This is a genomic window from Pseudomonas sp. GW822-FHT02D10 (assembly GCF_058802345.1).
In genome coordinates this window covers 399,993-456,476 of record NZ_JBXAOB010000002.1, presented here as the reverse complement: position 1 = coordinate 456,476, position 56,484 = coordinate 399,993, and the positions used below count along the sequence as shown (strand labels likewise).

Here is a 56,484-nt window from a genome sequence, read left to right as displayed (position 1 = left end):
TGACCGCCCTCCAGGTACACGCCGCCCTTGATCAGGATGCCTTTGCGCGCCGCCGCCGCCAGACCGCTGACAATGGTCACCGGGGTGGAAATCACCAGCGCGCATGGACAGGCGACCACCAGTAACACCAGTGCGCGGTAGATCCAGTCGAACCAGGCCGCGCCCATGAACAGCGGCGGGATGAGTGCCACGGCCAAAGCGAAGATGAACACCACCGGTGTGTAGATTTTCGAAAAGCGGTCGACGAATCGCTGGGTCGGCGCCCGCGCGCCTTGGGCGGCTTCCACGGCATGGATGATCCGCGCCAGAGTCGAGTTGTTGGCAGCGGCAGTGACTTTGAACTCCAGCGAACCGGCCTGGTTGATGGTCCCGGCGAAGACTTTGTCGCCGACGGTTTTCTCGACGGGCAGGCTTTCACCCGTGATCGGCGCCTGATCGAGGGTCGAACTGCCGGACAGCACTTCGCCGTCCAGGCCAATGCGCTCGCCGGGACGAACCCGCACCCGCGCACCCAACTCGATGCTTTTAACGTCCTGCTCCAGCCAAGTGCCATCGGCCTGTTGCACGGTGGCTCGCTCGGGGGTCATCTGCATCAGCCCACTGATCGCATGGCGCGCGCGGTCCAGGGATTTGGCTTCGATCAGCTCGGCCACGGTGAACAGGAACATCACCATCGCCGCTTCCGGCCATTGACCGATCAACACCGCACCGGTCACCGCGATGCTCATCAGCGCGTTGATGTTCAGGTTGAGGTTCTTCAGGGCGATCCAGCCCTTTTTATAGGTGCCCAAACCGCCGCTGAGGATCGAAATCAGCGCAACGATCGCCACCACCCAGGTCGGCGCGGCGTTGGTGAAGTGAATCACTTCGGCCGCCAAGGCGCCGACACCCGACACCGCCAACGGCCACCAGGACTTTTTCACCGGTGCCGGGCTGGCTTGCGTATCCGTACCCTGCTCAATGGGTTCGGCCAACATGCCAATCGACTTGATGGCGTCGATGATCGGCGCGGTGCTCGGCAAGTCATGGGTGACGCCCAGCACGCGGTTGATCAGGTTGAATTCCAGTTGCTGCACACCCGCAAGCTTGCCGAGTTTGTTCTGGATCAGCGTCTGCTCGGTCGGGCAGTCCATGGCGTCGATGCGAAAACGGCTCAGGCGTGCGCCATCGGTCGGCGTTTCGCTGAGTTTGATCAACGAAGGCGCTGCGGCGCTGGAACAGCAAGAGCCGCCATGGTTGGCGTGATCGTGTTTCTGAACCGGCTGAAGTTTTTGCTCGTGATCGTGATCAGCGTGGGGTTTGTGAGTGTGCTGGGAATCGCTCATAAGGTCGCGTCCAAAAAGTGCCTGTTGCCAAGTAAAGACCCTGTAGCCACTATAGGGTCAAGCAACCTTTTGGAGACTGACGCAATGAAGATCGGTGAACTGGCGAAACTGACCGACTGCCAGGTCGAAACCATCCGTTATTACGAGCGCGAAGGCCTGTTGCCGGAGCCGGCCCGCAGTGAAGGCAATTACCGCTTGTACACCCAGGCCCACACCGAACGCCTGACCTTCATCCGCAACTGCCGCACCCTCGACATGACCCTCGAAGAAATCCGCAGCCTGCTCAGCCTGCGCGACAGCCCGCAGGATCAATGCGAAAGCGTCAACGCACTGATCGACGAGCACATCCACCACGTCAAGGCACGGATCGACGGCTTACTGGCGTTGCAGACACAACTGCTGGAACTGCGCCAGAGCTGCAGCGAACGGCCAGATATCGAACAGTGCGGGATTTTGCAGCAGCTGGAAGTCAGCGGCGGCGTTGCGGCGAGTGAAACCGAGCACTCGCATGTCGGCCGAAGCCACGGGCATTAATTCGCCCGGCGCAACAGGAGCAAAAGCATGGCCAAACCGGCCAGCACCGCGCCGGTCAGAAACGTGCTTTGTGCGCCGACGGTTTGCCACAGCCAGCCCGCGAGAACGCTGGCAACCAACAGACAGACGCCGCTGATCAGATTGAAAATACCGAACGCCGTGCCCTTCAGTTCGTCGGGGGCAGTATCAGCCACCAGGGTAGCGAGGATCCCTTGGCTGAAACCCATGTGCAGTCCCCACAGGGCTACGCCCAGCATCATCGTCAGGGTCGAATGGGATTGAGCGAGCACCAGGTCCGCCAGCACCAGCAGCCCCATACCGAGACAGAGTAATTTGGTGCGGCTGATGCGATCGGACAACCAACCCGCCGGATAGGCGGACACCGCATAGAACCCCGACATGACCACCATCACCAGCGGCACCCAGGTGGCTGACAAACCCGTCTGCTGCGCCCGCAACACCAGAAACGCTTCGCTGAAACGCGCCAGCGTAAACACCCCTCCGACGACGACCACCCACCAATACCCGGACGAAAAGTCGTGAAGGACTCGCCAATGAATGGGCGATCGAAAGGTGTGCTTGCCAGTCGCGTGCTCAGGCTCTTTTACCCCGGTGACAATCAGTGCCACCGCGATGACCGCCGGGATGACGGCGAACCACAGCACCTGCTGGATATCGGCGAGCCAGAGCATCAGCACGATGGCCAGCGCAGGACCGACAAGAGCACCAACGGTGTCCATCGATTGGCGCAAGCCGAAACACGCACCGCGAATTTCCAGCGGGGCTACGTCCGCCACCAGTGCATCGCGCGGCGCGCCGCGAATGCCTTTGCCGATACGATCGAGAAAGCGTGCGGTGAACACCACCTCCACCGAGTGAGCCAGCGGGAATAACGGTTTGGTCAACGCGGCCAAACCGTACCCCAGTAACAACAGACCTTTGCGCCGACCGATAAAGTCGCTGATCGCACCCGAGAAGACTTTGACCAGCATCGCCGTCGCCTCGGCGATGCCCTCGATGATGCCGACGGTCAGTGCACTCGCGCCCAGGGTCGTCACCAGAAACACCGGTAAAAGGCTGTGCACAAGCTCGGACGAAACATCCATGAACAGGCTGACAAAGCCCAAGGCCCAAATGGTCGGCGGAATACGCAGAGGTACCGATCTGGCCTGATTCACCTGTTCATCCTGTCGTGCTCCAATGCCTCATCGGCGGCTATGAAACAGATACCCGAGCCCTAGCCTCTAAGGCTGAGGGCTGGAAATACTCGCTGGTACACACGTTCAAGCACGTCGAGCAGATGTTCGCCCAGTTGTCTGCAGCCCAACACTTCCCGCACCAGCCAGGCGCTGGCCAGCGACACCAGCAACGACCCGGCAATATCGAATGGAAAGTGCACGCCCAGGTAGACACGCGCCCAGCCAACCAACGCACCCAGCAGCAGAACCAGCAGGCCCAGCTTGCGCAGCGCTGCCAGCATCAAGCCAAAGGCTAGCGAGAACATTACCGTGGCGTGGTCGCTTGGAAAGGATGACTCTGCGGCATGCTCCATAAAGTTTTGCCCCAACCCCAGCATGAACGGACGCGGGTGGAACCAAAGGCTGCTGATCAGCAAATTGCAGCCCAGCGCGAAGACGATACTCAGCGTCGCAGTGACCGCCACCGCCCGCTGCGGGCGTGTCCCGCGCAGCCACAATCCGGTCAGCAGTAGCGGTACGCTGAAGATCAGCCACTGCGCCAAAAACATTGCCAAAGACCGCATTGGCGCCGAGGCATCCGCGCTGGCGTTGATCGCCAGGAACAGGCTGCGATTGAGTTCTTCCACAAATAGACGCCCTTCAGATCATCAGAAAACCCCGCGCCGCGATAACGCGGTGGGCGGTACACATCATAGTAGTTGCAATCGCCCGGACAGTCGGAGCACTCCGCCATCCGGGCTTCAGGCGTTTGTCGCCTGTTTTGCCACAAGTCCTGCTGCCACACGGCACGTCAGCGACTGGGTGAAGCATGCCGTCAATTCGAGCGTTCGACAGTGTCGGACTGCGCTTTCTGACTGCTCGCTACGGCCTGCGCATGCTCAGACTGCTGATAGTGAACCATCGCCACATCGCGTGCGGCGTCCATTCGGGCCTGAACCTTGTCGCCACCGCCTTCGGCCATCGCGGCCACAGAAGCGCACATCAGGGAAACGACCAAAAAAGCTTTCAGGGATTTCATCGGGAACTCTCCAGTAGTTGGGTTCTGCCAGACCGTGTATTGGCTGACTGGAGCTCATCCTATAGGGCGCTATTTATCGACCCTTTCCCCTGGAGATGAATTTTCTGACATGTAGACGTAGGAGCTGCCGCAGGCTGCTCCTACGGGGTATCAGTGTCTGACCGTTCCCACGCGGGAGCGCGGGAACGATCATCTTCAGGGCTAGACCGCCATCGGCGCGGTCATGGGCGCGTGGTGTTCGTAGCCTTCCAGCGAGAAGTCGCTCGGCTCGATCTGCTCCAGCCACTCCGGCTGGTACACGCCAGTCTTGGCGAACTCCGGCACACGGTCGGAAATCACCAGTTTGGGCATCGGGAACGGCTCGCGCTTGAGCTGTTCGTTGAGCATGTCCAGATGGTTTTCGTAGACGTGGGCGTCACCGATGAAATAGGTGAACCAGCGCGGCGTGTAACCGGTCAGGCGACCGATCAGGCTCAGCAGTGCGGCGCCTTCGGTGAGGTTGAACGGCGTGCCCAGCCCCAGATCGTTGGAGCGGATGTAGAGCGTCAGGGAAATCTCTTGGGTCTCGACGTTCGGGTGGAACTGATACAGCAGATGGCACGGCGGCAGGGCCATTTCATCGAGCTGGGCGCAGTTCCAGCCGTGGAACAGGATACGCCGGCTGCCCGGATCCTTGATGATGGTGTCGATGCACTGGCGAATCTGGTCGATCGCTTTGTACAGCACCACATAGGCCTGGCCGTCTTCTTCGCCTTCAGCGATCTGGCGGTAGCCCTGACTCAGTGTCTGCTCGATGGCAGCCTGATTGCTGACCGGGATCTGCTTGTACGCCGGCCATTTGCGCCATTGCACGCCGTAGATCTCGCCCAGGTCGTCGTCGCCCTGACGGAACGGATTGGCCAGCCACTGGGCGTTTTCGTTGGCGTTCTGGTCCCAGACCTTGCAGCCCAACGCACGAAACTCGGCCGCGTTGTTCACGCCCCGCAGGAAACCGACCATCTCGCCGATGGCCGATTTGAAGGCCATCTTGCGGGTGGTGATCGCCGGGAAACCTTCTTTCAGGTCATAGCGCAGCATCGCGCCGGGAAAGCTGATGGTGTTCACGCCGGTACGGTTGGCTTGCTTGGTGCCGTTCTTGATGACGTGGGCAACCAGATCGAGATATTGCTTCATGAATTACCTGTGTCCTTGAACGCAGGGCCTGAGCCCTGCGATCCGAATGTAGAGCGCGGCGCTTTAAGACACCGGAGTAGCGGGAGCCGCCGGGGCGCGGTTGTACGCCAGCCAGATCAGGTACAGCCCGCCGATGATCATCGGGATGCACAGAACCTGCCCCATGGTCACCCAGCCGAACGCCAGGTAACCGAGTTGCGCATCCGGCACTCGCACCAGTTCGACGACAAACCGGAAGATCCCGTAGAACAGCGCGAACATCCCGGAGACCGCCATGGTCGGCCGAGGTTTGCGCGAGAACAGCCAAAGAATGACGAACAACGCCACGCCTTCGAGGGCGAACTGATACAGCTGCGACGGGTGGCGCGGCAACTGCGCCGGATCGCTGAACGGCGGGAAAATCATCGCCCACGGCAGGTCGGTCGGCTTGCCCCACAACTCGGCGTTGATGAAGTTGCCGATACGCCCGGCACCCAGACCGATCGGCACCATAGGCGCGACGAAGTCCATCAGCTGGAAGAACGACTTGCCATTCTTTTTACCGAACCACAGGGCCGCCAGCATCACGCCGATGAACCCGCCATGGAACGACATGCCACCCTTCCACACTTCAAAAATCAGCGTCGGGTTGGCCAGGTAAGCACTCAGATCGTAAAACAGCACATAACCCAATCGGCCGCCGACAATCACCCCCATCGACATCCAGAAGATCATGTCGGAGAGTTTCTCCTTGGTCCAGGTCGGGTCGAAGCGGTTCAACCGACGTGACGCCAGCATCCAGGCGCCGCCGATACCGATCAGGTACATCAGGCCGTACCAGTGGATTTTCAGCGGGCCGATGGCCAGGGCCACCGGGTCAATCTGCGGGTAAGGCAGCATTGCGACTCCTCGTTAGAGTTGAAACATAAAATTCCTGGCGCGACCGTGCCACGTCCGGATTAAGCCAGGATTGCGTCGTCGGTCCTGGCAAAAAGAGCTCAAAGCAGAAAGCTCAAACCCACGCAAAACAGCAAAGCGGCAAACAGTCTTTTCAGCAAACGCGGCGACAGCGTGTGGGCCAGTCGCGCACCGAAGCGGGCAAAGACCATGCTGGTCAGGGCGATGCCCAGCAGCGCCGGTAAATAAATGAATCCGAGACTATGAGCCGGCAGACGTGGATCGTGCCAGCCCAGAACCATGAAACTTAATGCACTGACGAGCGCAATCGGCAGACCACAGGCCGAAGACGTGGCCACGGCTTGCTGCATCGGCACACTGCGCCAGGTCAGAAACGGCACCGTCAGCGAGCCTCCACCGACCCCGAAAATCGCTGAAGCCCAGCCGATCACACTGCCGGCCAGGGTCAGACCGAATTTGCCGGGCACCGTTCGGCTGGCCTTGGGCTTGACCTCCAGCGCCAGCTGCACGGAAATGACCAACGCGAACACGCCGATGATCTTCTGCAAATGCGGTCCCGAGATGGCTTCGGCCGTCAGCGCGCCAAAACCCGCGCCGATCAGAATCCCGACGGTCATCCAGACAAAAATCGGCCAGCGCACCGCGCCTTTCAGATGATGTTCGCGCACCGCATTGACCGAGGTGAAGATAATCGTCGCCAACGATGTGCCGACGGCCAGGTGAGTCAGCACCGACACATCAAAACCCTGCAAGGTGAAACTGAACACCAATACCGGGACGATGATGATCCCGCCGCCCACTCCAAACAGCCCGGCCAGCACGCCGGCACAGGCACCCAGCAGCAGATAGAGCGGAAATTCCATGACTGCACCCCGAAATAAGTGCGGCATGGTAACGGATGCATGGCCTCAAGCTCCACTGGATGGCGATGGATACCCGCCGGATCTGTGCGTAGAGTGGGCAAAAAAGCCAAGAGGGATCACCCTATGTGCTTGATCGTCTTCGCCTGGCGACCGGGTCACGCCCAACCGCTGATCGTCGCGGCTAACCGCGACGAGTTCTATGCGCGCCCGAGTCTGCCACTGGCGCAATGGCCCGAGACGCCAGAGGTGTACGCCGGACGCGATCTGGAAGCGGGTGGCACCTGGCTGGGCATTGGCGCCGACGGGCGCTTTGCCGCATTGACCAATATCCGCGACCCGCACCAGCCACCCGCGCGCAAATCACGAGGCGAGCTGGTGGCGCGGTTTCTCACCGGCGACTTGCCGATTGCTGAGTATTTGACCGACGTTGTCGACAGATCGCTGGAATATGCCGGGTTTAATCTGCTGATCGGCAATCGTCATGAGCTGTGGCACTACAACGCGCGGGAGCCTGGGCCGGTCAAACTGCAATCAGGGATCTATGGGTTGTCGAATGCCGGGCTGGATACGCCGTGGCCAAAGGTGCTCAAGGCCAAGGCGGCGTTGAGTGAAGTACTGGCTGATTCGCAGCCACAGGCTTTATTGGCCCTGTTAGGCGATCCGCAAACGGCGCCGTTCGCCGATTTGCCGGATACCGGGGTTGGGCTGGCGACCGAGAGTCTGTTGTCGAGCGTGTTTATTGCCAGCCCCACGTATGGCACGCGAGCGAGCACGGCGCTGATTGTGCAGGCGGACGGGACGCGGCATATGGTCGAAAGGAGTTTCGGGCCGTATGGCGGGCATCTTGGCGAAGTGGAGATCAGGGATTAGGCGGCGTCGGCACTGACCTCATCGCGAGCAAGTTCACTCCCACAGGGTTTTGTGTTGATCACAAAATAGTGAACCTACACAAATCCACTGTGGGAGCGAGCTTGCTCGCGATGGGTGCGCCACAGGCTCAGAGGGGCTTGATCGCCCCCGGATTGATCATCCGCGCCAACCCAAGGTTCTTCAGCGCCAATTGCAGCGAGCTGTGGATCACTTGCGGGTTGTCGATGGTCATCAGCTCGGCAAGCAGATCCCTGGCCCAGCTCAGATTGATCTGGCGCAGCATCCACTTCACTTTCGGCAAGTTGGTGGCGTTCATCGACAGGCTGTCAAAACCCATCGCCATCAACAGCACCGCTGCCGCCGGGTCACCGGCCATCTCCCCGCAGATACTCACTGGCTTGCCTTCGGCATGCGCGTCACGTACGACGTTCTGCAAGGCTTGCAGCACCGCCGGGTGCAGGTAGTCGTAGAGATCGGCTACCCGCGGGTTATTACGGTCCACGGCCAGCAGGTATTGGGTCAGGTCGTTGGAGCCGACCGACAGGAAGTCCACCTGCCGCGCCAGTTCCTTGGTCTGATACACCGCTGCGGGAATCTCGATCATCACCCCAACCGGCGGCATCGGCACGTCGGTGCCTTCGTCGCGCACTTCACCCCAGGCGCGGTGAATCAGGTGCAAGGCTTCTTCCAGTTCATGAATACCGGAGATCATCGGCAGCAGAATGCGCAGGTTGTCCAGGCCTTCGCTGGCCTTGAGCATGGCACGGGTCTGCACCAGGAAAATTTCCGGGTGGTCGAGGGTCACGCGGATCCCGCGCCAGCCGAGGAACGGGTTGTCTTCCTTGATCGGGAAGTACGACAGTGACTTGTCGCCGCCAATGTCCAGGCTGCGCATGGTCACCGGTTGCGGATGGAAGGCCGCGAGTTGCTCGCGATAAATCGCCAGCTGTTCCTTTTCACTCGGGAAGCGCTGATTGATCATGAACGGCACTTCGGTGCGGTACAGACCCACGCCTTCGGCACCACGCTTCTGCGCCCGCGCCACGTCCGCCAGCAGGCCAGTGTTGACCCACAGCGGCATGCGGTGACCATCGAGGGTCACGCACGGCAAATCGCGCAGCGCATCCAGCCCCAGCGCCAGTTGCTTCTCTTCCTCGACCACATCGGCGAACTGCTTGCGCAGCACGTCACTCGGGTTGGTGTAGACCTCGCCGTGGTAGCCGTCGACGATCATCTGGATGCCGTCGACCTTGGAATACGGCAGGTCGACCAGGCCCATCACCGTCGGAATACCCATGGCTCGCGCCAGGATCGCCACGTGCGAGTTACCGGAACCGAGTACCGACACCAGCCCCACCAGCTTGCCTTCCGGCACCTCGCCGAGCATCGCCGGCGTCAGTTCTTCGCTGATCAGAATGGTGTTGTCGGGATAGACCAGCGTCTGCTGACGTTCTTCCTGCAAGTAAGCCAGCAGGCGTCGGCCAAGGTCTTTGACGTCGGACGCGCGCTCACGCAGGTAGGCGTCGTCCATCAATTCGAAACGGTTGACGTGATCGGTGACCACCTGACGCAGCGCGCCCTGGGCCCACTGGCCGGTCTTGATCACAGTGGTCACTTCGCTGCCCAGCGAAGCGTCGTCGAGCATCATCAGGTAGACGTCGAACAGCGCCCGCTCTTCCGGCCGCAATTGCGTGGCAAGTTTGGCGGACAGCGCGCGCATGTCGGCGCGCACGCCTTCGATGGCGGTCTTGAACAGACCCAGCTCTGCGTCAATGTCGGTGATGGTTTTGTCAGGCACCACGTCCAGATCGGCCGGCGGCAGCATGACCACCGCAGTACCGACCGCCGCACCGGGCGAACCGGGTACGCCGACGAACTTTGCTTCCTGAATGCCTTTGCCCTGACGCCCCAGACCCCGGATCGAACCGGTGGCCTCGGCGTGGGCGATAACGCCCGCGAGCTGGGCGCTCATGGTCACCAGGAAGGCTTCTTCACCTTCGTCGAACTGGCGACGTTCTTTTTGCTGGATGACCAACACGCCGACGACGCGCCGGTGGTGAATGATTGGGGCGCCGAGGAACGAGGCATAACGCTCTTCACCGGTTTCGGCGAAGTAGCGATAGCGCGGGTGATCCGCGGCGTTTTCGAGGTTAAGGGGTTCTTCACGCGTGCCGACCAGGCCAACCAGCCCTTCGTTGGGCGCCATGCTGACTTTACCGATCGAGCGCTTGTTCAAGCCCTCGGTCGCCATCAGCACGAAGCGGTTGGACTCGGGGTCGAGCAGGTAGACCGAGCAGACCTGGCTGCCCATGGCCTCTTTGACGCGCAACACAATAATCCCCAACGCCGCCTTGAGATCCTTGGCGGAGTTAACTTCCTGGACGATCTTGCGCAGCGTATTGAGCATGGCTCGGGGTCGAACTCCGTCGTCAGTCGCGCGCTAAAAGGCGCGGGGCAAGCTCTTTGAGAGCGCGGCGATAAACTTCGCGCTTGAATGTCACCACCTGGCCCAACGGATACCAATAGCTGACCCAGCGCCAGCCATCGAATTCCGGTTTACCGGTCAAATCCATCCGCACCCGCTGCTCGTTGGAGACCAGGCGCAGGAGAAACCATTTCTGTTTCTGGCCGATGCACAGCGGTTGGCTGTGCGTTCTGACCAGACGTTGCGGCAAACGATAGCGCAACCAGCCCCGGGTGCAGGCGAGAATTTCAACATCTTCGCGCTCCAGACCCACTTCTTCGTTCAACTCGCGGTACAAAGCGTCTTCCGGCGTCTCCTGAGGGTTGATACCACCTTGAGGAAACTGCCAGGCATCTTGATTGATACGGCGAGCCCATAGCACCTGGCCAGCATCATTCGTGAGAATGATCCCGACATTGGGGCGGAAACCATCGGGGTCGATCACGGCAACAACCTCGCAAACGCATGTCGCCGCATTGTTCCACAAAGGTTGTGAAGGCAGCAACGAAGCTTCCTACGTTATGTGCACTCTTGTGAAAAGACCGTATTCTGGACGCCTTTTTACAGACTTTTCAGCGAGTAACTGCAATGCGTCTGGCTTTATTCGACTTGGACAACACACTTTTGGGCGGCGACAGCGATCACGCGTGGGGCGATTACCTCTGTGAAAGGGGCTTTCTCGACGCCGTCGCCTATAAAGCGCGCAACGACGAGTTCTACCAGGACTACCTGGCCGGCAAGCTGGACAATGCCGCGTACCTGAATTTTTGTCTGGAAGTGCTCGGTCGTACCGAGATGGCTGTGCTGGATGAGTGGCACCGCGATTACATGCGCGACTGCATCGAACCGATCGTGTTGCCCAAGGGCCTCGAGTTGCTGGCCAGGCATCGGGCCGCCGGCGACAAACTGGTGATCATCACCGCCACCAACCGTTTCGTCACAGGTCCCATTGCCCAGCGCCTGGGCGTTGAAACCCTGATTGCCACTGAATGCGAAATGATCGACGGCCGCTACACCGGACGCAGCACCGACGTGCCGTGCTTCCGTGAAGGCAAGGTGACGCGCTTGAATCGTTGGCTGGAAGAGACCGGCATGTCACTCGAAGACAGCTATTTCTATAGCGATTCGATGAACGATCTGGCGCTGCTGGAGGAAGTGGCAAACCCTGTGGCCGTGGACCCTGACCCGAATTTGCGGGCCGAGGCCGAAAAACGCGGCTGGCCGGTGATGTCCTTGCGCGACTGAATACGCCATCGTCGGAGCTTGCTCGCGATGGGGCCACCCCGGTATCAGGCCTTAAACCGGTTTGGCGCCCATCAACCCGGCAATGGCGATAAAGCAGACAAAACTGAACAACGCCAAGGCGAACGTAAACTTGCCACTGCCTCCCGGTGCGGTGCGCAATTTGTTAAGCCGCACCAGCAGCCAGAACATTGCCAGAGCGCCTACGGTGTAGATCACGCTGGAGGCCAGCAGCCAGGTCTGCCCCAGCGGCCAACCCACCCGATGCACCATCCACCATCCGGTGAACGGCATGCTCAGCAACGCCAGGCCCATCACCAGCCAGACAAACACCCACGGCCGCTGCAACGTGCGGGCGTGTGCCATCGCGTCACCGGTGCGGCGCGTGCGCCAGACCCAGATCGCCAGACCCAGCGCACCGACCAGCAACAGCACCGTCGCCAGGACATGAGCCACTTTCAGGGCGGTTAACGTTTCCATGGTTCGATTTCCTTATGGACTGCCCACAGCGTAGACGCTCAGCCGAGGAACAGCTGATACGCCGGGTTGTCGCTCTCATCCCAATACGGGTAACCGATTTCTGCCAGCGCCGCCGGCACCAGATGGCGCTCTTCGTGCGGCACTTGCAGGCCGGCGACCACCCGACCATCGGCCGCGCCGTGGTTGCGGTAGTGGAACATCGAGATGTTCCAGCGCCCGCCGAGCTTGTTGAGGAAGTTGAACAGAGCGCCCGGACGTTCCGGGAACTCGAAGCGCAGCACCACTTCATCGACGACATGCGCCGCGCGGCCGCCGACCATGTGGCGAATGTGCAACTTGGCCAATTCGTTGTCGGTCAGGTCGAGCACCGGGAAACCTTGCTCGGTCAGGCTGGCGATCAGCGCGCTGCGTGGATCGTTTTCCGGGTGCGTCTGCACGCCAACGAAGATGTGTGCTTCGCTGCCGGTGTTGTAGCGGTAGTTGAATTCGGTGATCTGGCGCTTGCCGATGGCTTCGCAGAACGCCTTGAAGCTGCCCGGTTTCTCCGGGATGGTCACGGCGATGATTGCTTCGCGGCCTTCACCCAGTTCGGCGCGCTCGGCAACGTGGCGCAAGCGGTCGAAGTTGACGTTGGCGCCGGAGTCGATGGCCACCAGGGTCTGCCCGGTCACACCGCGCGACTCGACGTACTTTTTGATCCCGGCCACGCCCAGGGCGCCGGCAGGTTCAGTGATCGAGCGGGTGTCGTCGTAAATATCCTTGATCGCCGCACAGATCTCATCGGTGCTGACGGTGATCACTTCATCGACGTAGTCTTTGCAGATGTCGAAGGTGTACTGACCGATCTGCGCCACCGCCACGCCATCGGCAAAAATGCCCACGGTCGGCAGCACCACGCGCTCGCCGGCCGCCATGGCTGCTTGCAGGCAGTTGGAGTCGTCCGGCTCGACGCCAATGATCTTGATCTCGGGTCGCAGGTACTTCACGTACGCCGCAATCCCGGCGATCAGGCCGCCACCGCCCACCGGGACGAAAATCGCATCGAGCGGGCCTGGGTGCTGGCGCAGAATCTCCATCGCCACGGTGCCCTGCCCGGCAATGGTATGCGGATCATCGTAAGGGTGGATGTAGACGTAACCCTTTTCGTCGACCAGTTTCAGCGAATAGGCCAGGGCTTCCGGGAACGAATCACCGTGCAGCACCACTTTGCCGCCGCGCGAACGCACGCCTTCGACCTTGATCTCGGGGGTGGTCTTGGGCATGACGATGGTCGCTTTCACGCCCAACACCTTGGCCGCGAGCGCCAGGCCCTGCGCGTGGTTACCCGCCGAGGCAGTGACCACGCCACGGGCGCGTTCTTCGTCGCTCAATTGGGTCAGCTTGTTGTAAGCGCCGCGAATCTTGAACGAGAACACCGGCTGCAAGTCTTCGCGCTTGAGCCAAATCTTGTTGCCCAGCCGCTCGGAGAGCTGGCGAGCATTCTGCAATGGGGTTTCTACGGCAACGTCATAAACGCGCGAGGTGAGGATCTTCTTGACGTACTGTTCGAGCATCGGAAAGCATCACTGAGCGGGTTGGGCAGGGTTAGGGTCTGTTGACGTTTGGTGGCGACCGCGACGGAGGCCCATTTGGCGCAGGGCAAGGCGCGAGGAACGCAGTTTGGTTGTTCCAAATAAGTTCCGAGCAACGCAGCCCTGCGCCAAATGGGCACCGTCCCTTCGGGTTGCGCGCCAAATTGCGCGAGGCTGCGTTGCGGGATTTGCCAAGGGAACAACCATTGGCGGCATCCCGCGCCTTGCCTCGCGCAATTTGGCGTGCAACGCGGTTCGCCACCAAACGTCAACAGACCCTCGGAGTCTAACCCGGCTTTCGCCTAAGCGACCACACGAATCCAGAGGATTTAGCCCGGCATGGGGCTATAATGCCGACCTTTCCGTTCTCCCTTGCCCGCTTTCGGAGCCCGCATGACCCAGGATCAACTCAAACAGGCAGTGGCTCAGGCCGCCGTCGACTTCATCCTTCCAAAACTCGACGACAAGAGCATCGTCGGGGTCGGCACCGGCTCCACCGCCAACTGCTTCATCGACGCACTGGCCCTGCACAAGGGCGCGTTCGATGGCGCGGTCGCCAGCTCCGAAGCCACCGCCGCGCGCCTCAAGGGCCACGGGATTCCGGTGTATGAGCTCAACACCGTCAGCGACCTGGAGTTCTACGTCGACGGCGCCGATGAAAGCGACGAGCACCTGAACCTGATCAAGGGCGGTGGCGCCGCCCTGACCCGCGAGAAGATCGTGGCGGCTGTGGCGAAGACCTTCATCTGCATCGCCGACGCCAGCAAACTGGTGCCGGTCCTGGGCGCTTTCCCGCTGCCGGTCGAAGTGATCCCGATGGCCCGCAGCCACGTGGCCCGCGAGCTGGTGAAACTGGGCGGCGACCCGGTTTACCGCGAAGGCGTGTTGACCGACAACGGCAACATCATCCTCGACGTATTCAACCTGCAGATCACCAACCCGGTCGAGCTCGAGACTCAAATCAACGCCATCGTCGGCGTGGTCACCAACGGCCTGTTCGCCGCCCGTCCGGCAGACGTGCTGCTGCTGGGCACCAGCGAAGGCGTGAAAACCCTGCGCGCATAAACGAAAAAAGCCGCAGGACATTACGCCTGCGGCTATGGGCGTATCCCGAAATCCCTAGCGAACGCTGCTCTTGAAGCTGCCGGCGCCCGGCAGTTCCAGCACCAGCTCATCGCCAACGTTCAGCGGACCGACGCCCACCGGGGTGCCGGTCATGATCACGTCACCGGCTTGCAGCGAGAAGCAGCCCGCCATGTGCTGGATCATCGGCACAATCGGGTTGAGCATCGCGCTGCTGTTGCCGTCCTGGCGAATTTCGCCGTTGATGGTCAGCCGGATACCGATGTCGGTCAGGTCGGCGAAGGTGCTGCTGACCACAAACGGCGCCAGCACGCAGGCGCCGTCGAACGACTTGGCGATTTCCCATGGCAGACCTTTGGACTTGAGCTCGGCCTGCTTGTCGCGCAAGGTCAGGTCCAACCCCGGTGCAAACCCGGAGATCGCATCCAGCACTTCTTCGCGGCTCGGCCGGGTCGACAACGGCTTGCCAATCAACACCGCGATTTCTGCCTCGTAGTGCACCGAGCCACGCTCGGTCGGAATCGCAAAACCACCTTCCAGCGGCACCACGCAACTGCCCGGCTTGATGAACAACAGCGGCTCGGTCGGCACCGGGTTATCCAGCTCCTTGGCGTGTTCGGCGTAGTTACGCCCGATGCACACCACCTTCCCGACCGGGAAATGAATACGCGTACCGTCGACATACTGGTGCTGATAGCTCATTACCGACTCCTTCCTTATTGATTCATCAGGTACAGCGGCTTCAAACAGCGAAGATCTTGCCCGGGTTCATGATGCCGTTCGGGTCGAACACCGCTTTGACGGCTTTCATGTACTCGATTTCAACCGGCGAGCGACTGTACGTCAGGTAATCACGCTTGGTCATGCCCACGCCGTGCTCGGCGGAGATCGAGCCGTTGTACTTCTCGACGGTTTCGAACACCCACTTGTTGACGGTCGCGCACTTGGCGAAGAACTCGTCCTTGCTGAGGTTTTCTGGCTTGAGGATGTTCAAGTGCAGGTTGCCGTCGCCGATGTGGCCGAACCAGACGATTTCGAAGTCCGGGTAGTGTTCGCCGACGATCGCGTCGATTTCTTTCAGGAATGCCGGGACTTTCGACACAGTGACCGAAATGTCGTTCTTGTACGGCGTCCAGTGGGAAATGGTTTCGGAGATGTATTCGCGCAGCTTCCAGAGGTTTTGCAGCTGCGATTCGCTCTGGCTCATCACGCCATCGAGCACCCAGCCTTCTTCGACGCAGTGCTCGAAGGTTTCCAGGGCGTGGTTGGCCACTTCTTCAGTGGTCGCTTCGAATTCCAGCAGCGCGTAGAACGGGCAATCGGATTCGAACGGCGCCGGTACGTCGCCGCGCGCGAGGACTTTGGCCAGCGCCTTATCGGAGAAGAACTCGAACGCGGTCAGGTCGAGCTTGCTCTGGAAGGCGTGCAACACCGGCATGATCGAGTCGAAATCGGCAGTGCCGAGGACCATCGCAGTGAGGTTTTTCGGTGCGCGATCAAGGCGCATGGTCGCTTCGACCACAAAACCCAGGGTGCCTTCGGCGCCGATGAACAGCTGACGCAGGTCATAACCGGTGGCGTTCTTGATCAGGTCACGGTTCAGTTCCAGCAGGTCGCCCTTGCCGGTCACGACTTTCATGCCAGCGACCCAGTTGCGGGTCATGCCGTAGCGAATCACCTTGATCCCGCCGGCATTGGTGCCGATATTGCCGCCAATCTGGCTCGAACCTGCGGAAGCGAAGTCCACCGGGTAGTACAGGCCTTTTTCTTCGGCCACGTTCTGCAAGTGCTCGGTGACCACGCCTGGCTGGCAGACGGCGGTGCGGTCGGTCAGGTTCACGTCGAGGATCTGGTTCATATAGTCGAAGGAAACCACCACTTCGCCATTGGCCGCCACGGCAGCAGCGGACAGCCCGGTGCGTCCGCCAGACGGCACCAGCGCAATCTTGTGCTCATTCGCCCAACGGACGATAGCCTGGACCTGCTCGGTGGTCTTGGGGAACACGATGGCCGTCGGGGCCGGGGCGAAATGCTTGGTCCAATCCTTGCCGTAAGCATTCAGGGAGTCGGCATCGGTCAGCACCTTGCCAGGCTCAACCAGGGTCTTCAGCTCTTCAATCAGGGCGGGATTGGTCATCGACAGAACTCTCGAACAATTCATGGTCATCCTGAGTACGCTTCACGTCGCAGGAATGAGTGTTTGCGGGGTGCATATGCTAGCATACCGCCCCCGCAGGATAGTGCCCAAAGCCGTTCTGCGGTGACGGCTGTCATGCCGCTCAGGTCAGCTCAGGCTGTCCACTTCCCCTGCCACTTTTCTCCGGGACACAGGTTTAAGCAGATGAGCAAGACTTCCCTCGACAAGAGCAAGATCAAGTTCCTTCTTCTCGAAGGCGTCCACCAATCGGCTGTCGACGTCCTCAAGGCGGCGGGCTACACCAGCATCGAGTACCTGACGGGTTCTCTGCCGGAAGCCCAGCTGAAGGAAAAGATCGCTGATGCTCACTTCATCGGCATTCGCTCCCGTACTCAACTGACCGAAGAAATCTTCGATCACGCGAAGAAACTGGTAGCTGTTGGCTGTTTCTGCATCGGCACCAACCAGGTCGACCTCAACGCTGCTCGCGAACGCGGCATCGCGGTCTTCAACGCACCGTACTCCAACACCCGTTCGGTGGCCGAGCTGGTGCTGGCTGAAGCAATCCTGTTGCTGCGCGGCATCCCAGAGAAGAACGCCTCCTGCCACCGTGGTGGCTGGATCAAAAGCGCGGCCAATTCCTTCGAAATCCGCGGCAAAAAGCTGGGTATCGTCGGTTACGGCTCGATCGGTACTCAACTGTCGGTCCTGGCTGAAGGCCTCGGTATGCAGGTGTACTTCTACGACACCGTGACCAAGCTGCCTCTGGGCAACGCGACCCAGGTCGGTAACCTGACCGAACTGCTGGGCATGTCCGACATCGTGACCCTGCACGTGCCGGAAACCGCTGCCACCCAGTGGATGATCGGCGAGAAGGAAATCCGCGCCATCAAGAAAGGCGGGATTCTGATCAACGCCGCGCGCGGCACCGTGGTCGAGCTGGACGCCCTGGCGGACGCGATCAAGGACAAGCACCTGATCGGCGCGGCCATCGACGTATTCCCGGTGGAGCCACGTTCCAACGACGAAGAGTTCGCAAGCCCGCTGCGTGGCCTGGACAACGTGATCCTGACCCCGCACATCGGCGGCTCCACCGCTGAAGCGCAAGCCAACATCGGCCTGGAAGTGGCTGAAAAGCTGGTCAAGTACAGCGACAACGGTACGTCGGTGTCCTCGGTCAACTTCCCGGAAGTGGCCCTGCCGGCTCACCCTGGCAAGCACCGTCTGCTGCACATCCACCAGAACATCCCGGGTGTGATGAGCGAGATCAACAAGGTCTTCGCCGAAAACGGCATCAACATTTCCGGTCAGTTCCTGCAGACCAACGAGAAAGTCGGCTACGTCGTGATCGACGTCGACGCCGAATACTCGGACCTGGCACAAGAGAAGCTGCAACACATCAACGGCACCATTCGTTGCCGCGTGTTGTTCTAACGCTCAAGCGTCAATGAAAAGGGAGACCCTCGGGTCTCCCTTTTTCATGCCTGGAAAAATTTACTTTACAGTCACGGTGATTTTTTTCGAGACGATCGGCGGATCGAACGGCACGTGGTTCTTGTCGCCCAGTTCCAGTTGCAAGGTGTGCTTGCCCGGCGTCAGGGTCACGTCGGTTTCGGTCTGGGCCTTGCCGAAATGCAGGTGGTTGGCATCCGCCGGGATCGGCATGTTCTCGACTGGCAATTTGTCGACGTCAATCAGCAGGTGATGGTGCCCGGTATGTGCGGTCTGATCGCCGGCTGGCGCCAGGGCAATTTTTTCAACCGCGAATCGGACCTTGAAGGTTTTATCCACGGTCGCACCGTCCGCCGGAGAGACGATATACACCTTCGCACCCTCAGGGGCCTTGGTACGAGGGACGTCCGCGGCGCTCACCAACATCGAAGCGCTGAGCATCAGACCGGCGAGAACTGCACGTGACATAAAGGTTTTCATTCTTTTCTCCAGTTTTGAACTTAATCTTTACGGTTGTGACAACTTCGTAGCCATTCGTTGTCGAAGCACCTCATCACCATAGCAAAGCGCCCCGAAACAGCGCGTCGCACATAATGAATTCAAGGAGTGACCATGCGCTTTCTGCCTGGCCTGATACTGTTGCTGCCCCTTGTGAGCCCTTTTGCTCACGCTGAACTGATCGACGAAATAAACGACCGAGGTGAGTTGCGCATTGCGCTTGAAGCCAACACACCACCGTTCAATTTCAAGGAAGACGGCAAGCTCAGCGGCTTCGAAGTCGAACTGGGCCAACTGCTGGCCAACGAACTGGATGTGCGCGCCGACTTCATTGTCACCGATTCAACCGATCTGTTGCCGGGGGTCGAGAGCGGCAAGTACGACGTCGCCATCAACCACATAGCACTGACTCCGGAGCTCAAGGATCGTTTCGACTTCAGCGAACCTTATAGTTATTCAAGCGCACAATTGGTTGAACACAAGGACGAGCAGCAGGTACCTAAAGACCCGTCCGGCCCCCTGAAAGGCCTCGACCTGCTCAGCTACCCCAACGCCCGACAATCGCTCTTGCCCGTCAGTGATAGCCTGGTGACGCCTCACGCGATCACCGACGACCCTGCGCTGACCCGCAAAGGCGCCAAAGCGGGTCAGACCCTGAGCCTGGCGATTCCGTTTCAGAAAGGTAATCCGGCATTCCAGGCCAGCCTCGACCGGGCCCTGCAACGGATCAAGGCGGACGGTCGGTTGATGGCGTTGTCGGAGAAATGGTTCGGCACGGACGCGAGCCAACTGCCGAAACCGTAAGGCCCGACGAACCGTAGGAGCTGCCGCAGGCTGCGATCTTCTGATCTTGCCGGAAGGTCAAAAGATCGCAGCCTTCGGCAGCTCCTACGGATTGGTATCCAGTGCGGCCAATGCGATTGCAGCCTCAGCCAACTCCAGCTCGCTGAACACCTGCACCCCATTGCGGGCCAACAAGGCCGCGGTGACGCCCTCGCCGCTGACTTTGACCCCGCTGAAGGTCCCGTCATAGGTCAGCAGGTTGCCGCAGGACGGACTGTTGGCCTTGAGCACGGCGATACGGATGGCGTGTTTTTGCACCAGTTCCAGTGCCTGATGGGCGCCCGAGAGAAACTCGGCGCTAACGTCCTCACCCTCGGTTGTTATCACTCGCGCCATACCGTCGAGCACCTGAACCCCTTGCCCACCGGTAATCTCGGCCGCGGCCCGTGGCGTTGGCAAACCACCGGCGACTTCCGGGCACAAGGGGACCACCCGACCTTCGGCGCTCCACTGTTCCAGCAGATTGAACGGCCCACTGGCCCCGCCGTCGTAACGCACGCGGTGGCCCAGCAGACAACGACTCACCAGAATTTTCTGCATGATCAGAACGGCTCGTTGCCGCGCCGGCGAAACCAGCCCGTCAAGGACAGGCGCTCGCGGGTCGCGGGCAGGACTTCATGGGGTACTTCGCCCGACAGGAACACCACCAGGCAACCGCCGGTGGGCACCACATCGTGCGGAGCGCCCTCCTCCAGGTACATCCGCAACTGGCCGCCATGCTCCGGTAGCCAGGCGTCGTTGAGGTAGATCACCGCCGAAACCATGCGCCGGTCGTCGTCGCGAAAGCGGTCGACGTGCTTGAGGTAGAACGCGCCCGGCGGGTACAGCGCGAAATGGCTTTCGAAATCCTCGAGCCCAAGAAACAACCCACGGTTCATCGCCTCGCGCAGGCTGTCCATCAACCCCAGATAGCTGTCGCAAGCATCGACTTGCCCAGGCTCAAGCCACTGAATATGGTCGCCACGGATGCCTTCGCGAATCTCCGAAAAAGGCCCGCGCCCCACTGCCGCTGGCGCCAGTTGCCCCTCGGCCGCACGCCTACGACATTCAGCCGCCAGTTCCAGAGTCAGAGCCTGGGGCAGGAAAATATTCTGCTGCGACCAGCCGTGTGTAGCCAGGTCGTCGACGATACGTAACAGCAGCGGGTGATCAGAGGGTATTTGCATGGCGCGCATAGTATTCCTGCACCAGAAAATCCGACAGAGCCGTGTAGCGGAGGATCGTCGGATAAGGTGACGAACCTGATACGAATTCTCGACAACCTGTGCCCGGCCCCGGAGAATAGTCGCCTGCTGACAGGAGTCCTTATGCGCCGTTTGCTTTTTTCACTGTTGATGCTCTGCACTTTGCCCACTTGGGCAGACGGCCACGACCAGTTGTACAAGGTCGCCGGTTGGCCAGACCAACGCGCGCATTTTAACGATGCCCTCGCTGCCGCCCAGCAACGCTACCAAAGTAGTCTGCCGCCCGCAGTGTTCCAGGCCCTGGTCAATAACAGCAATCAGCGCTTTGCCCCGCAGGCCATGGACCATCGGGCCGAAGCGCAACTGCGCAAACACCTTGCCGACCCTGCACCTGCGCTGGCGTTTTTCCAGTCGCCACTGGGGCGCAAAATTATCGCTGCCGAGCTGCTGGCGACCCGCCGCGACCAGTTGGCAAAGAACGCCAAAGGCCTGCCAAAAGTTGAAGCCAGCGACACCCGTCAGTTGATCATTGGTCATTTGGCCCAGGCACTGCCGGCGCGCGAGGCCGGAGCTGAAGTCAGCCTGGCGATTGCCGGTGTGGCGGCCGACAGCCTGAGTCAGATGATCCCCGGCCTGCTCGGTAGCGGTCAGGCCCAAAGCATGCTGAACGGCCAGCGCCAGCGCTTGATGGATCAGATCGGCTCCGACCTGAACAACACCCTGCTCTACGTTTATCGCGACCTGTCGGATGACGAACTGGAGGAGTTCGCCACATTTGCCGAGTCAGCCGAAGGCAAGGCTTATTACCAGGCGGCATTGGCGGCGATTCGGGCGGGATTGGCGGTGGGGCAAAGCACGTCGAGCCTTAGCCAGTAAGCTTCGGTGCCTGGAAGATCGCCATCGTCGGAACGCCGCCCGGAGCAAGCTCGCTCCCACAGTAGTTCTATGTCGATCACAAGATCGTGTGGGCAACGCTGATCAGATGTGGGAGCGAGCTTGCTCGCGATGGGGGCCCAACAGTCGCTAGAGATTTCTCCCCTTCATCCGCTTGGTCAAAAACCCGAAATACTCCTGGCGCAACGCCTGGGTTTCATTCGCCAGATGATGGCGGGCCTCGGGCAGTTTCAACACCTGTGGCCGGTCGAATTTGCCCCCCAGCACTTCAAGGTTGTGTTCCCAATCCACCGTCATGTCCGCCTGCCCCTGGATGATCAGTGGCCGACGACTGCTGCGTGGAGCCGCTTCGATACGCTTGATCCAGCGCGCCAGTGCCCCGACCCAGGCGGTCGGCAAGCGCAGCGGTTGTAGCGGATCGGCTTGCAGGAATGGCAAGAACGCCGGGTCATTGGTGTTCTCGCTGAAGCGCCGGGCGATGCCTTTGACGAAAGGCCTCATCAGGTAATAACTGAAGTGTGACCAGCCCCAGGATCGCGGCCGAACCAGCGGCGCAAGCAACACCACCTGCCCTTGCGCCGGGCTGTCTGCGCCTGCATTCAGCACATGGTCGATCACGATCGCGCCACCGGTGCTCTGTCCGCACAGGTGCCACGGTTGCGGCAGATCCAGAGATCGCGCCTCACCGAACAACCCTTGCAGCGCCGCCTGATACTCGGCGAAATCCTGGATGCTCGCGCGCTCGCCGCTGGACAGCCCATGCCCCGGCAAATCACAGGTTATTACCACGAACCCCTGATCCAGCGCCCAGTCGATCACATGCCGGTAAAGGCCCATGTGATCGTAGAAACCGTGGAACACAAACATCGTCGCCACCGCCCGCTGCGGCCACCAGACCTGGCTGACCAACTGATAGCCGCCGACCTTGAAACTGCCGAGCCCACGTTTGACCGGCACGCTGCGCTGCGGGAAATCCAGCCCATAAAAATGCTGATAGGCCTGCGCCTCCTCCGACAACGGCTGCGCCTCGGCCAAGGGCCGCAGGCTGGCACGCAGATGTTCGGGGTTGAAGGTGGCCGGCATGACGGATTTCCAGGCAAAGCGCGGAGCGCGAAACAGACTTTATGGCCCTGCGATATTCATCTGTCGCGACAAGCATGGCAAGCTACGCGACCTTCGAGGATGCTTGCGTATGCGCCCGCACTACCGCACGACACTGTTTGCCAGTCTGCTCGCCCTTGTGTGCGCCGGCGGGCTGTGGGCCGCGTATGACTGGTTTCAGGGACGCTACCTGCGAGCGTTCAGCTCACACACGGCGGTGTTTTCCGGAGATCCGCTGAGCCTTGCCGCCAATCTTGCGGGCCCCGGCGCGATTCGCGTGGTGCATTTCTGGGACCCGGCCTGCCCGTGCAACGTCGGCAATCAACAGCACCTGACCGAACTGCTTGAGCGCTTTGTGCCACAAGGCGTCGAGTTTTACGCGGTTCAAAAGCCTGGCAGTCATGGTCAGTTACCCAGTACCTTGAGCCGCCTGAAAACCCTCGACGCCCTGCCAGGCTCGGAACAGATCCCCGCCAGCCCGGCGGTAGCGATCTGGGATCGCAGCGGCAAACTGGCGTATTTCGGGCCGTACAGCGAAGGCCTGACCTGCAACTCCAGCAACAGCTTTATCGAACCGATCCTCCAGGCACTGAGCGAAGACCGCCCGGTGAGCGCCACGCATACCCTCGCGGTGGGCTGCTACTGCCCGTGGGCGAAGACTGACGAAACGCACTAAGGCATTCCGGACTTTTCAAGGAAGGTGATGCCCGGTACACAAGGTCTGTGCTAAATGTTGACGGCCCCGGCTGGCGGCAACCCCGAAGAACAAGGAGTCACCATGAAACGCGTCCTGACCCTGCTGGCCCTGCTACTTGTCGTCCTCGCGGCAGGCGGTGGCTGGTATGTGTACAGCAAGCAGCCGATACGTCAGGGTCAGGTGGAGTTGCAGCGCCTGCAAGGTTCGGTGACGGTGCGCTACGACGAGCGTGGCGTGCCGCATATTCGCGCCGAGAACGAAACCGACCTCTATCGCGCACTCGGTTATGTGCACGCCCAGGACCGGTTGTTCCAGATGGAAATGATGCGGCGTCTATCCCGTGGCGAACTGGCCGAAGTCCTCGGGCCGAAACTGATCGATACCGACAAACTGTTCCGTAGCCTGCGCATCCGCGAACGCGCCGAGAGTTATGTGGCCGCACTCGACCGACAGTCTCCCGCATGGAAGGCCCTGCAAGCCTACCTGGACGGGATCAACCAGTATCAGGACAGCCACGCAGCGCCCGTGGAGTTCGACGTACTGGGTATCCGCAAGCGTGCGTTCACCGCTGAAGACAGCGTCAGCGTCGCTGGCTACATGGCCTACAGCTTTGCCGCTGCGTTTCGCACCGAACCCTTGCTGACCTATGTGCGTGATCAACTGGGCAGCGACTACCTGAATATCTTCGACCTCGACTGGCAGCCCAAAGGCGTGCTGGCCAAGCGTCAGTCCAGCAAGGCGCCAACGCTCTCCGCCACTGACTGGAAAGACCTCAACGCCATTGCGCGTCTGAGTGAGCAAGCACTGGCCGACAACGGCCTGCCACAGTTCGAGGGCAGCAATGCCTGGGTGATTTCCGGTACGCGCACCCCAAGCGGCAAACCGCTGCTGGCTGGCGATCCGCACATTCGCTTTTCGACACCGTCGGTGTGGTACGAAGCGCAACTGTCGGCGCCGGGTTTCGAACTCTACGGGCACCATCAGGCACTGATGCCTTTTGCCTTCCTCGGTCACAACCTGGACTTCGGCTGGAGCCTGACCATGTTCCAGAACGACGACCTCGACCTGATCGCCGAGAAGGTCAATCCGGACAATTCCAACCAGGTCTGGTATCACGGCAAGTGGGTCGACATGGTCAACACCGAGCAGCAGATTGCCGTGAAGGGCCAGGCACAGGTCACGCTGATGCTGCGTCAATCGCCCCACGGCCCGATCATCAACGATGTACTCGGTGCCAGCGCCGGCAAGACGCCGATCGCCATGTGGTGGGCGTTCCTCGAAACCCAGAACCCGATCCTCGAAGGCTTCTACCAACTCAACCGCGCCGACACCCTGGCCAAGGCCCGTGCGGCAGCGGCCAAGGTTCATGCGCCGGGGCTGAATATCGTCTGGGCCAACGCCAAGGGTGACATCGGCTGGTGGGCGGCGGCACAACTGCCCAAGCGCCCGGCCGGGGTCAAGCCGGAGTTCATTCTTGATGGCAGCACCAATCAGGCTGACAAGGAAGGTTTCTACCCGTTCAGCGCCAACCCGCAGGAAGAGAACCCGGCACGCGGTTACATCGTCTCGGCCAACTTCCAGCCGGTTTCGCCGACGGGCATGGAAATCCCTGGCTACTACAACCTGGCGGATCGCGGTCAGCAGCTCAACCGCCAGCTCAGCGACAAGAGCGTGAAGTGGGACGTCGACGCCAGCCAAAAACTGCAACTGGGTACCACCACCGGCTACGGCCCTCGCCTGCTGGCGCCGCTATTGCCGGTACTGCGTGAAGTGGTTGGCGACCCGCAAGAGTTGGAACTGGTGGAGCAACTGGCGCAGTGGAAAGGCGACTACCCGCAAAACTCCACCAGCGCCACGCTGTTCAACCAGTTCCTGTTCAACCTCGCCGATGGAGCATTGCATGACGAACTCGGCGACAGCTTTTTCGAGACGCTGCTCTCGACCCGCGTGATCGATGCCGCGCTGCCGCGGTTGGCCGCTTCGCCGGATTCACCGTGGTGGGACAACCGCAATACGCTTGGCAAGGAGACCCGCGCCGACGTCGTCAAAGCCGCGTGGCAGGCCAGTATCGCCCACCTGAAAACCACCCTTGGCCCTGACCCGTCGCAATGGCTGTGGGGCACAGCTCACACCCTGACCCACGGCCATCCGCTGGGCATGCAAAAGCCGCTGGATCTCATCTTCAACGTCGGCCCGTTCGACGCCCCCGGCAGCCACGAAGTACCGAACAACCTCTCGGCCAAGATCGGCCCGGCACCGTGGCCAGTGACCTACGGCCCGTCGACCCGACGGATCATTGACTTCGCTGACCCGGCGCACGGTCTGACCATCAACCCGGTCGGCCAAAGCGGCGTGCCGTTCGATTCACACTACGACGACCAGGCTGAGGCTTACATCGAAGGCGTCTACCATGAGGCGCATTTCAACGACGAAGAAGTGACGGCCAATACCCGCAGCACCTTGAAGCTGTTGCCGGCGCGAGTGGCGCAATAAAGATCAAAAGATCGCAGCCTGCGGCAGCTCCTACGGGGAATACTCGTGTAGGAGCTGCCGCAGGCTGCGATCTTTTAAGAGCCGGATTGAGCAAGCGCAAACCGCCCGAGTGGTCAAAACTGTACGTGTCGCAACCGTACATCCCAACCTGCTCAGGAGTTAACGCAATGTTCAATAACTGGTCCGAACTGCTGCCTACCATCCAGAAAGCCTTCGGTGCGTTGGGCAAGAGCAACCCGAAAATGATCAAGGCTTACATGGCTCTGGATGAAGCCAGCGCTGAAAACGACGTGCTCGACGCCAAGACCCGCGAGCTGATTTCGATCGCTGTCGCCATCACCACCCGCTGCGATGGTTGCATCGGCGTACACACTAACGCGGCAATCAAGGCCGGCGCCACCCGCGAAGAAATCGCCGCCACCCTGGCCACCGCAATCTCGTTGAATGCCGGCGCGGCGTACATCTACTCGCTTCGGGCGCTTGAGGCGCATGATGTGTTGAAAGGTTGAGCATCAAACCTGTGGCGAGGGAGCTTGCTCCCTCGCCACAGTACCGCTCAAAGCATCGCCGCAAAATTCAGCCGAAATTGCTGCGGTGTTACGCCCAGCCGCCGGTTGAACACGCCGCGCATATGCTGGGCATCACGAAAGCCACATTGGTACGCGACTGTCTTGAGCGGTGCCCGAGAGCTTTCGAGCATCACTCGGGCAGCGTCCACCCGTGCCTGCTCAACGAACTCTGCCGGGGTGACTCCGGTTTCTCGGGCGAACACCCGTGAGAAGTTACGCGAGCTCATGTTGGCCGCAGTCGCCAGGTCGGCGATGCTCAAATCACCGGTCAGGTTGGCCAATACGTAATGCTGAACCATCGCCACAGGAGATGTCGCTTCGGCGTGCGGCGTCAGAAACGGGCTGAACTGCGATTGCCCGCCAGAACGCTGGGTAAATACCACCAAGCGCTTGGCTACGCTCAAGGCCACTTGCGGGCCGTGATCCTTGGCGAGCAAGTACAGCGACAGATCGATCCCCGCCGTAACGCCCGCCGAGGTGAACAGCTCAGCATCCTCGACATAGAGCCGATCGGCTTCGACTCGGGTCGACGGACACAACGCCGCCAACGCGGCGGCATCGCTCCAGTGTGTGGTGACGGTACGCCCTTCAAGCAGCCCGGCACGGGCCAGTATGAAGGCGCCATTGCAGATCGAACCGAAACGCTGCGAACGCGCACACGCCTCGCGTAACCAGCCATGAAACGCTGCGCCGAAATCCTCAGACGGCAACTTGGGCCCACCGGCCACCAGCAGCAAATCGTAAGCCTCCAGCGCCTCGCTGAAATGCCGATGAGCGTGCAGCGCCAGACCGTTCGAGCATGGCATTACACCGCGTTCGAAACCGATTACGTGCAGCTGATAGTGATCCTGCGGCGCAAGGAACCGGTTAGCCTCGGAAAACACATCCATGGGACCAGTGACATCCAGCGACTGGACGCCAGAGAACACCACGATGGCAACGGATTTGTGCATGGTTCGAATTCACCTTCAATGTGAAAAAGATCGCAGCCTGCGGCAGCTCCTACAGAGGATCGCGTACACCCGTAGGAGCTGCCGCAGGCTGCGATCTTTTCTGGCGATCACCGCCAACCCTAGCGAAACCCGACCCAAGAAGCGAACTGGCACGAATTGCACGTTGATTGGCCGAGATCGCAGCCGCGTGTCGATTGTTCGCTTTGGGAGGCGAGAACAGACTGGATTCATCAGCGCCGCCACGGCGTTCCCCACGAGGCAACCCGCATGAGCAGCAGCATCGCCGGCATCAAGATTCCCGACAGCGCCCTCGCCCGCGCTACCACCGACTACATCCGCGACATCGAGTCCGACCTGCTTTACCACCACTCGCGCCGGGTGTTTCTGTTCGGTGCCTTAAGCGGTGAACGCCAGAAACTGGCCTACGACCCGGAGTTACTGTACGTCGGTGCAATGTTCCATGACCTGGGTTTGGTGGAAGGTCATCGCAGCACCGACGAACGTTTCGAAGTCGACGGGGCAAACGCTGCCGCAGCCTTCCTCAAACCGTACGGGTTGAGCGATGACGACATCGAGCAAGTCTGGCTGTCGATCGCCCTGCACACGACGCCGGGCATCCCCAAACATCTGCGGCCGACCGTGGCGCTGGTGACCGCTGGTGTGGAGATGGATGTGTTGGGAGTGGACTACGCGGCATTCTCAACCGTGCAGCGTGAAGCGGTGGTGCATGCGCATCCACGGGGTGACGGTTTCAAGGAGTGCATCATCTGCGCCTTTGCCAACGGCCTGCGCCATCGCCCGCAAACCACCTTCGGCAACGTGAAGACCGATGTGCTGGTGGATCAGGAGCCGGGGTTCACGCCGATGAACTTCGTCGAGGTGATTCGCACATCACCTTGGGTGGCATAAATCCCAATATCAAAAGATCGCAGCCTGCGGCAGCTCCTACGGGGAGTGCCCGTGTAGGAGCTGGCGAAGCCTGCGATCTTTTTTGTGCTGTCGGGTTTAAGCCGCTTCCGGCGCCTGCGCGCGACGTACGTCCGGTTGTTTCCAGGAATCCGCAGCGCCCTCTTCGATGGCTTGCTGGATCGCACGTTTGCGACTTTCTTCAGCGCGACGGCTGAAGAACCAGACCATGAAGGTCACGATCGACACCGCCAGCAGAATCAGGCTGGCGACGGCGTTGATCTCGGGCTTCACGCCCAGACGCACCGCCGAGAACACTTCCATCGGCAAGGTCGTGGAGCCAGGTCCGGAGACAAAGCTCGCCAGTACCAGGTCATCCAGCGACAGGGCGAACGACATCATGCCGCCCGCGGCCAGCGACGGTGCGATCATCGGGATAGTGATCAGGAGGAACACCTTCCACGGCCGCGCACCGAGGTCCATGGCTGCCTCTTCGATGGACAGGTCCAGCTCACGCAGACGCGCCGAGACCACCACCGCCACATAGGCGGCGCAGAACGTGGTGTGGGCGATCCAGATCGTCACCAGACCCCGTTCCTGCGGCCAGCCGATCATCTGCGCCATGGCCACGAACAGCAGCAACAGCGACAGACCGGTGATCACTTCCGGCATCACCAACGGCGCGGTGACCAGGCCACCGAACAGCGTGCGCCCCTTGAAACGGGTCACGCGGGTCAGCACGAAGGCCGCCAGTGTGCCCAGCGCCACGGCGGCAATCGCGGTGTAGCAGGCGATTTCCAGCGAGCGCACCACCGAGCCCATCAGTTGAGTGTTGTCCAGCAAACCGACGTACCACTTCACCGACCAGCCGCCCCAAACCGTCACCAGTTTCGAGGCGTTGAACGAGTAGATCACCAGGATCAGCATCGGCAGGTAGATGAACAACAGGCCGAGCACCAGCATCAGGCTGGAGAAACGGAAGCGCTTCATTCTTTACCCTCCATTTCCTTGGCCTGACTGCGGTTGAACAGAATGATCGGCACAATCAGGATCGCCAGCATCACCACCGCCAGGGCGGACGCCACCGGCCAGTCGCGGTTGTTGAAGAACTCTTGCCAGAGCACTTTACCGATCATCAGGGTTTCCGGGCCGCCGAGCAGTTCCGGGATCACGAACTCACCCACCACCGGGATGAACACCAGCATGCAGCCTGCGATGATGCCGTTTTTCGACAATGGAACGGTGATTTTCCAGAAGCTGTTGAAGGTACTCGAACCGAGGTCCGAAGCGGCTTCCAGCAAACTGTTGTCGTGCTTCACCAGGTTGGCGTACAGCGGCAGGATCATGAATGGCAGGTACGAATAGACCACGCCGATATAAACCGCCAGGTTGGTGTTGAGGATCTGCAGCGGCTCGTTGATCCAGCCCATCGACATCAGGAAGCCGTTGAGCAGGCCGTTGTTGCTGAGGATGCCCATCCACGCATACACACGAATCAGGATGGCGGTCCAGGTCGGCATCATGATCAGCAGCACCAGCACGGTCTGTATCTCTTTGCGCGCACTGGCGATGGCGTAGGCCATCGGGTAGCCGATCAGCAAACAGAGAATGGTGCTGAACAGCGCCATTTTCAACGAACCGAGGTAAGCGGCGATGTACAACTCGTCGCCGCCCAGCAGCGTGTAGTTGCCCAGGTTCAGCAGCAACTGGACCTTCTGATCGACGTAGCTGTAGATCTGGGTGTACGGCGGAATGGCCACGTCGGCTTCGGCGAAGCTGATCTTCAGGACGATGAAGAACGGCAGCATGAAGAACATGAACAGCCAGAGGAACGGGACCCCGATGACCAGATGACGACCCGCGGGAATTATTCGACCGAGTCGGCGCGTGAGCTTTCGCGTGTTCATGAGCGCAGTACCACGCCGCTGTCATCTTCCCACCAGACGTAAACCTGATCGCCCCAGGTAGGGCGCTGGCCACGACGTTCGGCGTTGGCCACGAACGACTGCACGATCTTGCCGCTCGGCAGTTCGACGTAGAACACCGAGTGGCCGCCGAGGTAGGCGATGTCGTGCACCTTGCCGCTCGACCAGTTGTGTTCGCAGGTCGGCATTTCTGCTGTCACCAGCAGTTTTTCCGGACGAATCGCGTAGGTCACCGACTTGTCTTGCACCGAGGTGCTGATGCCGTGGCCAACGTAGATGTTGCGGTCCAGGTCCTTGCAGGTAATCAGCGCATGGCCCTCGGCGTCGTCCACCACTTCACCGTCGAAGATGTTGACGTTGCCGATGAACTCGCACACCAGCCGGCTGGTCGGGGTTTCGTAGATGTCGATCGGGCTGCCGATCTGGGCGATCCAGCCCAGGTGCATGATCGCGATGCGCTCGGCCATGGTCATGGCCTCTTCCTGGTCGTGGGTCACCATGACGCAGGTCACGCCGACGCGCTCGATGATCTCCACCAGTTCGAGCTGCATCTGCGAACGCAGTTTCTTGTCCAGCGCGCCCATCGGTTCGTCGAGCAGCAGCAGCTTCGGCTTCTTGGCCAGCGAGCGAGCCAGCGCGACGCGCTGGCGCTGACCGCCAGAGAGCTGGTGCGGCTTGCGCTTGGCGTACTGGCTCATCTGCACCAGCTTGAGCATTTCGGCCACGCGGGCGTCGACTTCAGCCGTCGGAATCTTGTCCTGCTTCAGGCCGAAGGCGATGTTCTGCGCCACGGTCATGTGCGGAAACAGGGCGTAGGACTGGAACATCATGTTGATCGGCCGCTCGTACGGCGGCATCTCGGTGATGTCCACGCCATCGAGGAAAATCCGCCCCTCCGTGGGCCGTTCGAAACCTGCGAGCATCCGCAGCAAGGTCGACTTGCCCGACCCCGAACCGCCGAGCAAGGCGAAGATCTCGCCTTTCCTGATTTCCAGGGACACATCGTCCACAGCAATCGTCTCGTCGAACTTCTTCGTGACCCGGTCGATTTTGACCAACACCTGTTTAGGTGTCTGGTCGCCCTCGAGGGCTTTCTTATAGGCGCCGGAGGCAACTGCCATTTACGAAACTCCCAACAAAATTTGCAGTTCACCCAATGCAGGCGAACCTTGGATAGTCTGAGCCTTTGTCACTATTTACCCGACTTGACCTTGGTCCAGCTGCGGGTCATCAACCGTTGAATCGTTGGCGGCAGCTCGATTGACACGTAAGTCTTGTCGAGAACCGCCTGCGGTGGATACACCGATTGGTCGGTACGAATCGACTGCTCCATCAGCGTGTCCGACCCGGGATTCGGGTTGGCGTAGCCGACGGCGTCACTCACTTGAGCGATCACGTCAGGCTTGAGTACATAGTTGATGAAGGCGTGGGCCTGTTTGACGTTGCTGGAGTCCTTGGGAATCGCCAACATGTCGAACCACAGCGCGCCACCTTCCTTTGGAATCGCGTAGGCAACGTTCACGCCTTTGCCGGCCTCGGCAGCACGGGCCTTGGCCTGAAAAATATCCCCGGAGAAACCGACCGCGACACAGATGTCACCGTTGGCCAGGTCCGAGATGTACTTGGACGAGTGGAAGTAGGTCACGTAAGGCCGTACCGCCAGCAGTTTGGCTTCAGCCTTCTTGTAGTCGTCCGGGTTGGTGCTGTTGGCGTTCAGGCCCATGTAGTTCAGGACCGTCGGCAACATCTCGTCAGCCGAGTCGAGGAACGCTACGCCACAGCTGTTGAGTTTCTTGATGTTCTCGGGCTCGAACAGCACGGCCCAGGAATCGATCTTGTCGACGCCGAGCACAGCCTTGACCTTGTCGACGTTGTAACCGATGCCATTGGTGCCCCACAGGTAAGGCACGGCGTACTGGTTGCCCGGATCGTTCATCTCCAGGCGCTTGAGCAGCGCCGAATCAAGGTTGGAGTAGTTCGGCAGCTGCGACCTGTCGAGCTTCTGGAACGCCCCGGCCTTGATCTGCTTGCCCAGGAAGTGGTTGGACGGCACGACCACGTCATAACCGGTGCGCCCGGCCAGCAACTTGCCTTCCAGGGTTTCATTGGAATCGAACACGTCGTACACCGGCTTGATGCCGGTGGTTTTTTCGAAATCTGCCAGGGTGGTCTGCCCGATGTAGTCCGACCAGTTATAAATATGCACAGTAGGCGCAGCTTGAACACTGACGGCTAACGTCAGGCCGGCGCCGACCAGCATGGCGTTGCGAAATAAAGAAACAGGCAAGTGAAGGTCCTCTAAAATAGTTGGGCCCAAGTTGCCCAGCGTTACGTGACAGCCATGGCTGCCTGGCAACAAAACCGGCGCGCAACTTACCCTCGATAAACCTTTCCAGCAAAACTTTCTGTCATTTAATGATTCCTGTTGCCGCCGCCAGGACGACGACGGCAACAGGTGACTGCCTCAAACCGGTTTACTTACCGGATTTGATCTTGGTCCAGCTGCGGGTCAGCTCGCGCTGAGTGGCGGCTGGCAAATCGGCGATCGCATACAGCTTGGCCTGCACATCGGCTGTCGGGTAGATGCCCGGATCCGAAGTGATTTCCTTGTTCACGTACTGGGTTGCTTCAGCATTACCGTTAGGGAAACGCACAGCGTTGGTGATTTCGGCCATCACTTTCGGCTGCAACAGGTAGTTCATGAACTTGTAGGCACCCTCGACGTTTTCCGCATCTTTAGGGATAGCGACCATGTCGTAGAAGCTGCCAGCGCCTTCTTTTGGAATGGCGTAGCTGACTTTCACCTTGTCACCGGCTTCGGCGGCACGGGTTTTGGCCTGCTGAACGTCACCCGAATAGCCGACGGCTACGCAGATGTTGCCGTTGGCCAGGTCGGAGATGTACTTGGACGAATGGAAGTAAGTGACCGAAGGACGAATCTTCAGGAACAGCTCTTCAGCCTTCTTCAGATCTTCCTTTTTCTGGCTGTCGGTCGGCAGGCCCAGGTAATGCAGGGCGACCGGCAGCATTTCGGTCGGCGAATCGAGGAAACTCACGCCGCAGCCCTTGAGCTTGGCGAGGTTCTCTGGCTTGAGCACGACATCCCAGGAATCGATCTTGTCGACGCCCAGCGCGGCTTTGACCTTCTCGGCGTTGTAACCGATACCGATCGAGCCCCACATGTAAGGGAAGGCATGTTTGTTGTCCGGGTCGCTGACAGAAACCGCTTTGAGCAGCGACTTGTTCAGGTTGCCGTAGTTGGACAGCTTGGACTTGTCCAGCTCCTGGTAAACACCCGCCTTGATCTGCTTGGCCAGGAAGTTGTTGGACGGCACAACCACGTCATAACCGGACTTGCCGGCCAGCAACTTGGCCTCAAGGGTTTCGTTACTGTCGAACACATCGTAGACGACCTTGATCCCGGACTCTTTTTCAAAGTTCGCGATCGTGTCCGGTGCGATGTAGTCGGACCAGTTGTAAACATGCAGGACTTTATCGTCGGCCTGGGCTGCCCCAGCCATCAAGCCCATCAGGGACAAGGCGAGCAGGGTCTTGCCAGTATTCTTCAAACCTAATGCCTTCATGCGTCACGCTCCAATTATTCTTTTTAAGCACATTTTTTGTTGACCAAGATCCAGCGGCCGATTCCTTGGCAACCCAAACAGCGGATAGTCTGGCAAGTTACAAGACAGGCTTTCAACGAAAGACCCGTCCTTGGTGCTCTCTGAGCGAAGTGCCAGCCACGGACCTCGCTCAGAGCCTAGCACTTAGCTTTGCAGCGCACTCAGGGTCAGGTCCAGGCACTTGCGCGCCTTGGTGACCAGTTCGTCGATCTCGGCTTTGGTGATCACCAGTGGCGGAGCAATAATCATGGTGTCGCCGACGGCGCGCATGATCAGCCCGTTGTCAAAGCAGAACTGCCGGCAGATCATGCCAACACCCTTGCCGACGTACCGCGCCCGCGTCGCCTTGTCCTGAACCAGCTCGATAGCCCCCAACAGACCTACCCCGCGAACTTCACCCACCAATGGGTGATCGTTCAGTTCCCGTAGACGCTTTTGCAAATAAGGTGCCGCTTCTGCACGAACGCGCTCGACAATTTTTTCGTCGCGCAGAATACGGATGTTTTCCAGTGCCACCGCAGCGGCAACCGGGTGCCCGGAATAGGTGAAACCGTGGTTGAAGTCACCCCCTTCGTTCAGCACGTCGACCACTTCGTCACGCACGATCAGGCCACCCATCGGGATGTAGCCGGACGTCAGGCCTTTGGCGATGGTCATCATGTCGGGCTTGAGGTCGTAGAAATCGCTACCGAACCACTCGCCGGTACGACCGAAACCACAGATCACCTCGTCCGCAACGAACAGGATGTCGTACTTGGCGAGGATTTCCTTGATGCGCGGCCAGTAGCTGTCTGGCGGAATGATCACGCCGCCGGCGCCCTGGATCGGCTCGGCAATAAAGGCCCCGACCGTGTCGACGCCGAGTTCGAGAATCTTTTCTTCGAGTTGGTTGGCGGCCCAGATACCAAACGCTTCCGGGCTCATGTCACCACCTTCACCGAACCAGTACGGCTGGGCGATGTGGACGATGCCCGGGATCGGCAAATCGCCCTGTTCGTGCATGTAGGTCATGCCGCCCAGGCTGGCGCCGGCCACGGTCGAGCCGTGATAGCCGTTTTTGCGGCTGATGATGACTTTCTTCTTCGGCTGGCCTTTGATCGCCCAGTAGTGGCGAACCATACGCAGCATGGTGTCGTTGCCTTCGGAGCCGGAACCGGTGAAGAACACGTGGTTCATGCCTTCCGGCGCGATGTCCGAGATGGCCTTGGCCAGTTCCAGTACCGGCGGGTGGGCAGTCTGGAAGAACAGATTGTAATAAGGCAGTTCGCGCATCTGTTTGCTGGCGGCATCGGCCAGTTCATCGCGACCGTAACCGATGGCCACGCACCACAGACCGGCCATGCCGTCGAGGATTTTGTTGCCTTCGCTGTCCCAGAGGTAAACGCCCTTGGCATGGGTGATGATCCGCGGGCCTTTCTCTTTCAACTGTTTGAAGTCGCTGAAAGGGGCCAGGTGGTGCTCGCGGCTCAATGTTTGCCATTCACGGGTTTGCGGGTTCTTGCTGGTCATAAAGCTCTCCTAAGTAAGGTGAGAGCGCGGCTTTTCAGGGCCGCACCCGGCGCATCAGACGGCGAACAACAGGAACTCCCGCTCCCACGAACTGATCACGCGCTTGAAGTTTTCATGCTCGGCCCGCTTGACCGCGACGTAGCCAGTAATGAATTTTTTGCCCAGGTACTTTTCGATGGTGGCGCTGTGTTCCATGCGCTCCAGTGCGTCTTCGATGGTCAACGGCAGACGCAGATTGCGGCGCTCGTAACCCCGTCCAACCACGGGTGCGCTCGGGTTGATGCCTTCCACCATGCCGATGTAACCGCAGAGCAGGCTCGCGGCGATCGCCAGGTAAGGGTTGGCATCGGCACCCGGCAGGCGATTTTCCACCCGACGGTTTTGCGGGCCGGCGTCCGGTACGCGCAGGCCGACCGTGCGGTTCTCTTCGCCCCACTCCACGTTCACCGGTGCCGAGGTATCCGGCAGGAAGCGGCGGAACGAGTTGACGTTGGGCGCGAACAGCGGCAACAGCTCGGGGATGAACTTCTGCAAGCCACCGATGTGGTGCAGGAACAGCTCGCTCATGGTCCCGTCTTCATTGGAGAAGACGTTCTTGCCGCTTTCGATGTCGACGATGCTCTGGTGCAAGTGCATCGCACTGCCCGGCTCGCCGGTCATCGGCTTGGCCATGAAGGTCGCGGCTACGTCGTGCTTGAGCGCCGCTTCGCGCATGGTGCGCTTGAACACCAGAATCTGGTCGGCCAGGGACAACGCATCGCCGTGGCGGAAGTTGATTTCCATCTGCGCCGTGCCGTCTTCGTGGATCAGCGTGTCCAGATCCAGCTCTTGCAGTTCGCACCAGTCATAAACGTCTTCGAACAATGGATCGAATTCGTTGGCCGCTTCAATAGAGAACGACTGACGGCCGGTTTCCGGGCGACCGGAGCGACCAATCGGCGGCTGCAACGGGAAGTCCGGGTCTTCGCAACGCTTGGTCAGGTAAAACTCCATCTCCGGCGCCACGATGGGCTGCCAGCCCTTGTCGGAATAGAGTTTCAGGACCTTTTTGAGCACGTTGCGCGGCGACAACTCGATCGGGTTGCCCTGCTTGTCATAGGTATCGTGAATCACCTGGGCGGTGGGCTCGATGGCCCACGGCACGAGGAATACCGCATTCGAGTCCGGGCGGCAGATCATGTCGATGTCGGCCGGGTCGAGCAGTTCGTAATAGATGTCGTCTTCGACGTAGTCGCCCGTCACTGTTTGCAACAGCACACTCTCGGGCAGGCGCATGCCTTTTTCGGCAATGAACTTGTTGGTCGGCGAAATCTTGCCACGGGTGATCCCGGTCAGATCGCCAATCATGCATTCGACTTCTGTGATCTTGTGGTCTTTCAACCAATCGGTGAGCTGGTCGAGGTTGTTACTCATAAATGCCTCTGGGCTGAGTGTCCTGACGTCTTTAAACGTCAGGCGTTGTTTGACGCATCCGCGTCGCGTTGTGTTGCCTGCTGGCCGGCGCGAATCAACGAAAGGGGGGTGGCGTCGTGTGCAGGATCATGAGCAGTTCCCGGCGCGTTGGCAGGACCGCTATAGTGAAAAGGTTCTACAGTAGAAGGAGAGCCGGTAAACAGGATGCCCTCCAGACCGTCAATAATATCGGTCGGATCGAGCTGTTCCGCCAGAGACGGAAGGATCAACGGCAGGCCCTTGGCAGCGGTGGCCACTGCGCGGACGTACTTATCGCCAGTGATGTGATAAGCATGCAAACCGACCTGCCTTGAGCAGTCGGTGACGCCGATTAACGGCAGGCGAGACATGAAGCACCCCGGTATTATTGCTGTTATGGGTTTGATTCGAGCTTAGCGTTGTTCATTTTTTTACACAACACCCCCGTAAAAAATACAACACGGCCCGCTCAAGCCTGCGGTCGTCAAAGACCACGAAGGCATTAAAAAGCCAAAAACCGCCTCAAAAATGCCCTTAGAGCGCTTTTTTAGGGCAAAAAAGGCCTCGCTTGACTTCGGCATGCCGTTCGGGTTGACTGGAATCTGAAAAGATCAATGATTGATATTTTTAACAACAAAGGTGTTGCATCATGTCGGTACCCCCGCGTGCCGTTCAGCTTAACGAAGCGAACGCGTTCCTTAAGGAACATCCTGAGGTTCTGTACGTTGACCTTCTGATTGCGGATATGAATGGTGTGGTGCGCGGCAAGCGCATCGAACGCACCAGCCTCCACAAGGTTTACGAGAAAGGCATCAACCTGCCGGCCTCTCTATTTGCTCTGGATATCAATGGCTCTACGGTGGAAAGCACCGGTCTGGGTCTGGACATCGGTGATGCTGACCGAATCTGCTATCCAATCCCCGATACCCTGTGCAATGAACCCTGGCAGAAGCGCCCGACCGCGCAACTGTTAATGACCATGCACGAAATTGAAGGTGAACCTTTCTTCGCCGACCCGCGCGAAGTCCTGCGTCAAGTCGTGACCAAGTTCGATGAGCTGGGTCTGACCATCTGCGCCGCATTCGAGCTTGAGTTCTACCTGATAGACCAGGAGAACGTGAATGGCCGCCCACAACCTCCACGCTCGCCCATCTCCGGCAAACGTCCGCACTCGACACAGGTTTACCTGATCGACGACCTCGACGAATACGTCGACTGCCTCCAGGACATTCTGGAAGGTGCAAAAGAGCAAGGCATCCCTGCCGACGCGATTGTCAAGGAAAGCGCTCCGGCGCAGTTCGAAGTGAACCTGCACCACGTTGCCGACCCGATCAAGGCCTGCGATTACGCGGTACTGCTCAAGCGTCTGATCAAAAACATCGCCTACGACCATGAGATGGACACCACCTTCATGGCCAAGCCTTACCCAGGCCAGGCGGGTAACGGTCTGCACGTCCATATCTCGATCCTTGATAAAGACGGCAAGAATATTTTTGCCAGTGAGGATCCCGAGCAGAACGCCGCACTGCGTCACGCGATCGGCGGTGTGCTCGAGACCCTACCGGCGCAGATGGCGTTCCTCTGCCCGAACGTCAACTCGTACCGTCGTTTCGGCGCACAGTTCTACGTGCCGAACTCGCCGTGCTGGGGCCTGGACAACCGTACCGTGGCGATTCGCGTACCGACAGGCTCTTCCGATGCCGTCCGTATCGAACACCGCGTGGCTGGCGCCGATGCCAACCCGTACTTGCTGATGGCTTCGGTCCTGGCAGGCGTGCATCACGGCCTGACCAACAAGATCGAGCCGGGCGCACCGGTTGAAGGCAACAGCTACGAACAGAACGAGCAGAGCCTGCCGAACAACCTGCGTGATGCACTGCGCGAGCTGGACGACAGCGAAGTCATGGCCAAGTACATCGATCCGAAATACATCGACATTTTTGTCGCCTGTAAAGAGAGCGAGCTGGAGGAGTTCGAACACTCCATCTCCGACCTCGAGTACAACTGGTACCTGCACACCGTGTAAGCGGCTGCAGCAAAAAAACAACGCCGTGGGCTGATAAAGCCTGCGGCGTTTTTTTATGGGTTTATTCAGTTGGACCGAGGTGGATTCATCGCGAGCAAGCTCGCTCCCACAGTTGTTATGTATTGAACACGGACGTTGGGTACACAACAGATCCCTGTGGGAGCGAGCTTGCTCGCGATGGCGGCCGAGAAGACAACATACAGCTCGACTCGTACAATGCCCGCTGCCCTGCAGGAGAGTTCAATGACGCGCACCGCCCCCCTTCGCAAACCCCGCGCACGCAGCCAGGCCCGGATCGACTCGATACTCGACGCTGCCCGCACGCTGCTTGCCGCCGAGGGCGTGGCCAGCCTGTCGATCTACAGCGTGGCCGAACGCGCCGAGATCCCGCCGTCATCGGTCTACCATTTCTTCGCCAGCGTCCCGGCCCTGCTCGAAGCCCTGACCGCCGACGTTCACAGCGCCTTCCGCGCCTGCCTGCAAGAACCGATCGAAGTCGACTCGCTGAATGGCTGGCGCGATCTGTCGCGACTGGTCGAGCAACGCATGCTCGCCATCTACGACGAAGACGCCGCTGCCCGCCAGCTGATCCTCGCTCAGCACGGCCTGACCGAAGTCACCCAGGCCGACCGCCAGCACGACATCGAGCTCGGCGACCTGATGCACAAACTCTTCGATCAGCATTTCGAATTGCCGAGGCTGCCCAGGGATGTCGATGTGTTTGCCCTGGCCATGGAGCTGGGCGACCGCGTCTATGCCCGCTCGGTGCAACAACACGGGCAGATCACCCCGCGCATGGCCGAGGAAGGCATGCGGGTGTTCGATGCTTATCTGGGACTGTATCTACCGCCGTATTTGCCAAAGCGCGCGATTTCAGCCTGATTTCTTTGCTGGCCTCACTGGCCTCATCGCGAGCAAGCTCGCTCCCACATTAGATCTTCAGCGGACACAGATTTTGTGTACGGCAGAAATCCCCTGTGGGAGCGAGCCTGCTCGCGATGGCCACACCACTGAGTCCATGACAGGCACACATGAAAAAACCCCGAAGGGCTCACACCCTTCGGGGTTGTTCGTTGCACACGATTTACAACTTGGCGATCGACACCTCGGTGGATTTTACGAAGGCGATCACTTCGCTGCCGATCACCAGTTCCAGCTCTTTGACCGAGCGCGTGGTGATGACCGAGGTGACGATGCCGGACGCTGTCTGAACATCGATTTCCGAGAGCACGTCACCTTCGACGATTTCCTTGATGGTGCCTTTGAACTGGTTGCGAACGTTGATGGCTTTGATCGTCATGATGTTGATTCCTGTCGTTGGGAGAACATTGAGTCAGTGAGCCCAGCGCAATTGCGTGGGCAAGGGTGAAACAGGTTCCGGTTCCGGCGGTGAGCCCGGCAGTGACAGCACGCGGTTGAGCACTTCAGTTTCCAGCGCCGCCAACCGATGCGAGCCACGAACCCGAGGGCGCGGCAGTTCGACGTGTAGGTCGAGGCCGATTTCGCCCTCTTCGATCAGCAGCACCCGGTCGGCAATCGCCACCGCTTCGCTGACGTCGTGGGTCACCAGCAACACCGTGAAACCGTGCTGCTGCCAGAGGCGTTCGATCAGTTGCTGCATTTCAATCCGGGTCAGTGCATCCAGAGCGCCCAGCGGCTCATCAAGCAACAGCAAGCGCGGCTGATGGATCAGCGCCCGTGCCAAAGCCACCCGCTGCTTTTGCCCGCCGGACAACGCTGCCGGCCATTCCTCGGCGCGATCCGCCAGGCCCACCGCTTCCAATGCGTCCAAAGCCTGCTGGCGCCAATGGCCCTTGAGCCCGAGGCCAACGTTATCGATGACCTTTTTCCACGGCAACAATCGTGCTTCCTGGAACATCAGCCGCGTGTCTTCTCGCGCTTCGCTGAGCGGCGCAGAACCGGCCAACAGTTCGCCGGCCGTGGGTTGATCAAGGCCCGCCAGCAAACGCAGCAAGGTACTTTTGCCGCAGCCACTGCGACCGACTACTGCGACGAACTGACCGGCCGGAATGTGCAGGTCGATCTCGCGCAGCACCTGCCGTGCACCAAAGGTTTTTTGCAGTTTGCGCACCGCCAGCGCAATTCCCCGCAGCAGGCGTGGAGGTTGTTGAGCCGTCATGCTGCACCGCCCTTGGCCACTTGATAAGTCGGATGCCAGCGCAACCAGACCCGCTCCAGACCGCGGGCCGCGAGGTCGGCCAATTTGCCGAGCACCGCGTACAAAACTATCGCCAGCACCACCACATCCGTCTGCAAAAACTCCCGGGCATTCATCGCCAGATAGCCGATGCCGGAGCTGGCGGAGATGGTTTCCGCGACGATCAGGGTCAGCCACATAAAGCCCAGGGCAAAGCGCACACCCACCAGAATCGAAGGCAGCGCGCCCGGCAGAATCACCTGACGGAACAGGCTGAAACCGGACAAACCGTAACTGCGCGCCATCTCCACCAAGGCCGGGTCGACATTGCGAATGCCGTGGTAGGTGTTGAGGTAGATCGGGAACAGCGTGCCCATCGCCACCAGAAAAATCTTCGCTGACTCATCGATGCCGAACCAGAGGATCACCAGCGGAATCAGCGCCAGGTGCGGCACGTTGCGGATCATCTGCACCGAACTGTCGAGCAGGCGTTCGCCCCATGTCGACAGACCGGTGATAAAGCCCAGCACCAGACCGATACCGCCGCCGATCACAAAACCAATACTGGCGCGCCAGCCGCTGATGGCCAGGTGTTTCCAGATTTCGCCGCTGCGCACCAGGCTGACACCCGCTTCGATCACCGCGCTGGGTGCCGGCAGAATCCGTGTCGACAACCAGCCCGCCGACACCGACAACTGCCACACCGCCAGTAGCAGCACCGGCAAGGCCCAAGGCGCGAGGCTGTGGATAAGTTTTTCGCTCTTCATGGCGCGCCTCAGCTCTGGGACGCGGCTTTGGGAAGAATGTCGTTGGCGACCATCTCGCCAAACGGGCTGACGTAACCAGCGCTTTTCGGTAGCTCGGGACGCTCGATGTCGAGGTGCGGGAACAACAACTCCGCGACCCGATACGACTCTTCCAGATGCGGGTAACCGGAGAAGATAAAGGTATCGATGCCCAGGTCCGCGTATTCCTTGACCCGCGCCGCGACAGTCGGGCCGTCACCGACCAATGCGGTGCCGGCACCGCCACGCACCAGACCGACGCCAGCCCAGAGGTTCGGGCTGACTTCGAGGTTGTCGCGGCTGCCACCGTGCAGCGCGGCCATACGCTGCTGGCCGACTGAGTCGAAGCGCGCCAACGACGCCTGAGCGCGGGCGATGGTGTCGTCGTCCAGATGGGAGATCAATCGATCCGCCGCCTGCCAGGCCTCAGCGTTGGTTTCGCGGACGATCACATGCAAACGAATACCGAAGCGCACGGTGCGTCCGAGCTTCGCGGCCTTGACGCGTACTTGTTCGATTTTCTCGGCGACGGCGGCTGGCGGCTCGCCCCAGGTCAGGACCATTTCGACCTGTTCGGCAGCCAGATCCTGCGCGGCTTCCGAGGACCCGCCGAAGTACAGCGGCGGACGCGGTTGCTGAATCGGCGGATAGAGCAGTTTCGCGCCCTTCACGCTGATGTGCTGACCGTCGTAATCGACCGTCTCGCCTTCCAGCACTCGACGCCAGATCCGGGTGAATTCCACCGAGGCCTGATAGCGTTCTTCGTGACTGAGGAACAATCCATCGCCGGCCAGTTCTTCCGGATCGCCACCGGTCACCAGGTTGAACAGCGCACGCCCACCGGACAACCGGTCCAGGGTCGCGGCCTGACGCGCGGCCACCGTCGGGGAAATAATCCCGGGGCGTAACGCGACCAGAAACTTCAAGCGCTGGGTGACCGGGATCAGCGACGCTGCCACCAACCACGAGTCTTCACAGGAGCGGCCGGTGGGAATCAACACCCCGCCGAAACCCAGACGATCCGCTGCTTGGGCGACTTGTTGCAGATAACCGTGGTCGACGGCACGAGCGCCTTCGGCGGTGCCCAGGTAATGGCCGTCGCCGTGGGTAGGCAGGAACCAGAAAATAGTGAGGCTCATGGAGTGGTCTCCTAAGGAAATCGAATTACGGCGCGGTGGCAACGGCCGCCGGTGGTGTCCAGATCACGTCTTTGATGCTCAAGGGTTTCGGAATCAATTTGAGCTGGTAGAAGCTGTCGGCGATTTTCTGCTGGGCCGCTATCACTTGCGGCGTGAGGAGATGCGCGCCGTAACCTTGGCGTTTCACCACGCGCAAGGTGATGTCTGCCGACAAGCCGAGCAGCGGCGCGACTTGTTGGGTCACCTGTTCAGGGTTGGCTTTGGACCATTCGCCGATGGCGCGGACTTCTTCCACCAGGGCCTTGATCACCGCTGGATGTTTTTCGGCGTAAGGCTTGGTCGCCAGGTAGAACTGATGGTTGTCGACGATGCCGCTGCCATCACGCAGGGTGCGTGCTTGCAGTTGCTGTTCGGCGGCGGCCTGGTACGGGTCCCAAATCACCCAGGCATCGACGCTGCCACGTTCGAACGCGGCGCGGGCATCGGCTGGCGGCAGGAATACGGTTTGGATGTCGGTGTATTTGAGACCGGCGTCTTCCAGGGCACGCACCAGCAGGTAGTGCACGTTGGAGCCTTTGTTGAGGACGACTTTCTTGCCCTTGAGGTCCTGCACCGATTTGATTGCCGAGTCTTTCGGCACCAGGATCGCCTCGCTGGTCGGTGCGGGTGGCTCGTAAGCGACGTAGAGCAGATCGGCACCGGCCGCCTGAGCGAAGACCGGTGGGGTTTCGCCGGTCACGCCGAAATCGATCGAGCCGACGTTCAGCCCTTCGAGCAACTGCGGGCCACCGGGGAATTCAGTCCATTGCACGTCGACGCCTTGGGCGGCGAGGCGTTTTTCCAGCGAGCCGCGGGCTTTGAGCAGCACCAGGGTGCCGTACTTTTGATAGCCGATTCGCAAGGTCTCGGCCGCTTGAGCTTGAGTAATAACGCCGAAGGACACAGCCGCAGCAAACAGAGCGACCAGACCACGACGCAAAATGACAGGGCGCATGGCGCTCTCCTTTTTGCAGTTGGGTTTTGGCTGCACCTGCTTGGCCGTTGTCGGCTGAGTAAGGTGAGTACATCACATTCGGGTAAGGCTTAAATGCTCCAGCGAGCACTCAATAAACGTTCATTCAACAGACGTGGATCAAGGGGCTTTGGACGTCGGGCCATGGCGCTGAAGAACTGCTCCAGTGCCTCAAACAAACGCTGCTCCAGTTGGGGTGCCAATTGCGCCTGGGCACTGCCTTCGCCGTAAGCGATCTGGCTGTCTTCGGCGAAAATCCCGTGAAGTATTTCCTGGGCTTTCAGCGCCGACAGCACCGGCTTGAGCGCGTAATCCACCGCCAGCATGTGGGCGATGCTGCCGCCAGTGGCCATCGGCAGTACAACCTTGTGGCTCAGGGCACGTTCAGGCAACAGATCCAGCACGGTTTTCAGTGCGCCGGAAAACGACGCCTTGTAGACCGGCGTGGCAATCAGCAAGCCATCGGCGTTTTCAATCTGTTGCAGCAAATCGACCACCTTCGGGCTGTCGAAGCGTGCGTGCAGCAAGTCTTCGGCCGGGAAGTCCCGTACCTGATAGCTCACCACTTCGACTCCTTGTTGCTGCAACCAGCGTTGGGAGCGATCCAGCAGCACCCCGGAACGGGAGCGTAGGCTGGGACTTCCTCCGAGTGAGACGACCAGCATGCGGCTATTCCTTAAGCGTTTCTGGCGATTCGCAGTGTGCGATCTCGCGACAATGGACAGACCTTACCAGCTGATTTATATATCTATAAATCATATTTATTCATTTATTTATTCTTTAAATGCATATGCTGAAATGCATTTCCCAGGCGAAAAAAAAGCCGTCGAAACGGCCTGAAACCCTGTTGTGTGGATACCTTAAAAAGATCGTAGCCTGCGATCTTCTGACTTTAACGATTAGGCTGCGGCGTCAATCGCAGATACGGTTTCACCGCGCGGTAGCCTTTCGGGAAGCGTTTCTTGATCTCGTCTTCATCCTTGAGTGACGGAACGATCACCACCTCGTCACCGTCCTGCCAGTTGGCCGGCGTGGCCACTTTGTAGATGTCGGTGAGTTGCAGCGAATCGATCACCCGCAAAATTTCATGGAAGTTACGCCCGGTACTGGCCGGATAGGTAATGGTCAGACGTACCTTTTTGTTCGGGTCAATTACGAACAGCGAACGGCCGCATCTGTCTTTGAAATACAAAACGCCCGATGCGGTGCATCGGGCGCTGGGGTGAAACAGGTGTAAACCTATTTCAGGACTAGACAGTCCTATTACATGAAGGCGTAGGTGTAGTTGAAGATCAGACGGGTCTGGTCCTGGGCGTCGATACCCGAGGCGTTGCCACGGTAAGTGCCATGTCGCAAGGTCGTGCCGAAGCCTTTGAGGACGCCCTGCTGGATGGTGTAATCCACACGCATGTCGGTTTCCCACTCGGACTGATCACTGCCAGTGCCGCTCTTGGCTTTGATGTTGTCGCCATGCAAGTAGGCAATCGAGGTTTTCAAGCCTGGAACACCCAGCTTGGCGAAGTCATAGGAGTACTGACCGAAGGTAGTGTTTTCACCGGCACGGGCAAACTGGCCGACCACGGCGTCAGTGAACAGGTAGAAGCTCGAGCCACCGGCACCTTCAAAATTACCGTTGCCATTGACCACGTTACCCTGGTTCAACCAGACGAAGCCGCCGTTATCGTTGACGCGCTGATGACCCAACAGGAAGGCGTTACCGCCCAGGCTGTAGGTAAACATGGCGCTCCAGGTCTTGTTATCGACCTCGCCCGGGGTCTTGGCGAAACCACCGTTGTTGTTGAACTGAAAGCCCTTATCGCCGTTCTTGCCGTCGGAGCTGCTGTCGAAATAGCGAATATCCGTCTTGAAGGACTGGTCAGTACCGATCGGCAGGACGTGCACCAGGCCCAGGAAGTTCTGCTTGTAGTAGTCTTCCAGGTTCGCGTAGTAGTACTGCAGGGTAAGGTCTTTGGTGACTTTCCAGTCAGCGCCGCCATAAACGAACTTGTTGCTGTCCTGGGTACCGCCCGCGACCGCCAGGCCAGTGGCGTTACTCGAAGCACGACCCGTTGCGTGTTCGAGCTGACCTGCGTTAAAGGTCACATTGTCGATTTCCTTGGAGGTGATGGTGCCACCTTCAAAGGTCTGGGGCAGCACACGAGAGTCGTTTGCTATCAGGATCGGCAGGTTCGGTGCCAGAGCGCCACCTACGTGTGCCTCGGTCTTGGAGAAACGCGCTTTGACGTTCCCGGCCAGACGGCTCCATTCGTGCACTGCTGAGCCATCGCTATCGCTTGGCGCGAACGTATTGCTGTCCGGGTGATGACCTCTACCGCCATCCAGATGGATGCCAACCAGCGCTTGGGCATCAACACCAAAGCCAACAGTACCTTGGGTGAATCCGGACAGATAATCGAATTTGAAACCCTGAGCCGTCTCGCGCTGGTCAGCTTTACCGGCGCGATTGTCATTGTCGAAATACATGGTCCGGGAACTGAGGCTCGCCTTGCTGTCTTCGATGAAACCGGCGGCGCCTGCCTGCTGCGCCAAAACCCCTAGGGCCACAGCCAGGGCCAAGGTGGACTTATTCATGTTTCGCTCCTCTCGTTTCTATTTTTTTTGTGCACTTTGGTCCAGGATCTAGCGCCCCGGTTCCCATAGATGCGCGATTAGCGCAAGACCGTGACTGATAAGTCAATCGTAAGCAGTCGCGTCTACGACCTTGGTCTAATCGCAGTGTTTGATCCGTTCAGGTTAATGAATTTCTCACAAACCAAAAAAGAACTATTTAGTAATTTTTCATACGATTCGGGAATATAGTTCAACACGCCTCAACCGGACCGCATGCCGGGGTATCGGCCTATGAGCTAATTCCTAAATGGTATTTACAAACGTCTGCTTAGCTTAATTCGTGCTCACGTACTCTTTCATACGTCAATCACTATCAAATAAGCGACGCCATCATGGCGAAACGTGCATCTTCCCGTCAAATTGTTACAGTTTGTATACCGTTATAAATTTTTACCGCCCGTCCGGTAAGCACTGCAAACGGGCAGCAAAACGGCAGAACTGATCGGCGCACGCCCCTGCATGAGCAGGCGCAGCCGGCGATCTGTCAGTGCCCGCGGCGAAGTCTAAGCGCCTAAGGTTACAGAGTCTTTTCGAAGATCTTCGAATTACGCTGATAGTTGTACAGCGAGGCCCGAGCCGACGGCAGGCGCTCGACGCTGCTGGGCACAAAGCCGCGTTCGCGGAACCAGTGCGCGGTACGGGTGGTGAGGACGAACAGGGTTTTCAGCCCTTGAGCGCGAGCCCGGGTTTCGATCCGTTCCAGCAGTTCATCACCACGGCCGCCGTGGCGGTATTCCGGGTTCACCGCCAGACACGCCAGCTCTCCGGCATCCGAATCGGCAATCTGATACAACGCGGCACAGGCGATGATCATGCCTTCACGCTCGACCACGCTGAACTGCTCGATTTCGCGCTCCAGCACTTCGCGTGAACGACGCACCAGAATCCCCTGCTCTTCCAATGGGCTGATCAGGTCCAGCAAACCGCCGACGTCTTCGATAGCCGCTTCGCGCACCAGCTCGAATTGCTCCTGGGCGACCAGCGTACCGCCACCGTCACGGGTGAACAGTTCGGTCAGCAGCGCGCCGTCTTCGGCATAACTGACAATGTGGCTACGACCGACGCCGCCTCGGCAAGCTTCGGCCGCCGCATCCAGCAACTCTGCCTGATAGTTGCCACCCAGACGCTGCAAGTGCGCCGGCACCTGTTGCGGACGCAGTTCGCGGACCAGGCGGCCGCTCTCGTCGATCAGCCCCAGGTCTGCGCCAAACAGCAGCAGCTTGTCGGCACCCAGATCGATGGCCGCGCGGGTGGCGACGTCTTCGCAGGCCAGGTTGAAGATTTCCCCGGTCGGCGAGTAACCCAGCGGCGAGAGCAGCACGATGGAGCGCTCATCCAGCAGACGGTTAATGCCCTTGCGGTCGACCCGACGCACTTCGCCGGTGTGGTGATAGTCGATCCCTTCAAGCACACCGATCGGCCGTGCGGTCACCAGGTTGCCGCTGGCCACCCGCAAACGCGAGCCCTGCATCGGCGAGGACGCCATGTCCATCGACAAGCGCGCCTCGATGGCGATGCGCAGTTGGCCCACCGCGTCGATCACGCACTCCAGGGTCGCCGCATCGGTGATGCGCATCCCGTGGTGGTAATGCGGGGTCAGGCCGCGCGCGGCAAGTCGGGTTTCAATTTGCGGACGCGAACCGTGAACCAGTACCAACCGCACGCCCAGGCTGTGCAGCAACACCAGGTCGTGGACGATATTGCCGAAGTTCGGGTGCTCGACGCCGTCGCCGGGCAGCATGACGACGAAGGTGCAATCGCGGTGAGCATTAATGTAAGGGGAAGCGTGACGAAGCCAATTAACGTATTCGGGCATAACACCTGCGCCTGTAATAAATAGCAGCCGAAAAAAGGACGAAGCAAAACGCACAGCGGGCTGATGGTTATCGTCGGAACAGGCTTGGCAACACGCGCGCTCTCCTCATGAATACGGGTTAAACACCGGCAATTTAACTGCGAACCCCTGTAGGAGCTGCCGAAGGCTGCGATCTTTTGATCTTGCTTCTTAAAAAAATCAAAAGATCGCAGCCTTCGGCAGCTCCTACAAGGTTTGCGAGTTTTGGGCCGGGGTCAGGCAGTAATGTTCGATCAGTTGACGTAATAGATGCACGGTAGGCTGCAAACGTGACATTTCGAGGTATTCCCCCGGTTGGTGGGCGCAGGCGATATCGCCGGGACCAAGCACCACCGTCTCGCAGCCAAGACGCTGAAGATAAGGCGCTTCGGTGCCGAACGCTACTGCTTCGGCGAGGTGGCCGGTGAGTTTTTCGGCAACCCGCACCAGTTCCGAGTCCGCCGCCTGCTCGAACGGTGGCACTTCGGGGAACAACGGCGCGTAGTCGATCTTCACGTGATGGAGCTCGGCGACCGGTTCGAGTTTCTGCCGGATTGCCGCGCGCAACGCGTTCGGGTCCATGCCTGGCAAAGGCCGGAGGTCGAATTCCAGCGAGCATTGACCGCAGATCCGGTTCGGGTTGTCGCCACCGTGGATGCAGCCGAAATTCAGCGTCGGTTGCGGCACGCTGAACTGCGGATTACGAAACTCGCGCTGCCATTGCAGGCGCAAGCCGCGTAATTCGCCCATCGCATCGTGCATGGCTTCCAGAGCGCTGTGGCCCAGGCTCGGATCGGACGAATGGCCGCTCTGACCGAGAATGTCGATGCGCTCCATCATCACGCCTTTGTGCAGGCGGATGGGCTTGAGCCCCGTCGGCTCACCGATCACCGCCGCCCGACCCAATGGCCGGCCAGCAGCAGCCAGGGCCCGCGCGCCGGCCATGGAACTTTCTTCGTCACAGGTGGCGAGGATCATCAGCGGTTGCTTGAACGGTTTATCCAGCAGCGGCAGCACGGCTTCGATGGCCAGCGCAAAAAAGCCCTTCATATCACAACTGCCGAGGCCGACCCAGCGACCGTCGACTTCGGTCAGTTTCAGCGGATCGGTCTGCCACAGGGCACCGTCGAACGGCACCGTGTCGCTGTGCCCGGCCAGTACCAGCCCACCGGGGCCGCTGCCAAAACTGGCGAGCAGGTTGAATTTGCCGGGGCTGACCTGCTGGATTTCGCACGAAAAACCCAGGTCGCCAAGCCAGCTCGCCAGCAAATCAATGACCGCACGATTGGATTGATCCAGATGGGATTGGGTGCAGCTGACAGACGGTTCGGCGATCAGCGCAGCGAACTGGTCTTTCATGGACGGCAAAGGCATCGCTGACTCCCAACTCCCGAATTGAAGTCCATCATAGAACCATCTGGCGACAGGAATAAACCGTCGCGGCGCGTACGTTTAGTGAGTGCTGTACACTGCACGGCCTTGGCAGCCACACATTCCCCCGGCTGCGCTCCCGATCCTGGATTTTCCGGCCATGCAGAAAGAAACCGAAATCAAACTCCGCGTCAGCCGCGAAACCCTCGCCGCCCTGCGTGAGCACCCGTTACTGAAAAAACGCAACAAAAGTGGCTGGGAACGCCGTGAGTTGATGAACCAGTACTTCGACACGCCAGAGCGTGACCTGGCCCGCGCCAAAGTCGCCCTGCGCCTGCGCCGCGATGGCGAAGAAGTGATTCAAACGCTCAAGACCCGTGGCCACAGCGTCGCCGGTCTGTCCGAGCGTAACGAATACGACTGGAACCTGCCCAAAGCCAAGCTCGACGTGAAGAAACTCGACGGCGAATGCTGGCCCGAAGAGCTGGCCGAGCTGGACAAGAAAACCCTGAAGGCCATTTTCACCACTGACTTCGTGCGCGAACGTGCAGAAATCGCCTGGGGTCGTGGCAAGACCAAAGTGGTCATCGAAGCCGCGCTGGACCTGGGCCACGTGATTGCCGGCAAGCAGAAAGAAGAAATCTGCGAGCTGGAACTGGAACTGCGCGAAGGCGAGCCGGCGGCATTGCTGGAACTGGCCGCCGAACTGGCCGCGACTCTGGCGCTGATGCCGTGTGACATCAGCAAGGCCGAACGCGGCTACCGTCTGTTCGACGCCAACAGCTATTCGTTGAGCCTGCCGGCACCGCAGATCACCGCCGAAACGCCGCTGGACGATGCGTTCGCCGCGCTGAGCTGGCACTTGCTGGGCAGCAGCCAGCGTCTGGCCGAGCAATATCGCTTCAACGGCCACTGGCGTCTGTTGCAGGACTGGGTCGAAAATCTGGCTGAATTGCGCGCGCTGCTCAGCAGCCTGGGTCAAGCCGCACCCCGTCAGTCGACCCACGACTTGCGCGTGGCGCTGGATGCCTTGCTCGAAGACTGGCGCCCGCTGGTACAAGCCGGTCTGGACGACGAAGACGTGCGCAAAGCCGCGCCGGAGCAGTTCCTCGAAGAACTGGAAGACCCGCGCTGGGGCGTGTTCTCGCTGAACACTTCGCGCTGGTTGCTGGCCCGTACCTGGGCTGCCGATCGCAACACCCGCGGTAATCGCCAGGGCGCTGCGCAACTGGGCAGCTGGCTGCCGCGTCTGCTCGGTGAAGAAGCGACGTCCCTGCAGTTGCAGCGTTATCAGCAACAGCCGGAAGACCTGGCCGAGCAACTGCCTCGCATCGAACGCATCCAGGCCTGGCTGCACCATGCCCGCAACGTGCTGGAGATCCCGGAAATGGATCGCCTGTATGGTGAGTTGAACAAACTCACGCAACTGGCCAACGAGCCGATCACCGACGAAGTGCTGGATGCGCGCAAGCAGCAGGCGATTGCGGTGTATCAGAACCGCGCGTGGAAGATGTTGCTGCGTATGTAAGATCAAAAGATCGCAGCCTACGGCAGCTCCTACGGATTTGGGTCGATCACCCGATTGGGTTCGACACAAATCCATCGTAGGAGCTGCCGAAGGCTGCGATCTTTTGCTTTATCGCAACACCGGCAAACTCGTCGTGGACTTGATTTCCGACAAAGCCACGATCGAGTTGACCTCCTGAATCCCCGGCACCATCGACAGCTTCTCGAAGAAGAAGCGCTCATAGGCTTCGATGTCCGCCGTGACGATCCGTAGCAAGAAATCCACCGCCCCCATCAGCACATAACACTCCAGCACCTCCGGGAAACCGCGAATCGCCTCGGTGAATTCGGTGAAGTTCGAACGCCCGTGGGCGTTGAGTTTGATCTCGGCGAAGATCTGCGTGTTGAGGCCGATTTTCTTGCGATCGAGCAACGTCACCTGCCCGCGAATAACGCCGTCCTCCTTCATCCGCTGAATGCGCCGCCAGCACGGCGACTGCGATAACCCGACCTGCTCGGCAATCTGCGCACTGGACAGCGAAGCGTCCTCTTGCAGCAGCGCCAGAATCCGTCGGTCATACGCGTCAAGTTCGCTATGCATAGAAAAACCCATAAAGACGTTATCCGAGAATTGAACAATTCGATTTAAAGCCAACTATCTCCATCATAGATAAGAAATACCGCGCACCGAATGTAAAAATTTCTCCAGTGATTTGGAGACCGACCATGCCCCCGCTCGAAGCCGTCAGCAACACCCCCACCCGCGCCGATGTGTGGAACGTCAGCAATGCCCATTGCCGCGTGCACTACCAACTGCTGGCCGAGGCCGAACCGGACGTGCTGTGCCGGACGCTCAATCTGTTTGCGCTGCAGTTTCTGGTGCCGCAGCACGTCAACGTACTGCGTCGAGACGACCTGCTGTCGATCGACATCGTCATGGACGGTCTGAGCTGGCACCGCGCCCAGGTGATCGCGGAAAAATTACGTAACCTGATCAGTGTGTGCTCCGTGGAGCTGCAAGCAGCTGATTCGCAATGGATTCAACCCACGCAGGCCGCCGGCTGAGGAGCCCCTGCAAAAACTCGCAACGATGAATCGGCCAATGGCCGAACGGACGGCCCATGTGAGGACTATTCTTGGCATCTGTGGTCAGAGACGCACCTGTCTAAACCGCTCGTTGCAGGATCGTTTCCATAAGGAGCCCGGATGTCCGTTCAACTTGCCACTCAGGATCGCTGGCTGGATCTCAATGACCTGCTGCGCGAACTGGTCGCCCAAGGTTTCATCAGCCAGGACTCGGCCGAGCATGCGCTGACCACCCGCCGTAATGCCAGCAACAGCCAGTTGCACCCGCTGGAGTTTCTCGCCAGCCAACACCTCGACGACCTCAGCCGCCCCGGCAAACGCCTGGATCTGGAAAACCTGACCCTGTGGCTCTCGCAGCAGGCCGGTCAGCCTTATTTGCGCATCGACCCGCTGAAAATAAACGTCGCGCAAATCACCCCGCTGATGTCCTACGCCTTTGCCCAGCGCCACAAGATTCTCGCGGTATCGATTGACCGCGACGCCGTCACCGTCGCCAGTGCGCAGCCTTATGTGCGCAGCTGGGAAGCTGACCTGACCCACGTTCTACAACTGCCGATCAAACGCGTAGTGGCCAACCCGGCGGACATCCAGCGCTTCAGCGTGGAGTTCTTTCGCCTGGCCAAATCGGTCAGCGGCGCGACCCATGCCGATCAGCACATGAACACCCTGGGCAACTTCGAACAGTTGCTCAACCTCGGCGCCAGCGATCAGGAGCCAGACGCCAACGACGCGCACATCGTCAACATCGTCGACTGGTTGTTCCAGTACGCCTTCCAGCAGCGCGCCAGCGATATCCACATCGAACCACGGCGCGAGCAAGGCACCGTGCGTTTTCGCATCGACGGCGTGTTGCACAACGTCTATCAATTTCCACCGCAGGTGACCATGGCGATTGTCAGTCGCCTGAAAAGCCTTGGGCGAATGAACGTCGCGGAAAAGCGCAAACCCCAGGACGGCCGGGTCAAAACCAAGACACCGGACGGCGGCGAAGTGGAGTTGCGGCTGTCGACGCTACCCACGGCGTTCGGGGAAAAAATGGTCATGCGGATCTTCGATCCGGAAGTGCTGCTCAAGGACTTCGACCAGCTGGGTTTTTCTGCCGATGATCTGCGGCGCTGGCAGGACATGACCCGACAACCCAACGGCATCATTCTGGTCACCGGGCCGACCGGTTCGGGCAAGACCACCACGCTCTACACCACGCTGAAAAAACTCGCGACGCCCGAGATCAACCTCTGCACCATCGAAGACCCGATCGAAATGGTCGAGCCGGCGTTCAATCAGATGCAGGTCCAGCACAACATCGACCTGACCTTTGCCAGCGGCGTGCGCGCGCTGATGCGACAAGACCCGGACATCATCATGATCGGCGAGATCCGCGACCTCGAAACCGCCGAAATGGCCATTCAAGCCGCGCTCACCGGGCACCTGGTGTTGTCGACCCTGCACACCAACGACGCACCGAGCGCCATCAGCCGCTTACTGGAACTCGGCGTGCCGCATTACCTGATCAAAGCCACCGTGCTGGGGGTCATGGCGCAACGGCTGGTCCGCACTTTATGCCCGCATTGCAAGGCGCCGCTGACACTGGGCGAAGACGACTGGCAAACCTTGACCCGCCCCTGGCAAGCACCGCTGCCAAGCAACGCCCAGCGCGCCATTGGCTGCCTGGAATGCCGCGACACCGGCTATCGCGGACGCGCCGGAGTCTACGAAATCATGCAACTGACCGACGGCGTCAAAGCCTTGATCAACCCCGACACCGACCTGCTCGCAGTCCGTCGCCAGGCATTCAAGGAAGGCATGCGCAGCCTGCGGCTGTCGGGTGCGCAAAAAGTGGCAGCGGGGTTGACGACGATTGAAGAGGTGCTGCGGGTGACGCCGCAGAGTGAGCAGAAATAGGGGGGGTTATCCTGGTCGAACACGCCGATGAACGCTACGGAACTCGTTTGGGGTATTGGCAATCCAACCTGCCAGAAATCCCACTGGAGTCACCCGCAATGCGCTTTAAATTTGCTGCCGCTACGCTTGCCTTGCTGTCCCTGTCTGTAGGTTCAGCAATGGCTCGTGATCATGATCATGATGGCATCTTGCAAGAAGTTATTTCCTCAGGTGCGACCACCGCGTCCACCTACCTGACCTCCAGGGATCACAAGCTGGTCGTCGCCGCTCAGGACGACGCCAGCAGTTTCGTGGCCAGTGACGGCAATATCCGTGGTCCGTACCTGGAATCTGCCATGCAGAAAGTCCGTGCGGACAATCCAGGCCTGAAGGCCACCGACATGGAGTTGGCCAACGCAATTTTGGCCAAGAACGCGGTCGCCCCGGAATAATTTTGTTGCTGTAAAAATGCCGCTCCCAAGAGCGGCATTTTTTTGTCCACTAAACAGCAAAGATCGCAGCCTTCGGCAGCTCCTACGCCGATTACGTTCCCTTGTAGGAGCTGGCGAAGCCTGCGATCTTTTGATCATGCTCAGCGGTATTCATCCACCGGCACGCAGGCACAGAACAGGTTGCGATCTCCGTAAACGTTGTCCACGCGATTCACCGTCGGCCAGTATTTATGCAGCCTGGTGTGCGCATCCGGGGTCACCGCTTGCTCGATACTGTAGGGCCGATCCCAGACGCCAATAATGTCCGCCAAGGTATGAGGCGAGCGTTTCAGCGGATTGTCCTCGGCAGACCAATTGCCATTCTGCACCTCGGCAATTTCTGCGCGAATACTCAGCATCGCGTTGATAAAGCGATCCAGTTCCGCCTTGGATTCACTTTCGGTGGGCTCGACCATCAACGTTCCCGGCACCGGGAAAGACATGGTGGGTGCATGGAAACCGTAATCCATCAGCCGCTTGGCGACGTCTTCTTCGCTGATGCCGGTCTGCGCCTTGAGCGGACGCAAGTCGAGGATGCATTCGTGCGCCACCCGTTCGTTGCGCCCGGTGTAGAGCACCGGGAACGCACCGGACAACTGTTTCGCCAGGTAGTTGGCCGAGAGAATCGCCACTTCGCTGGCATCGGCCAGTTGCGGCCCCATCATCGCGATGTACATCCAGCTGATCGGCAAAATGCTCGCACTGCCCCAAGGTGCTGCGCTGACCGCACCATTTCGACAATCAGGCCCATCGATCGGCACTATCGGGTGATTGGCCACGAACGGCGCCAAATGCGCCCGCACGCCAATCGGCCCCATCCCCGGCCCGCCTCCGCCATGGGGAATGCAGAAGGTCTTGTGCAGGTTCATGTGCGAGACATCGGCGCCGATATCCGCCGGGCGGGCCAGCCCGACCTGCGCATTGAGGTTGGCGCCGTCCATGTACACCTGACCGCCATGGCTGTGGATAACGTCGCAGATTTCGCTGATGCCCTCTTCGTATACCCCATGGGTCGAAGGGTACGTGGCCATCAGGCAGGAGAGCTTGTCGCCGGCAGCCAGCGCCTTGGCTTTCAGGTCATCGAGGTCGACGTTACCGGCATCGTCGCAGTCGACGATCACCACCCGCATCCCGGCCATCTGTGCCGAGGCCGGGTTGGTGCCGTGGGCTGACGCGGGAATCAGGCAAATGTCACGCACCCCCTGTTGACGGCTTTCATGGTATTTGCGAATCGCCAGCAACCCGGCGTATTCACCTTGGGCGCCGGAGTTGGGCTGCATGCAGATCGCATCGAAACCGGTGATCGCGCAGAGCCAGCGCTCCAGTTCGCTGATCATCAGCGAATAGCCCAACGCCTGTTCCTTCGGTGCAAAAGGGTGCAGATTGGCGAATTCTGGCCAGGTGATCGGGATCATCTCGCTGCTGGCGTTGAGTTTCATGGTGCAGGAGCCCAGCGGGATCATCGACTGGTTAAGCGCCAGGTCTTTGTTCTCCAGTTGCTTGAGGTAGCGCAGCATCTCGGTTTCGCTGTGGTGGGCGTTGAACACCGGATGACGCAAATACGCTGTGGCCCGTAACAAGCCGTCGGGAATCCCGGAGACCAGCGGCTCGCCATCCAGCTGCGCAACGT

54 protein-coding genes and 1 pseudogene (2 of these 55 running past the window's edge) are annotated in these 56,484 nt (G+C 59.8%); 17 read left to right on the top strand and 38 right to left on the bottom strand.

What is annotated here, in order from left to right; genetic code table 11:
• On the bottom strand, positions 1-1,325 hold the 5' portion of the coding sequence (locus tag AC1RPZ_RS05340) for a heavy metal translocating P-type ATPase (RefSeq protein WP_493135549.1). 937 nt of this gene lie to the left of the window's left edge; the window shows 1,325 of its 2,262 coding nt (coding positions 1-1,325); the start codon lies at positions 1,323-1,325; the stop codon falls past the left edge of the window.
• Positions 1,326-1,409: 84 nt separating this feature from the next.
• Between AC1RPZ_RS05340 and cadR the strand changes: the two genes are divergently transcribed.
• On the top strand, positions 1,410-1,859 hold the full coding sequence (cadR, locus tag AC1RPZ_RS05335; protein ID WP_493135547.1) for a Cd(II)/Pb(II)-responsive transcriptional regulator: 450 nt from the start codon (positions 1,410-1,412) through the stop codon (positions 1,857-1,859).
• Here the strand turns inward: cadR and AC1RPZ_RS05330 are convergent.
• The 6 genes from AC1RPZ_RS05330 to AC1RPZ_RS05305 form a co-directional block, all read right to left on the bottom strand.
• On the bottom strand, positions 1,856-3,037 hold the full coding sequence (locus AC1RPZ_RS05330) for an MFS transporter (RefSeq protein WP_493135545.1): 1,182 nt from the start codon (positions 3,035-3,037) through the stop codon (positions 1,856-1,858). The two genes, cadR and AC1RPZ_RS05330, sit on opposite strands and share 4 nt — an antisense overlap.
• Positions 3,038-3,096: 59 nt before the next feature.
• The gene (locus AC1RPZ_RS05325) at positions 3,097-3,684 is read right to left on the bottom strand and encodes an undecaprenyl-diphosphatase (RefSeq protein ID WP_493135543.1); all 588 of its coding nucleotides are present in this window, start codon (positions 3,682-3,684) and stop codon (positions 3,097-3,099) included.
• Between the two features lie 188 nt (positions 3,685-3,872).
• Positions 3,873-4,076: a co-regulatory protein PtrA N-terminal domain-containing protein gene (locus AC1RPZ_RS05320; protein WP_019694124.1), complete on the bottom strand. Its 204-nt coding sequence runs from the start codon at positions 4,074-4,076 to the stop codon at positions 3,873-3,875.
• Positions 4,077-4,277: 201 nt separating this feature from the next.
• Positions 4,278-5,249, bottom strand: a complete 972-nt coding sequence (locus AC1RPZ_RS05315) for a thymidylate synthase (protein WP_493135541.1) — start codon at positions 5,247-5,249, stop codon at positions 4,278-4,280.
• A gap of 63 nt (positions 5,250-5,312) precedes the next feature.
• Positions 5,313-6,128 (bottom strand): prolipoprotein diacylglyceryl transferase, encoded by an 816-nt coding sequence (gene lgt / locus AC1RPZ_RS05310; RefSeq protein ID WP_493135539.1) that lies wholly within the window; start codon positions 6,126-6,128, stop codon positions 5,313-5,315.
• A gap of 98 nt (positions 6,129-6,226) precedes the next feature.
• A complete protein-coding gene (locus AC1RPZ_RS05305) occupies positions 6,227-7,009 on the bottom strand; it encodes a sulfite exporter TauE/SafE family protein (protein WP_493135536.1) in 783 nt (260 codons plus the stop codon).
• Between the two features lie 123 nt (positions 7,010-7,132).
• On the opposite strand from AC1RPZ_RS05305, the gene AC1RPZ_RS05300 reads away from it, so the two are divergent.
• A complete protein-coding gene (locus tag AC1RPZ_RS05300) occupies positions 7,133-7,879 on the top strand; it encodes an NRDE family protein (RefSeq protein ID WP_493135534.1) in 747 nt (248 codons plus the stop codon).
• A 127-nt stretch (positions 7,880-8,006) separates the two neighbouring features.
• Here AC1RPZ_RS05300 and ptsP read toward each other — a convergent pair whose 3' ends face one another.
• Positions 8,007-10,286 carry a phosphoenolpyruvate--protein phosphotransferase gene (gene ptsP, locus AC1RPZ_RS05295; protein ID WP_493135532.1) on the bottom strand — a complete coding sequence of 760 codons (2,280 nt, stop codon included), beginning with the start codon at positions 10,284-10,286 and terminating at the stop codon, positions 8,007-8,009.
• A 22-nt stretch (positions 10,287-10,308) separates the two neighbouring features.
• A complete protein-coding gene (locus AC1RPZ_RS05290; RefSeq protein ID WP_008064982.1) occupies positions 10,309-10,788 on the bottom strand; it encodes an RNA pyrophosphohydrolase in 480 nt (159 codons plus the stop codon).
• A 143-nt stretch (positions 10,789-10,931) separates the two neighbouring features.
• Between AC1RPZ_RS05290 and AC1RPZ_RS05285 the strand changes: the two genes are divergently transcribed.
• A complete protein-coding gene (locus tag AC1RPZ_RS05285; protein WP_493135530.1) occupies positions 10,932-11,588 on the top strand; it encodes a histidinol-phosphatase in 657 nt (218 codons plus the stop codon).
• Between the two features lie 51 nt (positions 11,589-11,639).
• On the opposite strand, the gene AC1RPZ_RS05280 is transcribed toward AC1RPZ_RS05285, so the two are convergent.
• Both AC1RPZ_RS05280 and ilvA read right to left on the bottom strand, forming a co-directional pair.
• Positions 11,640-12,065, bottom strand: coding sequence for a DUF2269 family protein (locus tag AC1RPZ_RS05280; RefSeq protein WP_493135528.1), 426 nt, complete (start codon positions 12,063-12,065; stop codon positions 11,640-11,642).
• Positions 12,066-12,103: 38 nt separating this feature from the next.
• Positions 12,104-13,618: a threonine ammonia-lyase, biosynthetic gene (gene ilvA / locus AC1RPZ_RS05275; RefSeq protein WP_493135524.1), complete on the bottom strand. Its 1,515-nt coding sequence runs from the start codon at positions 13,616-13,618 to the stop codon at positions 12,104-12,106.
• Positions 13,619-14,029: 411 nt separating this feature from the next.
• On the opposite strand from ilvA, the gene rpiA reads away from it, so the two are divergent.
• Positions 14,030-14,701: a ribose-5-phosphate isomerase RpiA gene (gene rpiA, locus AC1RPZ_RS05270; RefSeq protein ID WP_493135520.1), complete on the top strand. Its 672-nt coding sequence runs from the start codon at positions 14,030-14,032 to the stop codon at positions 14,699-14,701.
• A 54-nt stretch (positions 14,702-14,755) separates the two neighbouring features.
• On the opposite strand, the gene AC1RPZ_RS05265 is transcribed toward rpiA, so the two are convergent.
• Both AC1RPZ_RS05265 and AC1RPZ_RS05260 read right to left on the bottom strand, forming a co-directional pair.
• Positions 14,756-15,421, bottom strand: a complete 666-nt coding sequence (locus AC1RPZ_RS05265; protein ID WP_493135517.1) for a fumarylacetoacetate hydrolase family protein — start codon at positions 15,419-15,421, stop codon at positions 14,756-14,758.
• Between the two features lie 40 nt (positions 15,422-15,461).
• The gene (locus AC1RPZ_RS05260) at positions 15,462-16,856 is read right to left on the bottom strand and encodes an FAD-binding oxidoreductase (protein ID WP_493135707.1); all 1,395 of its coding nucleotides are present in this window, start codon (positions 16,854-16,856) and stop codon (positions 15,462-15,464) included.
• 204 nt (positions 16,857-17,060) lie between these two features.
• On the opposite strand from AC1RPZ_RS05260, the gene serA reads away from it, so the two are divergent.
• Complete coding sequence (gene serA, locus AC1RPZ_RS05255; RefSeq protein WP_493135513.1) at positions 17,061-18,290, top strand: phosphoglycerate dehydrogenase; 1,230 nt, start codon at positions 17,061-17,063, stop codon at positions 18,288-18,290.
• A 60-nt stretch (positions 18,291-18,350) separates the two neighbouring features.
• On the opposite strand, the gene AC1RPZ_RS05250 is transcribed toward serA, so the two are convergent.
• Complete coding sequence (locus AC1RPZ_RS05250) at positions 18,351-18,788, bottom strand: DUF4399 domain-containing protein (protein ID WP_493135511.1); 438 nt, start codon at positions 18,786-18,788, stop codon at positions 18,351-18,353.
• A gap of 132 nt (positions 18,789-18,920) precedes the next feature.
• Between AC1RPZ_RS05250 and AC1RPZ_RS05245 the strand changes: the two genes are divergently transcribed.
• On the top strand, positions 18,921-19,610 hold the full coding sequence (locus AC1RPZ_RS05245; RefSeq protein WP_493135509.1) for a transporter substrate-binding domain-containing protein: 690 nt from the start codon (positions 18,921-18,923) through the stop codon (positions 19,608-19,610).
• 84 nt (positions 19,611-19,694) lie between these two features.
• Here the strand turns inward: AC1RPZ_RS05245 and AC1RPZ_RS05240 are convergent, their stop codons facing one another.
• Together AC1RPZ_RS05240 and AC1RPZ_RS05235 are read right to left on the bottom strand one after the other, a co-directional pair.
• A complete protein-coding gene (locus AC1RPZ_RS05240) occupies positions 19,695-20,189 on the bottom strand; it encodes a 2-thiouracil desulfurase family protein (protein ID WP_493135507.1) in 495 nt (164 codons plus the stop codon).
• A gap of 2 nt (positions 20,190-20,191) precedes the next feature.
• Complete coding sequence (locus AC1RPZ_RS05235; RefSeq protein WP_493135505.1) at positions 20,192-20,824, bottom strand: 2OG-Fe(II) oxygenase; 633 nt, start codon at positions 20,822-20,824, stop codon at positions 20,192-20,194.
• Between the two features lie 132 nt (positions 20,825-20,956).
• On the opposite strand from AC1RPZ_RS05235, the gene AC1RPZ_RS05230 reads away from it, so the two are divergent.
• Complete coding sequence (locus AC1RPZ_RS05230) at positions 20,957-21,709, top strand: DUF2059 domain-containing protein (RefSeq protein WP_493135502.1); 753 nt, start codon at positions 20,957-20,959, stop codon at positions 21,707-21,709.
• Between the two features lie 147 nt (positions 21,710-21,856).
• Here the strand turns inward: AC1RPZ_RS05230 and bipL are convergent, their stop codons facing one another.
• Entirely contained in the window at positions 21,857-22,810 is a 954-nt protein-coding gene (gene bipL, locus AC1RPZ_RS05225) for a phospholipase BipL (RefSeq protein WP_493135500.1), read from the bottom strand.
• A gap of 109 nt (positions 22,811-22,919) precedes the next feature.
• Between bipL and AC1RPZ_RS05220 the strand changes: the two genes are divergently transcribed.
• The 3 genes from AC1RPZ_RS05220 (at position 22,920) to AC1RPZ_RS05210 (ending at position 26,527) form a co-directional block, all read left to right on the top strand.
• On the top strand, positions 22,920-23,504 hold the full coding sequence (locus AC1RPZ_RS05220) for a DUF6436 domain-containing protein (RefSeq protein ID WP_493135498.1): 585 nt from the start codon (positions 22,920-22,922) through the stop codon (positions 23,502-23,504).
• Positions 23,505-23,606: 102 nt separating this feature from the next.
• Positions 23,607-26,018, top strand: a complete 2,412-nt coding sequence (locus AC1RPZ_RS05215) for a penicillin acylase family protein (protein WP_493135497.1) — start codon at positions 23,607-23,609, stop codon at positions 26,016-26,018.
• 167 nt (positions 26,019-26,185) lie between these two features.
• Positions 26,186-26,527, top strand: coding sequence for a carboxymuconolactone decarboxylase family protein (locus AC1RPZ_RS05210; protein ID WP_493135495.1), 342 nt, complete (start codon positions 26,186-26,188; stop codon positions 26,525-26,527).
• Positions 26,528-26,574: 47 nt separating this feature from the next.
• Here the strand turns inward: AC1RPZ_RS05210 and AC1RPZ_RS05205 are convergent, their stop codons facing one another.
• Positions 26,575-27,540, bottom strand: coding sequence for a GlxA family transcriptional regulator (locus AC1RPZ_RS05205; protein ID WP_493135493.1), 966 nt, complete (start codon positions 27,538-27,540; stop codon positions 26,575-26,577).
• A gap of 267 nt (positions 27,541-27,807) precedes the next feature.
• Here AC1RPZ_RS05205 and AC1RPZ_RS05200 point away from each other — a divergent pair, with 267 nt between their 5' ends.
• Positions 27,808-28,449, top strand: a complete 642-nt coding sequence (locus tag AC1RPZ_RS05200; RefSeq protein WP_493135491.1) for an HD domain-containing protein — start codon at positions 27,808-27,810, stop codon at positions 28,447-28,449.
• Positions 28,450-28,545: 96 nt separating this feature from the next.
• Here the strand turns inward: AC1RPZ_RS05200 and AC1RPZ_RS05195 are convergent, their stop codons facing one another.
• From AC1RPZ_RS05195 to AC1RPZ_RS05160, 8 genes and pseudogenes are all read right to left on the bottom strand, one after another.
• The gene (locus tag AC1RPZ_RS05195) at positions 28,546-29,436 is read right to left on the bottom strand and encodes an ABC transporter permease subunit (RefSeq protein WP_493135489.1); all 891 of its coding nucleotides are present in this window, start codon (positions 29,434-29,436) and stop codon (positions 28,546-28,548) included.
• The gene (locus tag AC1RPZ_RS05190; protein WP_493135706.1) at positions 29,433-30,314 is read right to left on the bottom strand and encodes an ABC transporter permease subunit; all 882 of its coding nucleotides are present in this window, start codon (positions 30,312-30,314) and stop codon (positions 29,433-29,435) included. Before AC1RPZ_RS05190 ends, AC1RPZ_RS05195 begins: the two co-directional genes overlap by 4 nt.
• A 35-nt stretch (positions 30,315-30,349) precedes the next feature.
• Entirely contained in the window at positions 30,350-31,492 is a 1,143-nt protein-coding gene (locus AC1RPZ_RS05185; RefSeq protein ID WP_493135487.1) for an ABC transporter ATP-binding protein, read from the bottom strand.
• A 71-nt stretch (positions 31,493-31,563) separates the two neighbouring features.
• Positions 31,564-32,658 carry a polyamine ABC transporter substrate-binding protein gene (locus AC1RPZ_RS05180; protein ID WP_493135485.1) on the bottom strand — a complete coding sequence of 365 codons (1,095 nt, stop codon included), beginning with the start codon at positions 32,656-32,658 and terminating at the stop codon, positions 31,564-31,566.
• 187 nt (positions 32,659-32,845) lie between these two features.
• Entirely contained in the window at positions 32,846-33,940 is a 1,095-nt protein-coding gene (locus AC1RPZ_RS05175; protein ID WP_493135704.1) for a polyamine ABC transporter substrate-binding protein, read from the bottom strand.
• A gap of 198 nt (positions 33,941-34,138) precedes the next feature.
• On the bottom strand, positions 34,139-35,503 hold the full coding sequence (locus AC1RPZ_RS05170; RefSeq protein ID WP_493135483.1) for an aspartate aminotransferase family protein: 1,365 nt from the start codon (positions 35,501-35,503) through the stop codon (positions 34,139-34,141).
• A gap of 54 nt (positions 35,504-35,557) precedes the next feature.
• Positions 35,558-36,916 carry a glutamine synthetase family protein gene (locus AC1RPZ_RS05165; protein ID WP_493135481.1) on the bottom strand — a complete coding sequence of 453 codons (1,359 nt, stop codon included), beginning with the start codon at positions 36,914-36,916 and terminating at the stop codon, positions 35,558-35,560.
• A 74-nt stretch (positions 36,917-36,990) separates the two neighbouring features.
• A pseudogene (locus tag AC1RPZ_RS05160) lies at positions 36,991-37,305 on the bottom strand (gamma-glutamyl-gamma-aminobutyrate hydrolase family protein); the annotation flags it as partial.
• Between the two features lie 278 nt (positions 37,306-37,583).
• Between AC1RPZ_RS05160 and AC1RPZ_RS05155 the strand changes: the two are divergent.
• Positions 37,584-38,960: a glutamine synthetase family protein gene (locus AC1RPZ_RS05155; protein WP_493135479.1), complete on the top strand. Its 1,377-nt coding sequence runs from the start codon at positions 37,584-37,586 to the stop codon at positions 38,958-38,960.
• Between the two features lie 243 nt (positions 38,961-39,203).
• Entirely contained in the window at positions 39,204-39,842 is a 639-nt protein-coding gene (locus tag AC1RPZ_RS05150) for a TetR/AcrR family transcriptional regulator (RefSeq protein WP_493135477.1), read from the top strand.
• Between the two features lie 202 nt (positions 39,843-40,044).
• Here AC1RPZ_RS05150 and AC1RPZ_RS05145 read toward each other — a convergent pair whose 3' ends face one another.
• From AC1RPZ_RS05145 to argE, 10 genes are all read right to left on the bottom strand, one after another.
• The gene (locus AC1RPZ_RS05145) at positions 40,045-40,260 is read right to left on the bottom strand and encodes a TOBE domain-containing protein (RefSeq protein WP_003213899.1); all 216 of its coding nucleotides are present in this window, start codon (positions 40,258-40,260) and stop codon (positions 40,045-40,047) included.
• Positions 40,261-40,293: 33 nt separating this feature from the next.
• Positions 40,294-41,100: an aliphatic sulfonates ABC transporter ATP-binding protein gene (ssuB, locus tag AC1RPZ_RS05140; RefSeq protein ID WP_493135475.1), complete on the bottom strand. Its 807-nt coding sequence runs from the start codon at positions 41,098-41,100 to the stop codon at positions 40,294-40,296.
• Positions 41,097-41,885, bottom strand: coding sequence for an aliphatic sulfonate ABC transporter permease SsuC (gene ssuC / locus AC1RPZ_RS05135; protein ID WP_493135473.1), 789 nt, complete (start codon positions 41,883-41,885; stop codon positions 41,097-41,099). Before ssuC ends, ssuB begins: the two co-directional genes overlap by 4 nt.
• Positions 41,886-41,893: 8 nt before the next feature.
• A complete protein-coding gene (ssuD, locus tag AC1RPZ_RS05130; RefSeq protein ID WP_493135471.1) occupies positions 41,894-43,042 on the bottom strand; it encodes an FMNH2-dependent alkanesulfonate monooxygenase in 1,149 nt (382 codons plus the stop codon).
• A gap of 25 nt (positions 43,043-43,067) precedes the next feature.
• Positions 43,068-44,036 carry a sulfonate ABC transporter substrate-binding protein gene (locus AC1RPZ_RS05125; RefSeq protein ID WP_493135469.1) on the bottom strand — a complete coding sequence of 323 codons (969 nt, stop codon included), beginning with the start codon at positions 44,034-44,036 and terminating at the stop codon, positions 43,068-43,070.
• A gap of 89 nt (positions 44,037-44,125) precedes the next feature.
• Positions 44,126-44,719, bottom strand: a complete 594-nt coding sequence (gene ssuE / locus AC1RPZ_RS05120) for an NADPH-dependent FMN reductase (RefSeq protein WP_493135467.1) — start codon at positions 44,717-44,719, stop codon at positions 44,126-44,128.
• A gap of 227 nt (positions 44,720-44,946) precedes the next feature.
• Positions 44,947-45,129, bottom strand: coding sequence for a hypothetical protein (locus AC1RPZ_RS05115; RefSeq protein ID WP_493135465.1), 183 nt, complete (start codon positions 45,127-45,129; stop codon positions 44,947-44,949).
• A gap of 188 nt (positions 45,130-45,317) precedes the next feature.
• Positions 45,318-46,646 carry an OprD family porin gene (locus AC1RPZ_RS05110; protein ID WP_493135463.1) on the bottom strand — a complete coding sequence of 443 codons (1,329 nt, stop codon included), beginning with the start codon at positions 46,644-46,646 and terminating at the stop codon, positions 45,318-45,320.
• 556 nt (positions 46,647-47,202) lie between these two features.
• Entirely contained in the window at positions 47,203-48,501 is a 1,299-nt protein-coding gene (argA, locus tag AC1RPZ_RS05105) for an amino-acid N-acetyltransferase (protein ID WP_493135461.1), read from the bottom strand.
• Between the two features lie 225 nt (positions 48,502-48,726).
• On the bottom strand, positions 48,727-49,893 hold the full coding sequence (gene argE / locus AC1RPZ_RS05100; protein ID WP_493135459.1) for an acetylornithine deacetylase: 1,167 nt from the start codon (positions 49,891-49,893) through the stop codon (positions 48,727-48,729).
• Between the two features lie 157 nt (positions 49,894-50,050).
• On the opposite strand from argE, the gene AC1RPZ_RS05095 reads away from it, so the two are divergent.
• Positions 50,051-51,418: a CYTH domain-containing protein gene (locus tag AC1RPZ_RS05095; protein ID WP_493135457.1), complete on the top strand. Its 1,368-nt coding sequence runs from the start codon at positions 50,051-50,053 to the stop codon at positions 51,416-51,418.
• Between the two features lie 108 nt (positions 51,419-51,526).
• Here AC1RPZ_RS05095 and AC1RPZ_RS05090 read toward each other — a convergent pair whose 3' ends face one another.
• Positions 51,527-51,997 (bottom strand): Lrp/AsnC family transcriptional regulator, encoded by a 471-nt coding sequence (locus AC1RPZ_RS05090; RefSeq protein WP_493135455.1) that lies wholly within the window; start codon positions 51,995-51,997, stop codon positions 51,527-51,529.
• Positions 51,998-52,122: 125 nt separating this feature from the next.
• Here AC1RPZ_RS05090 and AC1RPZ_RS05085 point away from each other — a divergent pair, with 125 nt between their 5' ends.
• The 3 genes from AC1RPZ_RS05085 to AC1RPZ_RS05075 all read left to right on the top strand — a co-directional run bounded on the left by AC1RPZ_RS05085 (position 52,123) and on the right by AC1RPZ_RS05075 (position 54,815).
• A complete protein-coding gene (locus AC1RPZ_RS05085; RefSeq protein WP_493135453.1) occupies positions 52,123-52,461 on the top strand; it encodes an ACT-like domain-containing protein in 339 nt (112 codons plus the stop codon).
• A 141-nt stretch (positions 52,462-52,602) separates the two neighbouring features.
• Positions 52,603-54,384, top strand: a complete 1,782-nt coding sequence (gene tfpB / locus AC1RPZ_RS05080; protein ID WP_493135451.1) for a type IV pilus assembly ATPase TfpB — start codon at positions 52,603-52,605, stop codon at positions 54,382-54,384.
• A 98-nt stretch (positions 54,385-54,482) separates the two neighbouring features.
• Positions 54,483-54,815 (top strand): DUF2388 domain-containing protein, encoded by a 333-nt coding sequence (locus AC1RPZ_RS05075; RefSeq protein ID WP_493135449.1) that lies wholly within the window; start codon positions 54,483-54,485, stop codon positions 54,813-54,815.
• Between the two features lie 140 nt (positions 54,816-54,955).
• Here the strand turns inward: AC1RPZ_RS05075 and gcvP are convergent, their stop codons facing one another.
• Positions 54,956-56,484, bottom strand: the 3' portion of a protein-coding gene (gcvP, locus tag AC1RPZ_RS05070) for an aminomethyl-transferring glycine dehydrogenase (protein WP_493135447.1). It continues 1,345 nt past the right edge of the window; only the last 1,529 of its 2,874 coding nucleotides appear in the window; its start codon lies beyond the right edge, outside the window; the stop codon is at positions 54,956-54,958.

Bases quoted from the DNA above. Each gene is read 5' to 3' on its own strand.
- AC1RPZ_RS05095 (WP_493135457.1), top strand. From the start codon at position 50,051: ATGCAGAAAGAAACCGAAATCAAACTCCGCGTCAGCCGCGAAACCCTC.
- AC1RPZ_RS05200 (WP_493135491.1), top strand. From the start codon at position 27,808: ATGAGCAGCAGCATCGCCGGCATCAAGATTCCCGACAGCGCCCTCGCC.
- AC1RPZ_RS05170 (WP_493135483.1), bottom strand. From the start codon at position 35,503: ATGACCAGCAAGAACCCGCAAACCCGTGAATGGCAAACATTGAGCCGC.
- argA (WP_493135461.1), bottom strand. From the start codon at position 48,501: ATGCCCGAATACGTTAATTGGCTTCGTCACGCTTCCCCTTACATTAAT.
- AC1RPZ_RS05195 (WP_493135489.1), bottom strand. From the start codon at position 29,436: ATGAAGCGCTTCCGTTTCTCCAGCCTGATGCTGGTGCTCGGCCTGTTG.
- ssuC (WP_493135473.1), bottom strand. From the start codon at position 41,885: ATGAAGAGCGAAAAACTTATCCACAGCCTCGCGCCTTGGGCCTTGCCG.
- ssuE (WP_493135467.1), bottom strand. From the start codon at position 44,719: ATGCTGGTCGTCTCACTCGGAGGAAGTCCCAGCCTACGCTCCCGTTCC.
- AC1RPZ_RS05305 (WP_493135536.1), bottom strand. From the start codon at position 7,009: ATGGAATTTCCGCTCTATCTGCTGCTGGGTGCCTGTGCCGGCGTGCTG.
- serA (WP_493135513.1), top strand. From the start codon at position 17,061: ATGAGCAAGACTTCCCTCGACAAGAGCAAGATCAAGTTCCTTCTTCTC.
- AC1RPZ_RS05265 (WP_493135517.1), bottom strand. From the start codon at position 15,421: ATGAGCTATCAGCACCAGTATGTCGACGGTACGCGTATTCATTTCCCG.
- AC1RPZ_RS05285 (WP_493135530.1), top strand. From the start codon at position 10,932: ATGCGTCTGGCTTTATTCGACTTGGACAACACACTTTTGGGCGGCGAC.
- AC1RPZ_RS05185 (WP_493135487.1), bottom strand. From the start codon at position 31,492: ATGGCAGTTGCCTCCGGCGCCTATAAGAAAGCCCTCGAGGGCGACCAG.
- AC1RPZ_RS05315 (WP_493135541.1), bottom strand. From the start codon at position 5,249: ATGAAGCAATATCTCGATCTGGTTGCCCACGTCATCAAGAACGGCACC.
- tfpB (WP_493135451.1), top strand. From the start codon at position 52,603: ATGTCCGTTCAACTTGCCACTCAGGATCGCTGGCTGGATCTCAATGAC.
- AC1RPZ_RS05150 (WP_493135477.1), top strand. From the start codon at position 39,204: ATGACGCGCACCGCCCCCCTTCGCAAACCCCGCGCACGCAGCCAGGCC.
- AC1RPZ_RS05210 (WP_493135495.1), top strand. From the start codon at position 26,186: ATGTTCAATAACTGGTCCGAACTGCTGCCTACCATCCAGAAAGCCTTC.
- AC1RPZ_RS05250 (WP_493135511.1), bottom strand. From the start codon at position 18,788: ATGAAAACCTTTATGTCACGTGCAGTTCTCGCCGGTCTGATGCTCAGC.
- ssuD (WP_493135471.1), bottom strand. From the start codon at position 43,042: ATGAGCCTCACTATTTTCTGGTTCCTGCCTACCCACGGCGACGGCCAT.
- AC1RPZ_RS05155 (WP_493135479.1), top strand. From the start codon at position 37,584: ATGTCGGTACCCCCGCGTGCCGTTCAGCTTAACGAAGCGAACGCGTTC.
- AC1RPZ_RS05220 (WP_493135498.1), top strand. From the start codon at position 22,920: ATGCGCCCGCACTACCGCACGACACTGTTTGCCAGTCTGCTCGCCCTT.
- AC1RPZ_RS05235 (WP_493135505.1), bottom strand. From the start codon at position 20,824: ATGCGCGCCATGCAAATACCCTCTGATCACCCGCTGCTGTTACGTATC.
- AC1RPZ_RS05205 (WP_493135493.1), bottom strand. From the start codon at position 27,540: ATGCACAAATCCGTTGCCATCGTGGTGTTCTCTGGCGTCCAGTCGCTG.
- AC1RPZ_RS05085 (WP_493135453.1), top strand. From the start codon at position 52,123: ATGCCCCCGCTCGAAGCCGTCAGCAACACCCCCACCCGCGCCGATGTG.
- AC1RPZ_RS05075 (WP_493135449.1), top strand. From the start codon at position 54,483: ATGCGCTTTAAATTTGCTGCCGCTACGCTTGCCTTGCTGTCCCTGTCT.
- bipL (WP_493135500.1), bottom strand. From the start codon at position 22,810: ATGCCGGCCACCTTCAACCCCGAACATCTGCGTGCCAGCCTGCGGCCC.
- AC1RPZ_RS05145 (WP_003213899.1), bottom strand. From the start codon at position 40,260: ATGACGATCAAAGCCATCAACGTTCGCAACCAGTTCAAAGGCACCATC.
- AC1RPZ_RS05230 (WP_493135502.1), top strand. From the start codon at position 20,957: ATGCGCCGTTTGCTTTTTTCACTGTTGATGCTCTGCACTTTGCCCACT.
- AC1RPZ_RS05245 (WP_493135509.1), top strand. From the start codon at position 18,921: ATGCGCTTTCTGCCTGGCCTGATACTGTTGCTGCCCCTTGTGAGCCCT.
- AC1RPZ_RS05320 (WP_019694124.1), bottom strand. From the start codon at position 4,076: ATGAAATCCCTGAAAGCTTTTTTGGTCGTTTCCCTGATGTGCGCTTCT.
- ptsP (WP_493135532.1), bottom strand. From the start codon at position 10,286: ATGCTCAATACGCTGCGCAAGATCGTCCAGGAAGTTAACTCCGCCAAG.
- AC1RPZ_RS05240 (WP_493135507.1), bottom strand. From the start codon at position 20,189: ATGCAGAAAATTCTGGTGAGTCGTTGTCTGCTGGGCCACCGCGTGCGT.
- AC1RPZ_RS05215 (WP_493135497.1), top strand. From the start codon at position 23,607: ATGAAACGCGTCCTGACCCTGCTGGCCCTGCTACTTGTCGTCCTCGCG.
- AC1RPZ_RS05110 (WP_493135463.1), bottom strand. From the start codon at position 46,646: ATGAATAAGTCCACCTTGGCCCTGGCTGTGGCCCTAGGGGTTTTGGCG.
- AC1RPZ_RS05165 (WP_493135481.1), bottom strand. From the start codon at position 36,916: ATGAGTAACAACCTCGACCAGCTCACCGATTGGTTGAAAGACCACAAG.
- cadR (WP_493135547.1), top strand. From the start codon at position 1,410: ATGAAGATCGGTGAACTGGCGAAACTGACCGACTGCCAGGTCGAAACC.
- AC1RPZ_RS05090 (WP_493135455.1), bottom strand. From the start codon at position 51,997: ATGCATAGCGAACTTGACGCGTATGACCGACGGATTCTGGCGCTGCTG.
- AC1RPZ_RS05260 (WP_493135707.1), bottom strand. From the start codon at position 16,856: ATGACCAATCCCGCCCTGATTGAAGAGCTGAAGACCCTGGTTGAGCCT.
- AC1RPZ_RS05300 (WP_493135534.1), top strand. From the start codon at position 7,133: ATGTGCTTGATCGTCTTCGCCTGGCGACCGGGTCACGCCCAACCGCTG.
- AC1RPZ_RS05280 (WP_493135528.1), bottom strand. From the start codon at position 12,065: ATGGAAACGTTAACCGCCCTGAAAGTGGCTCATGTCCTGGCGACGGTG.
- AC1RPZ_RS05125 (WP_493135469.1), bottom strand. From the start codon at position 44,036: ATGCGCCCTGTCATTTTGCGTCGTGGTCTGGTCGCTCTGTTTGCTGCG.
- ilvA (WP_493135524.1), bottom strand. From the start codon at position 13,618: ATGCTCGAACAGTACGTCAAGAAGATCCTCACCTCGCGCGTTTATGAC.
- lgt (WP_493135539.1), bottom strand. From the start codon at position 6,128: ATGCTGCCTTACCCGCAGATTGACCCGGTGGCCCTGGCCATCGGCCCG.
- argE (WP_493135459.1), bottom strand. From the start codon at position 49,893: ATGCCTTTGCCGTCCATGAAAGACCAGTTCGCTGCGCTGATCGCCGAA.
- rpiA (WP_493135520.1), top strand. From the start codon at position 14,030: ATGACCCAGGATCAACTCAAACAGGCAGTGGCTCAGGCCGCCGTCGAC.
- ssuB (WP_493135475.1), bottom strand. From the start codon at position 41,100: ATGACGGCTCAACAACCTCCACGCCTGCTGCGGGGAATTGCGCTGGCG.